Here is a 57,671-nt window from a genome sequence, read left to right on the forward strand (position 1 = left end):
ACAAGCAACGTTCTGCACGGAAATATTTGCGGGGATACCATTCTGAGCCGCCCTATACGCGTAAAACCGCGTACATAAGGCAGAACAATACACCCCTTAAACTAAAAGAATGACCAACAGCACCACCCCACAGGCAACCACTCACACCACCAACCCCAGCAGCGTCTTCGACGTAGAACTCGCGCAGCTCACCCGCAACAACCTCGTTGAGGCACGCCACCGCGGCCGCCTCATTCTGCTGGGCCCCGACGGCGAAATTCAGCTTGCCCTCGGCGATATTCACGACCCCTTCTACCTGCGCTCCGCCGCCAAGCCCCTACAGGCAATTGGTTCCATGAAGGCGGGCGCACCCCTGCGCGGCTCCCAGGTCGCCATCGCCTGCGGCTCGCACCGTGGCACCTTCGAGCAGATGCGCGCTGTGCAGGACGTACTCACCCAGGGCAGCACCGAAACCAACCCGCTCACCCCGGCAAACCTGGCGCTCAAGTCCACGCTCCCCTCCGACAAGCAGGCACGCCAGGCAATGATTCAGGCGAACCTCGCCGCCACCGCCCTGGCGCACCCCTGCTCAGGCAAGCACGCCGCCTTCCTGTGGGCGTGCACCGCCAAGCTTGAACGCGGCGACCTTGAAGAGGGATCGCAGAACTGGACCCTGCACAACTACCTCGACCCCGCACACCCGCTGCAGCAGGTCATCACCGAGGAGATGGAGGCGTTCACCGGCGAGCCGGTAGCCGCTATCGGCGTTGACGGCTGTGGTGCGCCCGTGCACGCCGTCTCCCTGACCGGTACCGCACGCGCCTACTCGACCCTGGGTGCGGCAATCCGCAACCTCGGGGCGGATGCGCGCGCCTCCACGGTCGCGACCGCCATGGTGGACTACCCCGAGCTGATTCAGGCACCCGGATCCCCCGATACCGTGCTCAGCGAAGAACTGGACGCGATTGTCAAGGGCGGCGCGGAGGGCGTGCTCTGCATTGGTCTGCGTTCGGGCGCGTCCGTGGTGGTGAAGATGAGCGACGGTTCGCACCGCGCCATGTACGCCGTGGCTCTGCGCGCTCTCGCCGCTGGCGGCTACCTGAGCGCCGAGGAATGCGAGCGCCTACTCGCGCTGGTGGTTCACCCGGTGACCGGCGGCTTCGTGGACGGTAAGCCGGTTGAGGTGGGCGAGCTGCGCGTACATGAGGAGCTTTTCACCCGCGAGGGTCTGGTTCCCGGCGCCCCGGAAGAGGACTAGTCGTGGCGATTCGACGTAAAACTTCCGAAGCAGACGGCATGGCGGCGGTACGCGAAGTGCGTGCTTTCTTTGAGGCGCAGCGTGCGGCAGCCGGCGAGCCTGCGGAATTGCATAACCGAGGCGAGTACCTGCTGAACAGCCCCGAGGTGGAGCAGGCGTTTGCCGCGCTCCCCCGCCCGGTGCGCGCTACCTTTGTGCGCTTCACCCTGGAGGAGCTGGCAACCCTCGCCCCCGGCAATAGTGTGGAGGTGCGCGTACCCCCGCTGGGCGTGACCCAGTGCGTGGCGGGTCCTCGCCATACGCGCGGTACCCCGCCGTCCGTGGTGGAGGCGCCTCCGCTCGTGTGGGCGGCGCTGGTTCTGGGTGCCTGTTCGTGGGCGCAGGCGGTGAGTGCCGGTGCGCTGGATGCGTCGGGTGAGCGTAGTGACCTTTCGGGTTTGTTGCCGCTCTTCTAGAATTCGCTACGAGCTCACAGGTCCACGCAGTTTTCGTGATTTGGCGTGTTTGGTGCCTGTTCTAGTGGTCCATCCTGAGGTATTTAGCGCATCTTTCACCGCATCGGCTCCGAAACCCGGTACACTTTTAAAGGTCTGGTGTATGCTACGGCACACACAGGCAGGTGTGAGTGCGGCAACACGCCCTAATCTTGCGCTTGCACAGACGCATCCGCAGTCCCATCGTCGAAAAGAAGTGAATTGATTCGCCCCGACGGAAAACTCACTCACGACCTCGATCCAATTGACCACGGCCCCAAGGACGCCTGCGGCGTCTTCGGTGTCTGGGCTCCCGGCGAGGACGTGGCAAAGCTAACCTACTACGGCCTGTACGCGCTCCAGCACCGCGGCCAGGAATCAGCAGGTATCGCAACCAGTAACGGCAAACGCATCCACGTGTACAAAGATATGGGACTGGTCTCCCAGGTCTTTGACGAAGCCACCCTCAGTTCCATGCCCGGCGACCACGCTATCGGCCACGCCCGATACTCCACCACCGGCGCATCCCACTGGGCTAACGCACAGCCGACTCTCGGTACCACCCCGCACGGCACGCTCTGCCTGGCGCACAACGGTAACCTCACCAACTCGGCAGACCTCTACGAGCGTCTGATTGAAAAGAACGGCGGCAAGCCCCCCAAGCACGGCGAACTCGCCCAGGGCAACACCACCGACACCGCACTCGTCACCGCCCTGCTGGCGGAGCACGACTTCGACTCCCTTGAAGAAGCAGCACTCGACCTATTGCCGACCCTTCGCGGTGCTTTCTGCCTCACCTTCATGGATGAGCACACCCTCTACGCTGCACGCGACCCGCAGGGTGTACGCCCCCTCGTGCTCGGTCGTCTGGAGCGTGGCTGGGTTGTCGCATCCGAAACCGCGGCACTTGATATTGTCGGTGCGTCCTTCGTGCGTGAAGTGGAGCCCGGCGAGCTCATCACCATTGATGAGAACGGTCTGCGTTCCCAGCGTTTCGCAAAAGCTAAGCCCGCCGGTTGCGTCTTCGAGTACGTTTACCTCGCTCGCCCGGACACCACCATCTCCGGCCGTAGCGTCTACGAATCCCGCGTAGAAATGGGCCGTCAGCTTGCCCGCGAACACGCTGTTGAAGCTGACCTGGTCATGCCCACTCCCGAATCCGGTGTTCCGGCTGCTATTGGTTACGCCGAAGAGTCCGGCATTCCCTACGGTAACGGCCTGGTCAAGAACGCCTACGTGGGCCGAACCTTCATTCAGCCCTCGCAGACTATCCGCCAGCTCGGTATTCGACTCAAGCTGAACCCGCTCAAGTCTGTGGTTGCCGGTAAGCGCCTCGTCGTTATTGACGATTCCATTGTTCGCGGTAACACTCAGCGTGCCCTCGTGCGTATGCTCCGCGAAGCTGGCGCGAAGGAAGTGCACGTGCGCATCTCCTCCCCGCCCGTGAAGTGGCCTTGCTTCTACGGTATTGACTTCGCTTCCCGCGCGGAGCTGATCGCTAACGGCCTGTCCGTGGACGAAATCGCTTCCTCCCTGGGTGCCGATTCGCTCGGCTTCATCTCTCAGGACGGCATGATGGCAGCCACCGAGCAGCCCGCCGAAAACATGTGCACCGCATGCTTCACCGGCAAATACCCGATTGAGTTGCCGAGCGAGGAACGACGCGGCAAGTCCCTCTTCGACTCCTCGGAGAAGGGCAAGGGCGGACCCCTCGCCGGTAAGGCAGCTGAGGTGACCGTGGAGCGCCCCGTCCCCTCCAAGCCTGAGCATGCTGAGGCCGTCTCCATTGAGACCCGCGAAGGCACCGAAACTCTCGAAACGAAGTTCGATCTCTCCGCAGTACAGGTTGCCGCAGACGACGCCGGTATGGGCATGTGCAACCCCGGCCCCGACGCCGACCTCGAGGCATTGCTCACCGAGCAGGACCGCATCCCCGCAAACTCCTCCGCTACCGCTACCCCGAAGGAATCCTCATGAGCGAGAACACCACCACCGTAACCTACGCGAGCGCAGGTGTTGACGTAGAGGCTGGCGATCGCGCCGTTGAGCTGATGAAGGGCGCTATCAAGGCGACCCACAACTCCTCCGTCGTTGGTGGCGTGGGCGGCTTCGCGGGCCTGTACGACGTCTCCGAGCTGGTCAAGTACCGCAAGCCCTACCTTGCCACCTCCACTGACGGTGTGGGCACCAAGGTCGCTATCGCGCAGGCACTCGATATTCACGACACCATCGGCTACGACCTGGTCGGCATGGTCGTGGACGACATCGTCGTGTGCGGCGCTAAGCCGCTGTTCATGACCGACTACATTGCCACCGGCAAGGTCGTTCCCGAGCGTATCGCTGACATTGTGCGCGGTATCGCTGGCGCATGTGCACAGGCTGGCACCGCCCTGGTTGGCGGCGAAACCGCCGAGCACCCCGGCTTGCTCGCAGAAGATGAGTACGACGTTGCGGGCGCAGCAACCGGTCTGGTCGAGGCTGACGAGCTGCTCGGTCCCGAGCGCGTACGTGAGGGCGACGTGCTGATTGCTATGGCATCCTCCGGTATTCACTCCAACGGCTACTCCCTGGTCCGCAAGGTCCTGAACGTTGCCGGTTGGGGTCTGGAGCGCCAGGTGGACGAGCTGGGCCGCACCATCGGTGAAGAGCTGCTCGAACCCACCCGCGTGTACGCTGCAGACTGCCTGGACCTGGCGGCAGCATTCCCCGTCAACGGCGAAGACGGCACCACCGGCAGCGGTGTACGCGGCTTCTCCCACGTGACCGGCGGCGGCCTGGCCGCTAACCTGGCTCGCGTTCTGCCCCAGGGCCTGGAGGGTCGCGTGGACCGCTCCACCTGGCAGATTCCCGCGATCTTCTCCCTGATCGGTTCGCTGGGCAACGTGCCCCTTGCCGACCTGGAGCGCACCCTGAACCTGGGCGTGGGCATGATCGCTATCGTTGACCCCTCCGTGGCTGAGGCTGCTACCAAGCGCCTGAACGACCGCGGTATCCCCTCCTGGATTATGGGTGATGTTGTTGCCGCTGGCGAGCCCGAGGCAAACAGCGCGGACTACATTCAGGGCGCTAAGGGCGTGGACGGCGGCGCGGTTCGCCTGCTGGGCTCCTACGCTTCCTAAGGACGCTTTCTCCAGTAGGTAGCGAGCGCCAGCTTGCTGGTGCTGATGATTCTATAGACCGGGGCGGTCACCCATGCGGTGGCCGCCCCGGTCTTTGTGTGTCTACCGGCGGGGCGTGCTGTCCCGTGTGTTTGATGCCAGCTTTTTATTTATTTTCACGCGTATTTCAGGCTATTTTTATTTTTTGCTATCAACTGCATTTTTAATGCATTCTAGTGCTTACACCACAGTGTTAAAACATTTATTTCTCTCCCCTGTCAGCAAGAGGTGCCGCATATCCTGCCTCGTATACTCCAACCCTCAAGCTTTACTTATATAAACTCTCATTCATTGGGTGCTATTCAGCCTCCAGAGGTTGATTTTCTGTACATTAACCCGTGAAAAGCACCTCAAGAATCCCTCAAGTTCACCTTGAAGTGATACCTTAGAAATGTACGTTGCACACCGTCCAAAAAGAGTTCTTCCGGTACGCAAAAAGGGTCAAAGAAACGCTATTCCCTCACCCCATTCATTACTTCAGCGCGCCCAAAAACAGGCCCCTTTTGTCGCCCCGTAAAACCCTATCCGCACCCCGTGCGCCTGCAGACGGAAACACCAGTACACATCACACAGTCCGCATACCACCTACATCAGGAGAACCAGATGAGGCTTCCATACTTCGGCGCGCAGCGCACCGAAACACCTCCTCGCCGCTACCCCGATAACTGCCGCACCGATAACCGCCGCCGCAAGCACCCCGCACGCGCAGCACTGAGCCTGCTCGCCGCCAGCGCCATCCTCTTCGGAGGCGACCTACCCGCAGTCCTCGCGCAGGCACCCAGCGACGAAGCCATCCTGGCAGCAGCTCAGGCAGCGCCCCAGATCGAAGGCCCCGTCAGCCCCCTCACCCTCACACGCAACGGCGCGGCACGCCCCACCACCCCCACCGCGGCGGCACCCGGCACGCTCCCCCAGCAGAACTTCGACCGATTCATCGTCACCTACACCAACGAAGCCAAGCAGCGCAAAATGCTGCGCGACGGCGACTGGGACGCTATTCGCGGCATCGTTGACGACATCATGGACACCGTCGACGTCGTCAGCGAAGCACTGAACGTCGACACCAAGTTCCTGCACAACACCTCCACCGATGACGCCGTCATCCAGACCTCCAAAACCCTCAACAAAAACGAGGCGAAGGAGTTCATGGCGAAGGTCGCCTCCGACCCGGACGTAGCCTCCGTCGAGCCCGACTACATCAACTACCCCGCCGCAGAAGGTGACATCACCTTCCAGTTCAACGACCCGCAGTACAGCAAGCAGTGGAACCTCACCAACCCCACCACCGGCGTTCAGAACACCGGTAACGCGCGTCTGCGCCGCGGCGCAAACGTGAAGGTCGCCGTACTCGATACCGGCTACGTGCCGCACCCCGACCTGGTTACCGGCATGGCGAACGGCTACGATTTCGTCAGCGACCCGCTCAGCGCCCGCGACGGCGACGGCCGCGACCCCAACCCCAGGGATGAAGGCGACTACGCGCCCTACAACCTCTGCAAGGACCAGGCGAACGCCCACACCTCCACCTGGCACGGCACCAGCGTTGCCGGCATTATCGGTGCCCGAGGCAATAACCGCATGGGCATCGTCGGCGTTGCCGACCTCGCCCGCGTGCAGCCTGTGCGCGTACTGGGCCGATGCGGTGGCCGCACCTCAGACATTGCCGACGCCATCATCTGGGCTGCCGGCGGACACGTTGACGGCGTGCCGGACAACACCTACCCCGCCAAGATTATCAACATGTCCATCGGCACCGTAACCCAGTGCCCCGCCGCTTACCAGCGCGCCATCAACATCGCCCGCTCCAGGGGTGCAATCGTGGTCGCCGCGGCAGGTAACGGCAACACGGAGGCCTCCAAGTACGCGCCCGCCAACTGCATGGGCGTCATCACGGTTGGTGCAACCACCAAGGCTGGCACGCGAGCTTCGTTCTCCAACTACGGCACGAGGGTTAACATCTCGGCACCGGGTGAGGACATTCTCACCCTGTCCATGAAGAGCCTTGACCGCCCGGATTACACTAAGTTCAGCTACGACTACGAGAGCGGCACCTCCATGGCGGCACCGCACGTCTCCGCTCTGCTGGCGCAGCAGCTGGTCAACGGCACCTCCATCACCACCAAGCAGGTTGAGGAGGCGTTCACCCTCGCGGGGGGAAACCGCATCAAGTGCGATAAGTATTTCTGCAGCCGAGGTATTATCAACAGCTTCAACCTGGCTAAAAAGGCTGGAAACCTGGACGCGAACGGTAGGGTGACCTACCTGCGACCGCGCAAGACAATCAAGGTGATCTCTAAGGGATTGAGTGCAGGCGCATCTAACACTAAGATTGCCGATAGAGCCGCCGACGACGAGGCAGCCGAAGCAACCGCAGAAGCTCTCACGGCAGGAGCCAACGGCGAGAGCCTCACCGGTGACTACGACCGGATTCCCGGCGCACCCGCCATGGAAATCCCCGAAGATGCCCAGGTCTACGACCTGAACGGTGACGCCGAGCCCATCACCCAGGACGAACCGCTAGTCACCAACCCCGCCCAGAAGCCCCGCGAGGTCAATGAACAATAAGCTATCCGCTACCGGCTTCGCACCAGGCCCAGTCGACAGCGCATAGTAAAAGCCCCCGATGAGAGAACTCATCGGGGGCTTTTCGTGTCTAAACCCTAACTCAACTAGCGGAAATGACTAGCGGTGATTACCGGTCGCGAAGCCCAAGTAACCATTGTTCAGGTAGCCATTGTTCGGGTAAGTACTGCTCGGGTAGGTGTTCGCAGATGCACCACCGTACCAGGAGCGGTAACGCGGGGTGTGGCCGTGACGCGGACGCGACGGGTAGGAGGGGCGAGTCACCGGGCGGGACGGGCGGGTCCTGGCCTTCGGAGCCGGGGTCACCTTCGGTGCAGGAGTTACCTTCGGTGCAGGGGCCTGCTGACGCTTAGCGTCCTCCTCAGCCTTCTTGCGTGCCGCCTCTTCAGCCGCCTTCTTACGTGCGGCCTCCTCCTCAGCCTTCTTGCGTGCCGCCTCAGCCGCAGCGGCATCGGCAGCCTCACGGTCGGAGCGGACCTGCTGAACCGCACGCGCCGCATTCACAATGCCGGAACCGCACGCGGACTGGTCGCACTCAACACCCTGAGAGGTGGACTGCAGAACCTTCTTCGCCTGAGCGTAAGTGAGCTTCGGGTCGACCGCCTTCATGAGCGCCACAATACCGGCAACATGCGGTGCCGCCATGGAAGTGCCCTGGTACTCGGCGTAGTCAGCCTTACCCGGAGCGGTCTTACCAGCGTTCAGGGTGGAGAGAATACCGCCACCCCAGTAGCTGCGGTCGCCACCGGGCGCGCTCACGTCCACGCGGGAGCCGTAGTTGGAGAAGTAGGAGCGCTTGCCGTTCTTATCGGTTGCGCCCACGGTGATGACGTCCTCGCAGTTGCCGGGGCTGGACTTCGAGGCGTCAAAGTTGTTGTTACCGGCTGCGACGACCACGATGGAGCCGCGCTTATTCGCCTGAGCAATCGCCTGGCGGTACGGGGTGGTGCAGGCACCCTCGCTGCCGATGGACATGTTAATGACCTGGGCAGGGTTCTGGTTTGCGGGAACACCGCGCACGCTACCGCCGGCAGCCCAAATAATGCCGTCGGTGATGTCCGAGTCGAAGCCGCCGCAGGCGCCCAGAACGCGCACGGGCACGATCTTCGCCTCGGGTGCCACGCCGGCAATGCCCTCGTTATTGTTCGCGATAGCGGCAATGGTGCCCGCCACGTGGGTGCCGTGCCAGTCGGAGGCGGTCGCCTTCGAACCGGTGAAGCACTGGTTATCTACGGTCCAGTTGCCGGCATCGGTCGGGTCGGAGTCGCGGCCGTTACCGTCGTTGGAGAACGCCGACTCGGCAATGAAGTCGTAGCCGGGCAGCACGTTAGCGTCCAGGTCCGGGTGGGCGGTAATGCCGGAGTCCAGCACCGCCACGGTCACGCCCTTGCCGCGGGTGGTGCCCCATGCCTCCAGCGCGGAGACGCCCTTTTCACCGGTGAGGGACCACATACGGTTCATCTTCGGGTCGTTAATCTTGACGGGCTCCGCGGAGGTGTGATCCACGGTAGCATAGCGGCGCATATCGGGCGACACGGAGGCGACCTTGGAGTTCGCGCTCAGGGCGTTCATATACTGCTGCGCCTGAGCCGGGGTGAGCTCCGCGGAGGTGGTGACCACGCTGGCATCCAGCGCGGTGGAGCGGACATAGCTGGTCTTAATGTTCAGCAGCTCGTCAATGCTCTGCACATCGGAGGTGATGCCCGCGTAGAGTGCGTCGGTCCAGGTCGCCTGCTGGGTGCCGGCGGCTGCGGACCAGTCAATCTGGTCTGCGGTGGCGTCGGTGGAGGCGGCATTCTTCGCCTCATCGGTGTAGGTGATGATGAAGCGGTTGTATGCCACGGGCGCGGACTGGGTGACCTGCGCATTATTGGAAATCTGGGCGGCGGTAGAAGCCTGTGCCGCCGCAGATGCCTTGGCCTGGTTAGCCTGCGCGGTGGGTACTGCCACGGCGGGGATAACACTTGCCGAAAGCAGGCAGGTTGCGGTGACGAAGCTCAGCAGGGAACGCTGGGGGCTGCGTGCCTGTGAGGGGCGAGCAATGCGAAGCATGGACATCCTTGAGGTGAGTGGTACCGAGTGCGCACGATGCGGCGTAACGTTGCCGACTCGCGTTGAGGGCGCAGAGTGAGGTGTGTGTACTCGGTACGAGTGAATACGGAAGAGTGAGGTGTTAGCGCTGTGCGGTGTTTTCATCGCACGTATCTGCCGGGCAGATGTCTCTGTGGGCAGATGTCGTTGTGCGGGGTGGTTGATGCATGGCGCTGTGGTGCGTGGTGTCTGCGTTGTTGCTTGTGGGGCTGTTGAGGGTAGCTCCACAATGTGCGTGCACGGGTACGCACCGTGAGATACTCTAGCACCCTTTTTCAGTTACTTTATGAATAAAATAACCTTTGTGATGCAGGTCATTTTATGCATAGATGAGTAAAACTTAAATCACTACTTTAAGTCGCGAGAATATTCCGACTAGGCATTTCTTTATCTGCATTTATATGAAAGAAAAATCTCATTATTTACGCCACACTATCGAGTTTTAGCCGCTTCACACATAGGAAAAGGTGCTAGGATATCGATATCTCACCACATAAACCACTTCCGAAGAGCTCCCGCACGGGGGTTTAGAGAAAAATACACATCAATGCAGTGATGTGCATTTTCTTTTTCTATTCGCTCCTCACAAGCAAATACACAAAAGAATGCAGATATTTTCTCAAAGGTGCATTTATGTGAGTGGATGACCAACCCGCTTGCCGCTTCCGGCACTCACATACGCAAAGGACCCCGATGTCTTTTACCACTCACCCCTCAGCGCGCGGTGTCGCACGCACCGCACTGAGCCTGGGTACTGCAGCAACACTCGTCGCAACCCTGGGCGCCCCCGCATCCTTTGCGGCACCCGCACAGGCCAACAGCGCCGAACGCGCAAAAGCCCACACCACCATCTCCTCCCTCAGCTCCGCACAGCAGAAGGCAGGCTTCAACCGCTTCGTTATCACCTACACCGATAGCGCACTGAACGCAGGCGGCATCAACTGGGCAAGCCCCGCAGGCACCCAGGTTGCCACCTGGAACGACGCCCTCTACCAGGGCCTCACCTCCGAGGTGAAGAGCGTCGACGACCTCTTCAAAATCAAAACCAACTACGTACGCACCACCGCCCAGAAGGCAACCGTGGTGACCCTCTCCTCCAAGCTCACCGCAGAGCAGGCGGAGAAGTACATGGCAACCCTGAGCTCCAACCCCTCCGTCGCATCGGTAGAACCCGACCTACTGCGCCGCTCCACTGCACGCGCTCGTGGTGCTGCCACCTCCAAGGTCGCTCAGGTAGCTCAGGCATCGAACCAGGCTGTAGCACCGAACGACACCCTCTACCCGCAGCAGTGGAACCTGCACGGCACCAAGGGTCTGGCTGCACCCGAGGCGTGGAAGACCACTCAGGGCGCTGGCGTGACCGTTGCTGTGATTGACTCCGGCATCGTCAAGCACCCCGACCTGGACGCTAACGTCCTGCCCGGCTACGACTTCATCACCGAGCCCTCCATTGCTCGTGACGGCAACGGCCGCGACTCCGACCCGACCGACCAGGGCAACTGGGAAGAAGCGGGCGTCTGCGGTGCTGATGCAGAGGCAAGCGAGTCGAACTGGCACGGCACCCACGTTGCCGGCTCCATCGCGGCGATTATGAACAATAAGCGCGGTATCGTCGGCGTGGCACCCTCCACCAAGATCCTGCCCGTGCGTGCCCTGGGCATGTGCGGCGGCTACGACTCCGACATTGCGGATGCAATGGTTTGGGCAGCCGGCGGCACCGTTGAAGGCGTTCCTGCGAACTCCAACCCCGCCAAGATCATTAACCTCTCCCTCGGCGGCGAAGGCACCTGCCCCGCAACCTACTCCAAGGCTATTGCTGAAGTGAACAAGCGCGGCGCGATTCTCGTTGTCGCTGCTGGTAACGATGGTCAGGACACTTCCAAGGTCGCTCCGGCTAACTGCGGCGGTTCGATCGTGGTGGGCGCTACCGACCAGAACGGTAAGCGTAGCGACTTCTCCAACTACGGCAAGATTGTTGATGTGAGCGCTCCCGGCAGCAACATCATGTCCACCGTGGATCTGGGTACCACCGTGTCCACCGGCGCAGGCTACACCGAGTACGACGGCACCTCCATGGCAGCACCCCAGGTTGCTGGCGTGATTGCTCTAATGAAGTCCGTGGATCCCTCGCTGAACGCTGAGCGTGCAAAGCAGATTCTGAAGCAGAGCTCCAAGCCGCTCACCTGCGATGTGAACGGTTGCGGTTCCGGCATTGTGAACGCCGCGAGTGCACTGGCTATGGTGCAGGGCAAGAAGGACCCGAACCCGCAGGCAAAGCCCTGGCCGAAGCGTGCACCCAAGCACCCGACCCGTGCGGCTCGTGTTGGTTACGTGACTAACCCGGCTGTTAACCACAACCCGCCGTTCCTGATTACTGCCCACGGTCTGATTCCCGGTCAGTAATCGGCATGTTGCCAGCTCGGAAGCCGGTGAGCCAATAGGCTTCTGAAGGATGCCACATACAAAAAGCCCCCGTTGAGTTTTCTCAGCGGGGGCTTTTCGTGAACAGAAACGCTGCGGCTTTTGGTGCTGCAGCTTGCTTCTCCCACCCACCCTCACGACTGACAGGTGGGAGAAATCTTGGGGTACGCCCCTAACGAGCTGGACGCTAGGGTAGACGAGCTAGGGGCGTACCTGGGAGGCGCGCGCACCGGTACGGATACCTGCTGCCTCCATGCGAGCGGACTCGTAGCTCACCGCGCGCAAGCCGGAAGAGGCGGCGATTGCCTGAGTCTTTTCTCGCGTATTTTCCTGACGCTGGGTGGGTAGAAAAACCCAGCGGCGCTGGACCGCGAAGCTGATCGGGATCAGAATCAGTTCGGTCAGGATCTTAGCGACCAGCAGGGACGCGCCCAGGCCAGTCAATGCTTCCATCAGAGCCGCGTTGGCTGCGAGGATACCCACCGCCAGCACGGTGTACCGTACCAGCGAGGAGGATGCCGAGGGGCGTGCGCCTCCGTCGTGCATGAGCATTCGGTTGACGGTGAAGTTCGTCAGCGCCGAGATGATGCGGGCACCGACCACGGCTACCAGTAGCGGAGCGCCCATGCCCACCAGGACGAAGAGGGCGATAGCATCCACGAGGAAGCCGGTCAGGAAAGACGATGCCAGGAAGGCAAGCAGCGGTGCGTAGATGAGTGCCGAGTCCTGCAGGGGCCTAAAGTGGCTGGTCGGGTTGCCGGGCTCGTAGACCTTCACGATGGGTACCTGCACCAGTTCCACGTCTGCGCGGGTTGCGCGTAGCAACATGGAGAACTCGTCCTCGTACTTATCGCCGGGAATCTGCAGCAGCCAGTCCAGGATCTGCGGGGTGAAGCCTCGCAGACCGGTCTGGGTGTCTGCCACGCGGGCTCCGGTCGCCAGGGCGAAGAAGCCTACGGTTGCGCTGTTGCCAATTTTGGAGCGCAGCGGCACCCTGGTGCCTTCTTCGCCGGCGTTCGGGTCGGGCTTGGTACGCACGCCGAGGATGATGCTCCGCTGACCTGCCACCGCGGCGGTTTCGGTGCGCACGCCCACACGGAAGATGTCCCGAGGTAGGTGCTGGCCGTCCGCGTCGGCGGTGACGATGACCTCGCCGGGGCGGTTTGCTTTCGCCCAGGCGATGCCGGTGCGCAGTGCCGCACCCTTGCCCCTGTTGGCGGGGTGGGTCTGCACGGTCACGCCGTCGATGCGCAGTTCGGTAAAGATGGGTGCGTAGGCGCTACCGGATCCGTCGTCAATCACGAGGATTTCGGCGTCCGGGTCCTGTGCGTGCAGGGCCCGTGCAAGGCGGACCAGTGATTGGTCCGGCTTATAGGCGGGTATCAGGATAATCACGATGCGCTCCCTGCAATGTAGAGAATGTCGCTGGTGCCACGTTCCTTGGTGCCACCCTGCGGGCGGTTGACCAGCTTATTGTTGAAGACCATGGCGGAGGAGCCACCACCGTCCAGGTTGTAGGCGCTCACGCAGCCGAGGTCCTTGAACATCTGGGCGAACTCGGGCATGGTCACGCCGCGCGAGTAGTTGGTGGAGCGGCCGTCGACCACGATGAAGACCAGGTGGTTGGTGCCGAGCACGCCCACACCGGTTCGCGGCTGGTAGCCCTGGATGGAGTGGTTACCGAAGTTGGTGTCCACTTCGACGCTGTCGATGCCGTCGACGATTGCGGAGTCCTTGACCAGTGCGGGGCCGAAGGAGAGGGTGTTCCACACGCCCTCGTTGACGAGGGTCTGGGCGTTGGTTGCGGTTTCGTCGTAGAGCTTGACGGAGCCGTCGCGGTAGAAGGCGAGGCCTTCACGTGCACCGGAGTCACGGTAGACAACACCGTTTCGGATCACGATGCCGGTGGTACGGAAGCCGTAGTAGTCGCCGTTGATCGCCCAGATGCCGTTGTGTTCGGACGCCATGTTCGAGGGGGTGTCGATGATGTTCTGGCCGAACTTGTTGTTGGCGAAGGCGCTTCGCAGCAGGGTTGCGTTGTCGAGCTTGATGTCTGCTACGAAGGAGACGACCGCGTCCGAGCCGCTGCCGGTGGTGGTGGAGGTGATGGTAATCGAGCCTTCGTTAGCGGTGAGGCTCTGGCCGTTGACCTTCACGCCGGTCAGTTCGGTGGGATCTGCGGTGGCGGAGCCGGAGGCGCTTGCGTTTGCCTGGGCTGCTGCCGCCTCGTAGGCGGTGGTATCTTCGATTTCGGTGTGCTCTGCCAGGTAGCGGTTGTACGCCCAGCCTGCGCCGCCGCCAACTACTGCGAGTGCGCCGAGGCCGCCGCCGATGAAAATTCGACGGGTGAGCTTCTTCTTGGCTAGCTTCTGCTCTGCAGCGGTTTGCGCTGCGTTAGCTTGTTCCGCTGCGGTCTGGGTGGCCTGGTCAATGTTCTGAGTCATGTTCTGTTCGTTGTTCATGTCTCTAGAATGCCGGGCTATTCTCTGTGCCAGGCATTACTAAGCTGTGCAGAAGCTATGTATGCTTATTCATTCCAGGCTTTTTTATTACTGCCTGTTCCGTATTACCAGAAGATGCTATACACACCCATGTATAAACATGTGTACTGGCTGTGTGTACCAAGCAGTTGAGCACCCACCGCATCCCCACTCCCCCACGCGCACGTGGCCACTCGAAGGCACGAAAAAACCGGCTGAGCACCCCGTGCGGGGCCTCAAGCCGGTTCATCATCTATGAAATACGCTCGGTCGATATGCACCGAATCATTCCGCGTATTCTTTATGCCTCATCCTCGTAGGACGCGTACTTTTCTGCGTATGCCGAGTAGTCGTCCTCGTCGTCATAGCGACGGCGGGACGAATCGGAGGACTTCGTTTTCTTCGCGCTGCTGAGCTCGCGCTCGAGTGCGCTGTAGTCGGTCTCGGGGCTGAAGTACTTCATCTCCCGAGCCTGCCTTGTTGCTTTAGCCTTCTGACGGCCGCGCCCCATGGCGTGACCCCCTCTTTCATCCTGTCCGAGGCGAACAGCACGCGCGGCGCATCGCTCTCGGATCGTTCAACAGTCTTTACTACACTATAGAGTACCCTGTTTCAGCCCTGAATGTCTCGCTGGACGGCACCTATTTTGCGTATCAGAGCACTTCTTCGCACCGGAACAACCGTTTTATTTTGCACCCGCAGCTTTTTTACCCCAGCCGCCACACTCCCTATATAACACGTAGCCCCGCACCGGATATATCACTATATCCGATGCGGGGCGAGTGTCTCTGCCTCCGGCTCACTCACAAGACCGGGTTCAGAGAGGGTACCGTGCAGGTCATGACATCCCGCACGGGGTCTAAGGGAGAGCCCCCTGCCGCTGAGCCTGCGGCGAAGGAGCTGCTAGCTTGCGGTAAAGGAGCCCAGCGAGGTGGCGTTAGAAGCCAGGGTGGTGCTGGAGGCATCCACGCTATCGGTGGTGGTGTACACGGTGTAGCTCTCGCCCTTGGTGATCTTGGAACTGGAGACCAGGATCAGTGCGGTGCTGGAGTTAGTCACCTTGTAGTTCGCCACCACGTTACCGGAGGAGTCGGTCACCTGTACGGTGGTGCCTGCGCTCAGGTTCGATACGTTGCTGATCTTCACGTAGCCGCTGGTGGAGTTGGTCGAGGGTGCCTCGAACATGTCGCCGGAGTTACCCGCGGCCACGGTCGTGCCGTTGAGCAGCAGGTCGCCGTTGGTGTCCAGGGATGCGTTACCGCCGGTGAAGGGACCGTTCACGATCAGGGTGCCACCGGAGAGGGTTGCCGTACCGTTGGAGTCGATGCCGTCGCCGTTCGTGTTCACGGTGACGGTACCGCCGGAGATGTTGATGGTTGCGTCGACGACCTCGAAGGTGCCGCCGCCACCCATGCCGCCACCTGCGCCACCACCAGCCGGGGGCTGACCCATAGTGCCCGAGGGAGCCTGACCGCCACCTGCAGGTGCCTGACCTGCGCTACCGCTGGGCGCCTGGGGTGCAGAGTTCTGGCCATTCTGCGCGCTCTGCTTAGTCGAGGTTGCAGTAGTCGAGGTTGCAGTAGCCGACTCAGTGCTGGTCGAGCTAGTGCTGGTCGAGGTGGTGCTGTACGAGGCGTTGATACCGTCATCGGAGCTGGTCACGTTCACGGTGCCGTCCAGGATGTTGATGTACTGCGCCTCAATACCCTCGTTCGCCTGGGTAATGTTCAGGGTACCGCCAGAGATTTCAAGCACGCGCTCAGCCTTGAAACCGTCATCACCTGCAGAGATGTTCACGGTACCGCCGCTCAGGCGTACCCAGCCGCGGTTGCCGTCGGTGTCGTTAGTTGCCTTGATGCCGTCCTGGCTTGCGGTCACGGTGATGGTGCCGTCCAGAATATCGACGTAGTCCTTACCCTTGATGCCGGTGTTTGCCGCGTTCACTTCCAGGGTGCCGGAGGCAATGACCAGGCCGTCGGAGGTGTGGATACCCTCTTCGTACTTACCTTCAACCTTCAGGGTGCCTTCGCCCGCCAGGGTCAGGTCACTCTTGGAGTAGATAGCTGCGTCGGGGCTGCCGCTGGCGGTATCGGAGTAGGAGGAGCCGTCAGAGACGGTGTTGGTGGTACCCGAGGCGGTGTAGATAACGACCTCGTCCGCCTCAACAACGTTGATAGCAGCACCGGTGGAGTTGGTGACCGTCGCGTTGTTCAGAATCAGGCGGACCATGTCGCTGTCGGCTGCCTCAACCTTGATCTGGCCCTCGTAGGTGCCGGTGAGCTTGTAGTTGCCCGCCTTGGTGATGGTGATGACGCCGTCGCTGACGGTCACGCCGTCGGTCGCGGTCGGGTTAGAAAGATCGATAGTGACTTCGCTGGAGGAATCCCAGGTCAGATCCTTCGCGGAGTAGTGGGTGTCCTCGGCGAGCTTCGCGCCGCTCTTCACGTCGGTGGAGAAGGAGTCTGCCACCTTCGACGTGGTGCCCGAAGTGCTCGAAGCGGAGGTACTGATTGCACTCGAAGCGCTGGCATTCGATGCCGAGGTTGCCGAGCAGCCGGTCAACGCCAGGGCTGCCAGGAGGGTAATGGAGGTTGCGCTCTTGATCATATTGCTCTTTTTCACGGGTTTTCCTTTGTGTTTTGGTGACTACTCGCGGAGAGCTTTGCGCCACAGGTTTAGGGAGTACAGGTTGTATGTGAAATGTGAATATGTGTGAGAGCGGTTATTGCCTGTGTGGGGCGAATAAAGCCGATGTTGTGCTTGGTTCGGGGGTATAGATGAGGGGCTGGGGGTGCGGGTAAGGTAGGTGCACTACCCTACCCGCGCATCCCAGATTGCCGTTTTAGGCAGGTTGCTGTTTTAGGCGGCTGCGAAACGCTCGGTCAGCAGCTTCTGGTAATCCTCTTCGGTCATGTCATCCACGTTCAGGCGGGTGCCCTCAACCGGTTCCAGGTGCATCCAGTTCTTCAGGGTTTCTTCCCACTTGTTGCTTGCCAGCTGCGGGTTCAGCGCCGCCATACCGGTTGCAAACTTGGAAATCTTCGCGGGGGTGATGCCCGCATCCCAGAGGTGCTGGTCTGCCACGGAGGGCTCCACGCCGGACTTGGTTTCGATGATGACCGCGTTCGGCAGGCCGTAGGTGGTGCCAACCAGGTTGCCGTGGAAGTTGCGGTAGTTCACGCCCGCCATGAGGATATTCTCGGACAGAGGGGTCCAGGTCAGGGCGTTATCTACGGTCATACGGGAGGCGACCGGGTTCTTCTCGCTCTGCGGCAGGAAGACCGTGGTACGGCGGTAGCCGGTAGTCAGGACCGCCTCCAGCTTGTGCACGGGGCCCGCGAGGATATCGCCGAGTGCTGCGGTGATGTACTCACGACCTTCCGCGGTGAGCGTATCGCGGTTCTCGAAGGTGTACGGGATACGCTTCTTGACGGTCATATCCTGCTCACCGTCGGTCTTGACCTCCAGGAAGGTCAGCTCCGAGTCCAGGTAGCTACGGGTACGGATCTTGAAGGTGTCATCGCGGCTGTAGGCTGCCGAGTGGTAGCTCTGCATCTGCGGGGTGTCGAAGTAGACCGAGTCGTAGGCGAAGTCGCGCTGGCCCTTGATTTCCATGACGGAGGCGTCTGCGTCGAGCGTGGAGAGTACCTTGGCGGCGGTTTCTGCGTCGACAATGTACTTGCGGTCCACGCGGGTCTGCATGGCTGCCTTCTCGTTCATGGCTTCGAGGCTGATGCTCTTCCACTCTGCGGGGATGATGTTTGCGGCTGCGTTAGTCATGGGTCTTCGTCCTTCTGGGGTGCCGTCCCTGCGTGCTGGGCTGTGCACTGGGGGCGGCGTGTCGTGGGTATCGGAGATGTTTGTGCAGTTGGAGTGAATCGGAGGCTTTTATACCGGCTGGTTTTACTTGCCCACCGGGGTACGCTGGAGCGGAACCATCCGGGTGTCCAGGGTGGTGTGCGCCTCGGCGGTGGGTGCTACCGGCTGGCGGGTTGCGGTCATCTGCGGTGCTACCGGCTGAGCTACTGCCGAGATGGGTGCTACGTGAGCCTGTGCCGCTTCCACTGCCGCGGGGGTGCCACCCTCGGTGGTTTCCTTGGGCTGGTAGGTGACGGTGGCGCGGGTCAGGTTGTTCACCATATCCAGCTCGGTAACGCTGACCGAGGTGACGGTGTAACCCAGGCGAGCGCTCAGGTATACCTTGAGCTCTTCCTCATCGCTGATCGCACGATCGGCGGTGACGGTCTGAGTCTGATCGGTAGAGACCGGGGTGCTGCGCGAGTCGAGAATCGCGATGAGGCCGACCAGGGTAGCCATGAGGCCGAAGGCGATGTACGCCGGGCTAATGTTCACACCTGCGATCATGCCGACCGAGAGAGCTACGAAGTAGTAACCCACCTCGCGCTGGCTCAGGGCGGTGGATCGCAATCGGATAATCGACAGGACACCGAAGAGGCCCATACCCATAGCGGATGCGTTCGATCCGGCGGATACCAGCGCCACCGAGACGGTGAAGATGCCGGCGTTGATGACCGCGTAGGAAATCATCAGTTCGCGGTTGCGGTGCCGCACCATGTAGAGGGTGCAGAGAGCTGCGATGGCTATGGCATCGGCAATCGCCATGGTCAGAATAGTCATTGGGTGCTCCAGATATCGTGTCGTGATGTTCGCAGTGCTTTTTGCTGTCTGTTCTTCAGCTTCGGGCTGTGCGTTCTTTGTAGTATCTAGATTCCCGTGCAAGCCTGTGTTTACCCTGTGCTGCCCTTAACTTAGAGATAAGTGTTAGAAGTCTCTAGTAAATCTGCTGGTCAAATGCACTAGAGGCTATTATTTTTTTCCTCTCTCCACTACGTTTTCTGTATCTTCTGCGGTATCAAAAAGCACAAAAAATGGGCTCCCTCCGATATGGAGGGAGCCCATAAAAGCAGCTAAAAACTTAGCGACTAGGCGTTATTAAGCCTTCTTGCGCATGCGGGTTGCCACGATGGTCGCACCACCAGCACCCAGAGCAATCAGACCCAGGCCAGCAGCGGTCATCGCATCGGATGCACCGGTCTTAGCCAGGGAAGAAGAGTTCTTGGAGGATGCGTTCGAGGAACCGGAGCCCAGGTTGTCGTTCGAGCCGGAGCTCAGACCACCGCTAGAACCGGAACCCAGGTCGTCATTGCCGGAGGACCCCAGCACGAGGTTATCGGAATCCTTGGAGCCCTTAGACTCCTTGGAATCACCCTCGACGTGGTCAGCCGCAGGGGCAGACTGCTCATCAGACTTCTGCTCTTCAGCAGGTGCGGAGGTCTCTTCAGCAGGCTTGGTTTCCTTAGCGTCCTCAACTGCGGGTGCGGAGGTCTCTTCAGCAGGCTTGGGAGCCTCGGTGGTCGGGTCCTGAGTGGGAGCCGGGGTCGAGTCCTCGGAGGGGGCCGGGGTCGGATCCTCGGAGGGAGCGGGGGTCGGATCCTCGGAGGGAGCCGGGGTGGGCTCTTCGCTAGGTGCCGGAGCGGGCTGCTCTGCAACCTTAATGGTCACGGTAGCTGCCTTACCGCCGCGGGGAACGTCGCCGTCCTTCAGGGAGCCGGACAGCAGGTAAATGTCAACGGAAACGCTGCCGTGCAGCTCTTCCTGCCAGGGGATGGTAACGGAGAAGTTGCCAGCCGCGTCAGCGTGGATTTCCAGGTAGTCCTGGCCATTAATCTTGACAGCACCCTTGTTCAGCTTCAGCGCCAGAACGGAACCGGAGGTACCATCAGCGGTCTTGAAGCCCTCGCCACCAATGTTCAGACCCTGACCCTCAACCCATACGTCGGGGGCGATGAACTGTGCAGAGTCTGCGTAGGTGTGGACAACCTGAGGTGCGCCTTCAACAGCGAAGGTGGCGGGGACGGAAGTAGCAACGAGGCCACAGCCGATGAGGGCGGTGGCACCGATGCGTGCAATGTTGTTTCGAATGTTCATGCCCCCATTCTAACGAGCGAAGCTTAGGATACCGACCCCCAAGACGTCAATTTATCATGACCTAACTCACAAAATATATTTTTCTTGAAGGTTTCTTGAAGGCATGGTTGAACTATACGAGCCTTTTGCACCGCCGTGCACACCCAAACTCTCAACCCCACATTGAAGAAACTAACAAGTACATACCTCATCCCATCAGCACAACCCAACAGCAAAAACCACCCCGTTAAACGCGAAAATCCCCTCCACCCGAACACTCAAAAGCGTTCAGGGGAAGGGACCCTCATGCACACCGCGCCCGGCGGCGGCAACAGTTCTTAGGAGTTCTTGCGGTTGCGCACAGCAGACACGCCAGCAACACCCAGACCCAGAGCCACCAGACCCATACCAGCAATGGTGAAGGCGTTAGAAGCACCGGTGTTAGCAAGAGAAGAGCGCTGAGCGCGGCTCGAAGTGTAGCTGCTCGAAGAGGAGGAGCTGCCACCCAGGTTATCCAGACCGCCAGAGTTGCGGGACGAAGAACCCGAGGAGCTGTTGGAGGAGGAACCGTCGGTTACCTCGCTGTTAATGACCTCGCAACCCAGGCCGTTACCGTCATTATCAAACTTCTTGCGGAAGTCTGGGTGGCTTTCGTGCATAGGCGCCAGGCCAGCAGCCGCAACCTCTGCACAGTTCGCAAAGCGAGTGCTCTCAGCCGAAGCGGTCACCTGCTCGGTAGCGGAGGTGGAATCACCCAGCTGATCCTTCGCCTCGTTCACAACGGCTGCGTTCTGATCAGCAGCAGCCGAAGCCGATGCGCTCGCAGAAGCAGTTGCCGAAGCGGAGGGGGTAGCCACCACAGAAGCAGAAGCCGATGCGGTAGCCGAGGGGCTCACCGAGGTTGCCGGGCGGTTCTTAATCTCTGCATCCACGGAGGCGACAACCTCATCAGCGGCGGTAGCCGATGCCGAGGGGGTAGCAGAGGGAGCTACAGATGCGGAGGGGGTAGCCACCACGGAAGCCGAAGCGCTCGCGGTCGCCGAAGGGCTCACCGAAGCGGTAGCGGAGGGGGTTGCTTCCTGAACGGAACGAGCCTCAATCTTCACGGTCGCAGCCTTGCCGCCGCGAGCGGTGTCGTTGTCCTTCAGGGAGCCGGAGAGCAGGTAGACGTCCACGGAGATACGCTCATCCAGGTCGTTCTGCCAGGGAATGGAAACGGAGAAGTTGCCCTTCTCGTCAGCCTGAACTTCCAGGTAGTCCTTGCCGTCAATCTTGACGGAGCCCTTGTTCAGCTTGATAGCGATGACGGAGCCGGAGGTGCCGTCCTGAGTCAGGAAGCCTTCGCCGGTAATCTTCAGGGTTTCGCCCTTGTACCAGACCTCAGAGATGTGGGAAGTCGCCTTGTCGGAGTAGACGTGGGTGACGGACTCTTCACCGTTCTGAGCGAACGTTGCGGGGATTGCGGTGACCGCCAGACCGCAGCCGATCAGGGCGGTGGCACCGAAGCGAGTGATAGTGTGTCGAATGTCCATCCCATCATTTTATCCCCGCGCTCTGGGTGTATCCGCCTGTCCAGGGGCTATTTGCAATGACTTGCAACACAAAATAGCACTTTCGTGCAGTTAACAGCGGGTCATCTACAGGTCAGTGCACGCGCGGCAAAATTCGCTAGAGAAACAGCATTCACTGGAAAACAGCGCAGCCTAGACCTCTGCAACGACTCCGGCAACCTTAAACGTCAACGGCGTCGAGCATGAGTTCCAGCGCCTCACCCACGCCGCTGCGCCACAGGTAGGTAGCCTTCGCATCCGCACGACCGGGGCCGCCATTGATGACAGCGACCGGCTTGCCGGCACGCAGAGCCTCCAACACAATCTTGTAGCTGCTCATAACCGCCACCGAGGAGCCCACCACCAGCAGCGCCGAACATTCAGCGAGCATGGCGTCCTTGAGCGCCTTACGTTCGGCGGGCACGGACTCACCAAAGTACACCACATCCGGCTTGAGGCGGGTCGAACCACAGCCAAGGCAGGGCACCATCTGAAAATCGCGGATATAGCGGTCGTCCAACTCCACATCGCCATCAGGGTTCACGCGCAGCTCTTCGTCTTCAAGGCGCGCCAGGTAGCCGAGGTTCGCAGCATCCAGGCGTGTATCCAGGCTTTCGCGACTCTCGTCCTGCCCGCAGTCCAGGCACACAATACGAGAGAGGTCGCCGTGCAGCGCCAGCAGACGGGAGCTTCCAGCACGGGCGTGCAGCCCATCCACGTTCTGCGTAATCACGCCGCTCACGGCACCCAGCTGCTCCAGCTCGGCGAGCGCATAGTGGGCGCGGTTCGGTTCGGCGCGGCGCATGCGGCGCCAACCCACGTAGGAGCGCGCCCAGTAGCGTTGGCGGGCGGCGTCATCGTAGCGGAATTCCTGGTAGGTCATGGGGCGGTGGTCGTGCAGGGAGCCACCGGGTCCGCGGTAATCGGGGATGCCGGATTCGGTGCTCACTCCCGCGCCGGTGAGCACGAGAACCTTACCCGCTTTGAGTAGCTTGGCAATACCCGCGGAGGCGTATTCTTCGTCGTGCGGGGTGGCGTTCTCAGAGACAACGCGCTGAATCGAGCGGATTGCGGCACGGTGCACGGAGGCGATTTCTTCGCGCTGCTCACCGGCGGCGGCGAAGTTCTGGTGGTCAGTCCAGCGGTCCATTCTTCTCCTCAATGCTCTGTGTATTAGTGCGGTTCTAGTGCGTTAAACGGCTGTGGGGTACCCCTTTTGAGGGTACCCCACAGCCTATTTCTTATGGTTTCGAATGTGCAAACTCAGCCACAGGCTAAGTCCGCCCAGCCAACCGGTTGAGCTTAGTTCTCAGCCTTCTGCTCACGCTCGGAGGTCACCGACAGGCCGTCGCTGGCAACGTCCGGGTTCACATCCACGGTCACGGTGTCGCCGTCGTGGATGGCACCGGAGAGGATGCCGCGAGCCAGACGGTCGCCAATCTCGCGCTGAACCAGGCGGCGCAGCGGGCGGGCACCGAATGCCGGGTCGTAGCCGGTCTTGCCCAGCCACTCGAGGGCTGCCTCGGTCACGTTCAGGGTGAGGCGGCGGTCCTCCAGGCGCTTAGCCATGCTCTTGACCTGCAGACCCACAATCTGACCCAGGTTCTCAGCCGACAAGGGCTGGAACATGATGATGTCGTCCAGTCGGTTGAGGAACTCGGGGCGGAATGCCTGGTGCACAACCTCCATAGCCTTCTCGGAACGCTCGTCGAAGGGCAGGTCCTGGTTGACCAGGTACTGCGAACCGAGGTTCGAGGTCAGAATCAGGATGACGTTGCGGAAGTCCACGGTGCGGCCCTGGCCGTCGGTCAGGCGGCCGTCATCGAGCACCTGCAGCAGGATGTCGAAGACCTCGGGGTGTGCCTTCTCAACCTCGTCGAGCAGGACCACCGAGTAGGGGCGACGGCGCACGGCCTCGGTCAGCTGACCGCCCTCTTCGTGGCCGACGTATCCGGGAGGGGCACCGACAAGGCGGGACACGGTGTGCTTCTCGGAGTACTCGCTCATGTCGATACGCACCAGGGCACGCTCGTCATCAAACTGGAACTCGGCCAGTGCCTTAGCCAGCTCGGTCTTACCAACACCGGTCGGGCCCAGGAAGAGGAAGGAACCAATCGGGCGGTTCGGGTCGGAAATACCGGCGCGGGCGCGGCGCACAGCATCAGAGACAGCGACCACTGCGGCTTCCTGTCCGATAAGGCGGGCACCGATGCGCTTCTCCATTTCGAGCAGCTTCTCGGACTCACCCTGCATCATGCGACCTGCGGGAATGCCGGTCCAGGAGGAAATCACCTCGGCGATATCGTCCGCGGTGACCTCTTCGGAGACCATGGATTCGCTCTTGGCGCGGTCCTCGGCGCGCTGTGCTTCTTCCAGCTCAGCTTGCTTTGCGGGAATCTCGCCGTACAGCAGGCGGGATGCCTCGGCGAGGTTACCCTCGCGCTGTGCAACCTCTGCGCGGGAACGTAGCTCGTCGATCTGGGTCTTGATGTCACCCACGCGGTTCAGGCTAGCCTTCTCAGCCTCCCAACGAGCGTTGAGGGCGTCGAGCTCTTCCTTCTTGTCCGCCATATCCTTGCGCAGGGCCTCCAGGCGCTCAACCGATGCGGGATCGGTCTCGTCAGCAAGAGCCAGCTCCTCCATGGTGAGACGGTCCACGGCGCGGCGCAGCTGGTCAATTTCCTCCGGTGCGGAGTCAATTTCCATGCGCAGGCGGGATGCTGCCTCGTCAATCAGGTCAATTGCCTTGTCCGGCAGCTGACGGGAAGGAATGTAACGGTTAGACAGGGTTGCTGCGGCAACCAGCGCGGAGTCAGCGATCTGCACCTTGTGGTGTGCCTCGTAGCGTTCCTTCAGGCCACGCAGAATACCGATGGTGTCATCTACGCTGGGCTCGCCCACGTACACCTGCTGGAAGCGGCGCTCCAGGGCGGGGTCCTTCTCGATGTTCTCGCGGTACTCGTCGAGGGTGGTGGCACCGATCAGGCGCAACTCGCCTCGGGCAAGCATGGGCTTGAGCATGTTGCCCGCGTCCATGGAACCTTCGGATGCGCCAGCACCGACGACGGTGTGAATCTCGTCGATGAAGGTCACAATCTGGCCTTCGGACTTCTTGATTTCTTCGAGGACTGCCTTCAGGCGCTCCTCAAATTCACCGCGGTACTTTGCGCCTGCGACCATGGAGCCCAGGTCCAGGCTGATGAGGGTCTTGCCGCGCAGGGATTCGGGCACGTCGCCAGAAACCATGCGCTGTGCCAGGCCCTCGACCACGGCGGTCTTACCGACGCCGGGCTCACCAATCAGCACGGGATTGTTCTTGGTTCGGCGGGAGAGCACCTGCACGACGCGGCGAATCTCGGAGTCACGGCCGATGACCGGGTCAAGCTTGCCCGCGCGGGCAATGGCGGTCAGGTCGGTGCCGTACTTTTCGAGTGCCTGGAAGGTGCCTTCGGGGTCGGGGGTATCCACGGTGCGGTCTCCTCGGACGTTGGGGATGGTCTGTGCGATGAGCTCTGCGGTAGCGCCGAGCTTGTGCATTGCTTCAGCGGTGCTATCGGTTCCGCTGGCGATGCCCAGCAGAATCATTTCGGTGGAGACGTAGGTGTCTCCGAAGCCCTGGGCGCGGGTCTGTGCGGCCTGCAGAGCGGAAAGTGCGGAACGGCTGAAGGAGGCGTTCTGCACGGAGGAGCCAGATGCCTTGGGCAGCTTCTTGATTTCGGCGGATGCCGCCTCGGAGATAGCGTCTACATCCAGGCCTGCAGCCTTGAGAACTGCTACGGCGACGCCTTCGCGCTGGTCCATGAGGGCCTTGAGGATGTGCGCGGTTTCAATAGTGGGGTTACCGGCGGTTTGAGCGTTAGTATTTGCCGCCGAGATGACTTCTTGACTCTTGGTGGTGAACTTGTTGTCCATAATGTTCCTTTCGTGTTTCGAGGGCTTATCCTATGCGCCCCTGCATTACATAACTTGAGTCTACTCCGCTCAACTATGTTTCGCAACCCTCTTGCAAAAAATTTTTTCGTATTTTTCACCCCGCCCCATACCCCTGACCCCCAAGCAAAAGCCCCCACCAAAACTCTCTGTCAAAGCCCCCACCAAAACCCCCAGTCGAAGCCGCATTGCTATACTGACCGGATTGGGCGCTTATAGGTTCCCATAACAGCTAAAGATTGGGGACCCCACATGAAAATACTGGTTCTCGGCGCAACCGGCCGCACCGGCCGCCTCTTCATCCACAAAGCCCTCGAGGAGGGGCACTCGGTCACCGCCTACGTACGCAATCCCGATAAGGCGCTAACACTTTTGGGAACCCACCCGAACCTCACGATTACTCCCGGCGACCTCAACGATACCGAGCGGCTCACCGCAGCCTCCGCAGGGCAGGACGTCATGGTCAGCATCCTGGGCCAGAAAACCACGGTACGAGAGTTTCTCTCCTCCACGTTCATGCAGGAGCGCCTGCCCCTCATCATGGAGGCGGTCACGGGCGCAGGCGTGAAGCATTGCGTTCTGATGAGCGCCTACGGTGTGGGCGATACGGTACGGACCGCGTCCCTGCCCATGCGCCTGGTATGCAAGGCCATCATGCGCGGCATTTTCACCGACAAGGTTAAGGCGGACGCCCTGGTTGCCGAGTATCAGCCGTATATTTCGCGTGCTCATCCGGGCAGACTAACCGATAAGCCCGGTAAGGGCGGAGTGAAGGTGTTTGATATGGCGAGCGTCGAGCGAACTCCGGGTATCCCCACGATTGCCCGTGAAGACGTCGCCGATGCGCTACTCACTATCGCCAAGAACCCCCAGAATGCGGGCACAGATTTTCTGGTGACGACTGGGGACGCTGTCCTACGCTCGCCTCAGAAATAAACCGGTAGGCTTAATGACATGACGACTACGAACACCTTCCCCGCCGCCATTCTTTTCGACCACGACGGAACCCTCGTGGACACCGAACCCGTATGGGCTGCCGCAAAGGTTGCTCTCGCTGCAGAATTTGGCGGCACCTGGACTGAGCAGGACACCCTCGACTGCCTGGGCCTGTCAATGAAGTTCACCTTGGATCGCCTACGCGAGCGCGGCGTGAACCTGCCGGACGAGGAGATTAACGACCTACTGGTGGCGAAGGTGCACGAAACCCTGGCGCAGCAGCCGGTCGAGTTTCTGCCCGGCATTGAGCGTTTCCTCTCGGAGGTGCGTGAGGCGCAGATTCCGGCGGCAGTCGTCACGAATGCAACCACCTCCGTGGCGCGCCGCACCGCAAACGCGGCACCCGAGGGCACGTTCTCGGTCATTATCGGTAACGATGAGACCACTCACCCCAAGCCGGACCCGCAGCCCTATCTTTTGGCAGCGGAGCGCCTGGGTGTTGATCCGACTCAGTGCGTGGCGATTGAGGACTCCCCCTCGGGCGTGCGCAGTGCGACCGCGGCGGGTATGCGCGTGATTGTTGTGCCGGGCGAGCTGGAGGTTCCGGCGGAGCTGGGCACCGTGCGCCTCAAGCATGAGGAGCTGACCCTGGAGGCGGTTCGCGCGCTGGCGTAGCCGCTTGGTTCACACACTGGAAGCCCGGCAGAGAAAGCTCTGCACGAAAACTGAATACGCTTCACCCTAAAGGGCGGGATGCATGATACGAGATACCGCGCATCCCGCCCTTATGCATGCTTGGGCGGTGAGCCGTGTGGGTTTAAGCAGGAGCTTTTGAGTGAGGACTTGAGGGCGACACAACAGGCGGATGACAATTTATTACGAAATACTCAGAATAAGCTTGACAGCAGTTCCTTAAAATGATTTACTAATCAATAACGACTTCGGTGGGAATACAAACCTCACCGGACCACAAGCATCACAGCATCATGAAGGAGACCATCATGGCATTCGCAAACTACACCGCACCCGGCCTGACCATCGAAGAAGGCAAGGGCATTTCCGAGGTTCTCCAGGCACGTCTGCACGACCTGAACGACCTGCACCTGCTGCTGAAGCACGCTCACTGGAACGTGACCGGCCCCGGCTTCATCGCCGTTCACGAAATGATTGACCCCCAGGTCGACACCGTCCGCGAATTCGTCGACGCCATCGCAGAGCGTATGGCAACCCTGGGCGCAGCCCCCAACGGTCTGGCTGGCGCACTGGTCGCACAGCGCACCGTCGAGGACTACGCGGTTGGCCGCGCACCCGTCCCCGCTCACCTGCGCGCCCTGAACGACGTCTACACCCGCGTGATTGAGGCTCACCGCAACGCGATTGCATTCGCTGGCGAGTCCGACCCCGTCACCGAGGATCTGCTGATCGGTCAGACCGCTGAGCTGGAGAAGTTCCAGTGGTTCATCCGCTCATTCCTGGAAAACGGCGAAGGCAACATCTAAGCTGCAACCATCTAAGTTGTAGCGTCTAAACTGCAGCCTACTTATGGCGGCAAGTCATATAGGTGCCAGCTTTTAGAGTCACGAAACCGGGCGGGTGCGCTCTCCTTATGGAGGGTGCACCCGCCCGGTTTTTCGCATGAAATATACACCGAGTTCACCCATCGTTCCTCGTCCACGCAGTACAGCAAAGTACGTTGAGGCGAACAATAACATCGGGTTAGGCCGTCCTAGATTTTCTGTTCGGAGTGCTCTACAGTTGTTCACTGATCAACTCAGAACACACAGATTGAACGCATGATTGTGCGCCCGGGAAATACCCGGCGCGACCCGCATCCGGTGGAAAGAGAGATATGAGCACGCACGCCCCGAACGAGCACGGCGAAGACACGTACGGCGAGCAGACCGAGAAGCTTCAAGCTGACGCGGCCGAGGCCGAAAGGACCGCAGCTGAGGCAACCGAGCACAAGCCGACCCGCCACAGTGCGGTTACTTCCCCCTCCCCCGCGCAGATTAAGCGTTGGCGCCGCTACCTGGCTGATGAAGAGTCGGAGGCGCGCATCTACCGCTACCTGGCTCGCCGTGCCGAGGGCACCGACCGCGAAATCCTTCTGCAGGTTGCTGAGGCGGAGAAGCGTCACCAGCAGCATTGGCGTGACATGCTCGGTGAGCACGCGAATGTGCACGTGCGCCCGTCCATGCAATCTCTGGTGTTGCAGTTCTTGGCGAAGAACTTCGGTTCGGTGTTTATTCTGGCGATGGCTCAGCGCGCCGAGTCCCGCTCCCCCTACACTGAGGATCCAGACGCTACCGAGGAAATGGCGGCTGACGAGGCAATTCACGAGGAAATTATTCGCGCCCTGGCGACTAATGGTCGCGAGAAGCTTTCGGGTAATTTCCGTGCGGCGGTCTTTGGCGCTAATGACGGTTTGGTCTCGAATCTGGCGCTGATTATGGGTATTACCGCATCGGGCGCGTCCAGCTCGATGGTTCTGCTCTCGGGTATTGCGGGCCTGCTGGCTGGTGCGCTGTCGATGGCGGCGGGTGAGTTCGTGTCGGTGCGTTCTCAGCGTGAGCTGCTGGATGCATCCCAGCCGACCCAGGTGACCCTGCGTGTGGCGGGTGATTTGGATTTGGACTCGAACGAGCTGGAGCTCATTTACCGCGCCCGCGGCATGGAGCCGGACGCGGCGCATCACCGTGCGATGGAGCGCTTCGGCTACCTGGATTGTGACTGCGATCCGTCGCTGTCTCACCGCGAGGATGAGGATCGTGAGGAGAACGTAGCTTTGGGTACCGATATTGGTGCCGCCGCTGCTTCGTTTGCGTTCTTCGCTTCGGGTGCGTTGGTTCCGATTCTGCCCTATATCTTTGGCTTGTCGGGTGTGTTCGCGATGGTGCTGTCTCTGCTATTTGTGGGTGCGGCGCTGGGCTTCACCGGCGGCGTGGTGGGTCTGCTTTCGGGCGCTTCCCCGCTCAGGCGCGGTGTTCGCCAGATTCTAATTGGCTTTGGTGCGGCGTTCGTGACCTATCTGCTGGGTCTGGCGTTCGGCACGACGGTCGGCTAATTCCAATTCCTAAATACGCTTTAGACAAGTCTATATAGCCATTACGGAATGCACTTCACTCTCCCATGAGTACTGCATCCTGGGCATAGAAAACCCCGGCGGGTGAATCATCCGCCGGGGGTTTTCTATATGCTCTTAGCCCGTATGAGGGGTTGATCTATTACGGGTGAATCTCCGCGGTGGTGGCCTGACCGGAAACGCTCTCCGAGCCGGTTGCGCCGTTGCCGGAGTAGGTCAGGTTAGCGACCTGCACGCTGGAGGTCTGCTTGTACGAAACCCAGCCGTCGTTTGCCGGGAAGCGCAGCTGCGCCGGCATGAAGTTAGTCTGGCTGTAGTACTTGGTGCCGGACTGCTTCATGGTGTACGCCTTGCTGGTGGTGTAGACGATACGACCCTTGAAGGTGTAGGTGCCGTCGGAGTTCTTGGTGACGGTCGGTACTTCTGCGGTCCAGGTGCCGGCAGTCTGCGCGACGGACAGGTACTTTGCCTGGCCTGCGGAGGCTACCAGTTCGGTGGTCTTACCGGTCAGCTTGCGACCGGAGGGGGCCCATGCCTGACCGTTGATCTTACCGAGCTTAAGGAGCGACTGTGCGCTGGCGGAGACGGTGTACTCAACCTCGGTTACGAAGGTTGCGCCAGCTGCGAGGGTGACGCTGCTGCCGGGGATGTAGCCGGTGCCGGTTGCGGTGTCCTTGGTCGGTACGGACCACCAGAAGCCGCTGGAGGACATGTACGCGCCGTTTGCGCCGGTCTGGGAGTTGGTGACGGGGGTGAACTTACCTTCACCGTTGACGTAGGTTGCGCTCTTGGGCTTGGAGGTTGCGTCGTCCCAGTTGATGTCGGAGTCGGGGGTGCCGGAGGCGGTGAAGTGTGCCTCGGGGGTTGCCGGGTTGATGGTGCCGGTGTTGTTGGAGGATGCGTAGCCGACGTAGCCGCCGTTGTTCTGCACGCTGACGTACACGCCGTACTGTACGCCGGGGGTTTCCTTGGATGCTGCGTAGGCGGGCACTGCTGCGGAGGCTGCGACGACGGGTGCAGACCAGACGCCTGCCTTGGCGATGGTGCGGCGAGAGATGGGCTGGGTCATGAGTGTGGTGATCTCCTGTGAGTGGTGGTGTTTCTTGGAGCCGCCCAGAAAATGATTCTGACTAGGCTCAACGCCCTCCAGTATACAAAGGTTCTGGTCATACTTACATCTTTTTGCGGCACTATGTGCACAATCTTACTTTCTAGTGCAATATTTGCTAGCGTTAGAGGGGCGTTAAAAGCGCAGATGCCGGCAGTCTTTCGACTACCGGCATCTGCCGCAATACTATGCTGTTTACTTCGCTGCGAAGATTTCGCGCATCAGGTTTGCAGCCTCGGAGGGGGTCTTACCGACCTTCACGCCTGCTGCTTCCAGAGCTTCCTTCTTCGCCTGAGCGGTACCGGAGGAACCGGAGACAATAGCGCCTGCGTGGCCCATGGTCTTACCCTCAGGAGCGGTGAAGCCTGCAATGTAACCAACGACGGGCTTGGTCACGTTTGCCTTGATGTACTCTGCAGCACGCTCCTCAGCGTCACCACCAATCTCACCAATCATGACGATTGCTTCGGTCTCGGGGTCAGCTTCGAAAGCTTCCAGAGCGTCGATGTGGGTGGTGCCGATGATGGGGTCGCCACCAATACCGATAGCGGTGGTGAAACCAATGTCGGACAGTTCGTACATCAGCTGGTAGGTCAGGGTACCGGACTTGGAGACCAGACCGATCTTGCCCTTGCCGGTGATGTTCGCCGGGATAATACCAACCAGGCACTCCTCGGGGGAGATGATGCCGGGGCAGTTGGGGCCGATGATGCGGGTGATCTGCTTGCCGTTCTCGTCCACGGATGCCTTAGCGGCTGCCCAGAACTCTGCGGAGTCCTGAACCGGAACGCCCTCGGTGATGACGACGACGAGACCGATCTTAGCCTCGATAGCCTCGAGAACTGCTGCCTTGGTGAAGGCCGGGGGAACGAAGACGATGGAGACGTTCGCGCCGGTCTTCTCCATAGCCTCAGCTACGGAACCGAACACGTTCAGCTCGATGTCGGAGCCGTCCTTCGCCTTGTGGGTGACGGTGGTGCCAGCCTTGCGAGCGTTCACGCCGCCCACAATGTTGGTGCCTGCTGCGAGCATGCGTGCGGTGTGCTTGGTACCCTCGCCACCGGTGATGCCCTGAACGATGACCTTGGAGTCCTTGTTCACAAAGATAGACATATTACTTCCTTGAAATCCTTTGCTGGCGATTACGCCTTGTGAGCGAGCTCTGCTGCCTTGTCAGCGCCGGAGTCCATGGTCTCAGCCAGAACAACCAGCGGGTGGTTCGCCTCGGAGAGGATGCGGCGACCCTCAGCAACGTTGTTGCCGTCCAGGCGCACAACCAGGGGCTTGGTTGCTGCGTCGCCCAGAATCTCCAGAGCCTTCACAATGCCGTCTGCCACTGCGTCACATGCGGTGATGCCGCCGAAGACGTTCACGAAAACGCTCTTGACCTGCTCGTCGCCCAGAATGATTTCCAGGCCGGCAGCCATAACCTCAGCGGACGCGCCGCCACCAATATCAAGGAAGTTTGCGGGCTTGACGTTGCCGTGGTTCTCACCAGCGTATGCAACGACGTCCAGGGTGGACATAACCAGACCTGCACCGTTACCAACGATGCCGACCTCGCCGTCCAGCTTCACGTAGTTCAGGTCGAACTGCTTTGCCTTAGCTTCCAGCGGGTTCTCAGCGGACTTGTCCACGAGAGCCTCGTGCTCGGGCTGGCGGAATTCTGCGTTGTCGTCCAGGGAGACCTTACCGTCCAGGGCGAGGATGGTGCCCTCGGGGGTCAGAACGAGGGGGTTAACCTCAACCAGGGTTGCGTCTTCCTTAGTGTAGACTTCGCCCAGCTTGACGAGAACGGGAACAACCTTCTCCTGCAGTTCTGCGGAGAAACCTGCTGCCTTAGCAATTTCTTCAGCCTTAGCCTGGTCCAGGCCGACCAGCGGGTCAACCTCAATCTTTGCCAGTGCCTCGGGGCGCTCAGCAGCGAGCTGCTCAATTTCCATACCGCCTTCTACCGAGCACATTGCCAGGTAGGAGCGGTTTGCACGGTCCAGCAGGAGGGAGAAGTAGTATTCTTCGGCGATGTCTGCGCCGTCAGCGACCAGCACGCGGTGAACGGTGTGGCCCTTGATGTCCATGCCGAGAATTGCCTTAGCGTGCTCGTAAGCTTCTTCGGGGGACTTTGCGAGCTTAACGCCGCCAGCCTTACCGCGGCCGCCGGTCTTAACCTGAGCCTTAATGACGGTCAGGCCGCCAATTTCCTCAGCTGCTGCCTTTGCTTCTTCAGGGGTGGTCGCAACAATGCCCTTGAGCACGGGTACACCGTGCTTTGCGAAGAGCTCGCGCGCCTGGTATTCGAAAAGGTCCACAGGTGTCCTTCTTCTTCGAAGTGGTGCCGAGTACTGGTGCACTCGGCCTGGTCTCATTAGAGGAGGTTCCCCCGTGTGGTCAGTACGGTGCGATAGGGGTCTCTCGCACCCGGCGCACACGCATCATTGACGCGGGGAATTTCTCTCGTCTCTACTCTATCGGATTCGGCGTGAGCTCGCACTCACAGAGCCCCAAATCTGAGATTTTAGCGACTCAGCTCACAAATATTTTGGGTACATTCCACCCAAAGGCAGTGCACCAGGTAACTAACCCGAGCTAACGCTCCCCCATCCGCCGCGAAATACCGGCGAAAATGCGGCGTTTACCGCCGTGCTCTGCAAAGCCCCGGCCACCTTCTCAGCAGGCGGACAACACGCCCGATACAGCACATAAAAGAGGGGCGGGCACCCTCAGATACCCGCCCCTCCATCGGCGTTGTCAGGTTCTCACGCCTGACGCGTTAGCTCACCTTCTCCAGCGGTGCGTAACGCAGCAGCAGACGCTTCTCTTCCGAACCGAAACGAACCTTCGCCACGGTCTTATCGCCGCTACCCTCAACGGCGAGCACGCGGCCCTCACCGAACTTGGTGTGGCGCACGGTATCACCGACCGCCAGAGTCGGGATTTCCTTGCTCTGGTGAACGCGGGAACGGTTCGTCACCTTCGAGGAGGCAACCGCCGCCAGCCCGTAGCTTGCCGAGCCGTTAATATCCGCGGTGGACGGCTCAGAGCGGCGTGCGGGGCGAGACTCGTAGGGGTCGTAAGAGCCGCGCGAGCTACCGACGCTGTAACCACCCGAGCCATAGCCGCCCGAATAGCCACCGTAGCCGGAACGGGAACCACCCGAATAGCCGCCACCATACGAGCTACCGTAGGAGCTTCCTCCATAGGAACCGCGAGCGCCGTACGCACCCATGCCGGAGGCACCAAAACCCGAGAAACCGGCGGTGCGCTTCCATTCGATGAGCTCCTCCGGGATCTCCTCCAGGAAGGGCGAGGGCGGGTTGAACTGGCTCTTACCCCACATCGTGCGGGTCTCCGAGCGGGTCAGGTACAGGCGCTCCATGGCGCGGGTCAGACCCACGTACGCCAGGCGGCGCTCCTCGCTCATCTCCTTCTCGTCGGTCAGGGCGCGCTGGTGTGGGAACAGGCCGTGCTCCATGCCGGTCAGGAACACCACGGGGAACTCCAGGCCCTTGGCGGTGTGCAGGGTCATGAGGGTAACCATGCCCTGTGCCTTCGCCTCGGCCGCCTCGGCGGCAATCTGCGCAGCGGAGGCACTCTCACCCTCCGCGCTGGCGGGGCGGTTCGGGATCGAGTCGGCATCGGCGACCAGAGCCACGTGTTCGAGGAACTGCTCCAGGTCGGCGCCGGGGTTCTCGGTCTCGAACTCGACCATGGCGTCAAGTAGCTCGGAGAGGTTCTCCACGCGCGACTCATCCTGAATGTCCTTGGAGGCACGCAGAGCCGCCAGGTACCCGGTCTGCTCCAGGACCGCTTCCAGGCAGGTTGCGGCGGGTTCGGTGCGGGCAATCTGCGCCAGGTCGTCCATGAGGCGCACGAACTCGGCGTACTTCTTGACCGCGGCGGCACCCAGGCCGGGGATGTCGGCTGCCTGGCGTGCGGCGGCGTAGAAGGAGATGCGGTTCGCACTCGCGTACTCCGCCACCACGGACTCAGACTTGGCACCGATACCGCGTTTGGGTTCGTTGAGGATGCGGCGCACGTTCACGTCGTCATCGGGGTTGCTCAGGGCGCGCAGGTACGCCAGGGCGTCCTTGATTTCCTTACGCTCGTAGAAGCGGGTGCCACCGACCACGCGGTAGGGCAGGCCGGCACGCATGAGCATGTCCTCGAGGGTTCGGGACTGCGCGTTGGTGCGGTAGAAGATTGCGACGTCACCGGGCTGCACGCCGTGCTCATCGGCAAGGCGGTCAATTTCGCGGGTGATGTAGCGTGCCTCGGCGTGCTCGGATTCGGCAACGTAACCGATGATCTTCGCACCCGCACCGGAGGCGGTCCACAGCTTCTTGGGGCGACGGTCGGGGTTGCGTTCGATGACCGCGTTCGCCGCGGAGAGAATGTTCTGCGTGGAACGGTAGTTCTGTTCCAGCAGAATCGTGTGGGCGTTCGGGTAGTCCTTCTCAAAGTCCGTAATATTACGGATGTCCGCGCCGCGGAAGGCGTAGATGGACTGGTCGGAGTCACCTACCACGGTCAGCTCGGCAGGGGGCACGGCATCCGGGTAGGGGCCGCGGTCAGCCGGTGCCTTCGTGTGGGCGCCGACCAGTTCACGCACCAGCTGGTACTGGGCGTGGTTGGTGTCCTGGTACTCGTCCACGAGGATGTGGCGGAACTTGCGACGGTAGTAGTTCGCGATTTCGGGGAACTTCTTGAGCAAGAAGACGGTGCGGCCAATCAGGTCGTCAAAGTCGAGGGAGTTGGCGGCGCGCAGACGCTGCGTGTAGACGGTGTAAATCTGCGAGACGGTCTTCTCGTACGGGTTATCGCTCACCACGCGGGATGCGTACGCTTCGGCGCTGACCAGCTCGTTCTTCAGCGCTGAAATGCGGTTGCCCACGGCCTTGGCGGTGAACTTCTTGGTGTCCAGGTTGAGCTCTTTAATGATGAGGCTCAGCAGGCGCTGCGAGTCGGTCGAATCGTAAATGGTGAAGGTGGACTTCAAACCCAGGGCGGCGGCCTCACGGCGCAGCACGCGCACGCAGAAGCTGTGGAAGGTCGAGATCCACATGTGCTTGGCGCGCGGGCCGACCAGCGCCTCAATACGCTCACGCATTTCGGCGGCAGCCTTGTTGGTGAAGGTGATGGCGAGAATCTGGCCGGGGGTCGCGCGGTGGGTTGCGAGCAGGTAGGCGATGCGGTGGGTCAGCACGCGGGTCTTGCCGGAGCCCGCACCCGCGACGATGAGCAGGGGCGAGCCGGAGTGCAGTACGGCCTCTTCCTGGCGTTCGTTGAGCCCCGCGGTGAGGGAGGCGGGGTCAACAGCGTTGAGGCTGTGGGTGCGTTCGCCGTAGGGGTCGGCGGGATCGAAGTCCTCGCCGTAACCGCCGACGCGGTAGGCGGGCGGCATGAAGTCACCGAGCGGGTCTGCGGTGGTGAAGGCTGCGGGTGCGCCGGGTACAGGAACGGGCGCACTGGTAGCAGGGGCACCGTAGGCGGGCATGCCGGTGGGCAGGGCGACGGGTACATCCTGGGCGGGCGCCTCCATCACCGGAGCATCCATCACTGCGGCGTCCGTGGGAGGGGCGTAGTAGTCGTCCTCGGCAGGGGGTACGTCGTAGTAGGGGTCGAAGGGCGGCTCGTCCACTGGTGCAGGGTCTACCGGTGCTGCGGGGGTGACGAGTTCGGCGGCGAACAGGCCGTCCTGTTCGGTGAAGGGCTGCTTCTGCTGTTCGGGCTTGTCGCTCATCATCTACCTCGCTGCCTAGAATACACGTTCGATATTCCATGCTACCGCATTTGCTCCGCAGCTCCCACCCTTTCGGTCATCCGCCGCCCTCTCATTCGAGCAAAGATAAGAAAACCGCCCGCGCCTACTAATGCAAGCGACGGGCGGTTTTCTCGTACCGGCGTGAATACCGGTTCTGTGTGCCCCCGAGACGATTCGAACGTCCGACACCTTCTTTAGGAGAGAAGTGCTCTATCCCCTGAGCTACGAGGGCGTACCTATCCAGTATAAAGCACCCCGCACCGCGAGTCCGCACAGCCAGTGTTCACCGCCCTGTGTTCACCACCCGAAGACACCCGCATCCGGCGGCAGAACCGCTCCTACAATGTACGAATGAGCATCTACATTGACCCGCCCACCTGGCCCGCACACGGCACCGTCTTCTCACATCTCATCTCCGATGTGTCCCTGACGGAACTACACGAGTTCGCCGCGACTGCGGGCATCAGTGAGCGTGCCTTCGACCGCGACCACTACGATGTTCCGGCGCACCTCTACGATGAGCTGGTTCGGGCGGGCGCGAAGGAACTCAGCGGCACAGAACTGACTCGCATGCTCATTGCGAGCGGTCTGCGGATTCCGCTCAAGGAACGCCCCGAGAAGATTCGCCCGCGTCTGCTTCGCGCCTGGGAGGCGGCGTTTGCGCCCCGCCTTAATACACCCCGCCTCAAGCATGTGGAGGCTCCTGCCGTGAGCCAAGCTCAACTCACGGCGCAAGTGGCGGAACTGGGTGAGAGCCTGTTGCAGGCGTGGGAGCAGCCGCACCGCACATACCACCACAGCGGGCACCTTTCACAGATGCTCACCGATCTGGACCGCCTCTACACACACCGCACGCAGGGTTCTACTCCCCTGGCGTTGATTCTGGCGGCGTGGTTCCACGACGTGGTCTACGAGGGCGCGCCGGGTGAGGATGAGCGCCGTAGCGAGCAGCTGGCGAGCACCTCCCTGGAGCCGCTGGTTACTGCGGGTCTGCTCACCGGGCACGAGCTGCAGATGGTGGGCCTTCTGGTGCGTGCCACGGCAACCCACGAGCTACCCGAGTCTGCCGATCTACCGGCGGGCTATGAGCGGGCGGATATTCAGTTTTTCCTCGATGCCGATATGGCTATCCTGGCGGCTGATTCGGCACGCTACCGCCGCTACCTGCGCGGGGTGCGTAGCGAGTACTCCCATTTTGACGATGAGGCGTTCCGTGCCGGTCGCATGACCTTCCTGCGTTCGATCCTGGGTCGTAAGCGCATCTTCCTCTCCGAGGAGGGTCTGCAGCTCTGGGAGGAGCCCGCGCGGGCTAATCTGCGTGCTGAGCTCAGCGAGTGGGCGCAGGACCCGCAGGGGCTTCTGCAGGTTCTCGCGTCCTAGCCGCATACATCTAAAACACATACCGCCGAGAATGCGCCCATACTAAGGTGCGCTCTCGGCGGTATTTTCATGGAATCTCTCGGGTACGCAAATCTCGGGTACGCAAAAGGCGCCCACCCCGTGCGGGGTAGGCGCCTTTTGAGAAGTATGTTGGGCTAGACCCAGCTCTTATGCACTAAGGCTTAGAGAGCGGTGTAGTAGCCGTCAACGGACATCCAGGAGGTGGGGTGCACCAGGGTACCGTAGCTGGGGTTCAGAGCGGAAATCATCTTGCCGTCGCCCAGGTAGATACCAACGTGGCTGTAGCCGTTCTGGAAGACGATGTCGCCGGGCTGGGGGTTAGCGGTCGGGCGCAGCTCGTTCTTCATTGCGTAGGTGAAAGCGGTCAGCTTGATGCCGTGCTGAGCGAAAACCCAGGAGGTGAAGCCGGAGCAGTCCCATGCACCGAAGGTCTTGCCGCCCCAAACGTAGGAGCCGCCCAGGCCGCTCATTGCGGTTGCAACGATTGCGTCGCGGGATGCGTTACCGGTGGAAGCGGAGGAAGCTGCGGGAGCAGCGGGTGCAGGAGCTGCAACGGGTGCAACGTAAGCCTGCTGTGCCTCAGCCTGGGGTGCTACGTAGGAGGTCTCAACTGCGGGAGCAGCGGGTGCCTCGGTTGCTGCGGGAGCAACGTAGGTCTGCTGTGCCTGAGCCTGGGGTGCAACGTAGGTGGTTGCGGGGGTGTTGTAGCTGGTGTAGTCGAACTCGTAGTTGGTGTAGTCGTAGGACAGATCAGCAGCAGCGGGGATCTGTGCAAATGCGTTCGCGGGAACGGTCGAGCCGAGCAGGATTGCGCCTGCTGCGAGGGTTGCACCTGCGGTACGTACGATCTTCTTAACCATTGATAATTCCTCCATTGCCTGACGAGGTGAGCTGTCGGACTCGAGCATGGATTCGCTCGGCCACCGAAGTGACTTAGCCCCGAGGCTTCTCGATTGAGAAGCCGTATCCCAGCTTGGGGATTGGGTCCCCCGCTTCTGCCATATTGGGTAGACGTTCATCGAAGCGTTGGCAGAACTCAGCGGAACCGCTTCGACGGTACCCTCTTACGATTAGGATTTGGGCACAGAAAAGAGAATACACAGAAAACTCCCAGTTGTCACCTCTTTCAGCCTTAAATTCCGGGCTTTCACCCCCGGCGGAATGGAGTGGACTGGACTGACTAGCCCCCCGCTTATTTTCGGGAACTTAAGCAGATTAAGGCGCTTGACTAGGCATTTCACAAGGATGCACATTCGCTTTTAATGCACCATCACCCCTTAAGGACAGGGTTCAAAACTCTTAAAAATGACCCTTATCTCTTAAGTGTCCATTCTCAGAGATTGCTCAAGCATCGGCGTTTCCCTCAGTTTCAACCTCAGATTTAAGCGAAAAACACGAAAAATGCACTAGAGCGCAGTTGCTAAAACTCTGTGAGAGGAGTATATGCGCCCGCGCACGCAACCAAACTCTGAAACGCCCGCCCGCTAGGCGCCCCAACCCGAATCCCACCGCAAGACCATATAAACCGCCACAGACACAAAAACGGTGGCACCGCCTCCTCAAGTAAGAAGGCGATACCACCGTTTAAAGCGTGAACTGGGTTAGCGGACTCTCAGAACTAGAGCTTAGAGGCTGCCACCGCGCTTGACCACAATTGCGTTTGCCACGTCCATATCTAGGGAGAGGGTGTCCTCTTCACCATCGGCGTGAACAATCACGTCATCGTTCTGGCCAGCAACCACGGACACCGAAGCGCCGTAGACAATACCTGCGTCAGCCAGCAGCTTCAGCAGCTCAACGTCAGTCTGAATGGACTCGGGGAAGCGAGAAATGGTGAAACGATCCTCGGGACCGGAGTCGCGTGCAGCCAGGGACATGGGCACGGTGCGCTCATCATTCTTCTCGCTAGTGTGGCCCAGGTCCTCCAGGCCGGGGATAGCGTTACCGTACGGGGAGAACTTGGGATCCTTGAGCATCCCCAGGATGCGCTTCTCCACCTTGTCACTCATGACGTGCTCCCAGCGGCATGCCTCTTCGTGCACGTACTCAATTTCCAGACCGATAATGTCGGAGAGCAGGCGCTCAGCCAGGCGGTGCTTACGCATCACCTCGACCGCCTTGTGGCGGCCTTCCTCAGTCAGTTCGAGGTGGCGATCCGGCTCAACGGTGAGCAGGCCATGCTTCTCCATGCGTGCCACGGTCTGGGAAACGGTCGGGCCGGAGTGCTCGAGTCGTTCAGCGATGCGCGCACGCATGGGGACAATGCCCTCTTCCTCCAGTTCGAGGATGGTGCGCAAATACATCTCTGTGGTATCGATAAGGTCTGTCATATATCTCTCCCAGCTATCACCGCAACAGTGCTTAGATAGCACTGCCTAAGTCGTTACTTATTCAATAATCTATTATGTACTTTTTCAGCGGCTTTTGCCACGGCTTAAGTCATTGGCTTAAGTCATTGAGTCGCCCAACAATAACCGTTGGACGACTCAATACAACACCTTATATATACATTTTGTTAGCCCGCCCCTTAGTAAGAGGAGTGGATAGTAGGCTCTATTCTGCGGACTCAGCCTCGGCAGTTTCCTCTGCAGCAGAAGCGTTCTGCGCGGTTTCACTCTCCGCCGAGTTGTTCTCTACGGGCTCACCGGACTCAGCAGATTTCTCAGCATCAGACTCTGCGTTCTCCTGCGCGGCGTTCTCCTCCAGGTCTTCCGGGCGAACACGGTCAGCCCACGGAACCCAATCCGGAGCGATGAGCGCATCATCACCGGGCAGCAGACCAACCTCGCAGATCGTTGCCACGCGGGAGCGAGGCGCACGCGAGAGGGTCGCGAACCAGAACCAGCCACGGTAACCGGGCAGGGTGCACTCAAACAGGTGAGTGCTCAGGCGCTCTTCCTCGGCGCGCACGTGGTGAACCAGACCGATAGCGTGTGCCGGGGCGATCTCTCGCACACCCTGCAGCGCTACGTCCTTAGCGGCGGCAAGAATCTCATCCACCTTGGAGGTGCGGCGCAGCTTGTGCGGAACACCCAGGGAGGGGACACCTACCTCTTCATCCAGCGGGGTGAAGGGGTCGGGGGTGGAGTCTTCGTTCTGTTCAGTTTCTTCGGTAGCGGATTCCTCGGAAGCAGATTCTTCAGCAGGCGTCTCAGCCACCTCAGGCTCCTCAGCGTTCACGGAGGGCTGAGTCTCAGCAGGTACAGCGCTACCCTCGTCGGTGCTCTCAGGCGCGGCAGAAGGCGCAACGGACTCTGCGGGCGCGTCAGTAGCGGGCGTAGTTTCGGGGAGCAGTTCAATAACCTGTTCAGACATACCCCTATTAAAGCATCTCGCGTGCACAAACAGTGCGGTCGCTCCCCTAAGCTTCACATACGCTGTGAATTTGGGTCTCAAACCGCTAAATCTGGGGCTTCGCCCACGAACAGCTGTGTGTGAGCTGATACCGTTAAATTCATGAGTAATGAACCCGTACAGGACACGCGCAGCACCGCAGACCAGGCGCCCGCGCCCCTTCCCTACGCCGGAGCCATCCGTTGGCTCGGCGCGGCAGGTGCGCTTCTCGCCCTGATTTGCCTGCTCACCGGAGTCGCCATGCTCGTGATGAAGTGGGTTGGGGCAGCGCCGCCCGCCCTCATGAGCCAGATTCCGCTGGTCCTCCTCCCCGTCGCCTTTATTGCCCTCATGGCCGCACTCATTCTGTCGGTCATGCGCCGCAACAAGGCATAAAGATTTGAGCCGCAAGCTCACACACATCATTCACTTATCAAGTACAGCCTGCCATTCAGAGAGAAAGATAGAGTATGTCTGCTGAAGCAAAACTCCTAGTCGTCGATGACGAGTTCAACATTCTTGAATTGCTCGCCACCTCCCTGCGTTTCGCCGGTTTTGAAGTAGTTACCGCCGGCAACGGCCGCGAAGCCCTCGAAAAGGCACACGCCGAAAATCCCGACCTCATCGTCCTGGACGTCATGATGCCCGGCATGGACGGCTTCGAGGTGACCCGCCGCCTGCGCGAAAACGGCACCACCACCCCCGTGCTCTTCCTGACCGCAAAGGACGCCACCGAGGACAAGGTGACCGGTCTGGGTGCCGGTGGTGACGACTACGTCACCAAGCCCTTCTCCCTCGACGAGGTAATCGCCCGCATCCGCGCGATTCTGCGCCGTAGCCGCAGCGTCCAGGAAGAGGACGACGCCGTACTGCGCGTTGATGCCCTCACCCTGAACGTGGACACCCACGAAGTGTTCCTCGGTGACGAAGAGATTGACCTCTCCCCCACCGAGTTCAACCTGCTGCACTACCTGATGCTCAACGCCAACCGCGTGCTGTCCAAGGCGCAGATTCTCGACCACGTGTGGGAGTACGATTTCAACGGCGACTCCTCCATCGTTGAGTCCTACATTTCGTACCTGCGCCGCAAGATTGACAACAACCGTGAAAACCACGAGCCGCTCATCCACACCAAGCGCGGTGTGGGCTACATGATTCGCGGTTCTCGAGGCTAACGTGGCGCTCAAACCCCTCGACCGGATCCCCCAGTCTCTTTCCCTTCGCACCCAGCTGGTGCTCATCACCTCCATGCTCATCGCCCTCTCCATTGCGGTGACGAGCCTGGTGGCGATTTCCGCTCTGCGCGCCCAGATGGTGCACCAGCTGGACGAAGAGATGAAGAACAGCGCCCCCTCACTCGTGCAGCTGGCGACCGTGCGCCCCTCCGGCAATCAGGAACAATCCCTGAGCACCTACCGCCTGTACCTGCTCGACAAGGACGGCAACGTACTGTACTCGCTCAAGTCCGAGGACAGCGAACAGTTCAGCGAGCCGGCGTTGCAGGGCTGGACCGAAGAGAAGGTTCGCAAGCAAAATGAGGAGGCGGTCACCGTCAACTCGGTGGGCAGCTCCTCCGATTGGCGTGTGCTCGCCGTGCCCATTGAAACCAACGACACGTCAGGTTTGCCGGAGGCGGCCTCCCTCATCATTGCCATGCCGCTGAAGCAAACAAACCAGGTGGTCGCCCTCGTGGGTGTGCTGACCTTCGCGTTTGGTTTGGCGACTCTTGCCTCCGCGATTGCGATGACCTGGGTGATTGTGACCCGCACCTTCGAGCCGCTGGCTCGCGTGGAGCAAACCGCCGCCAAGATTGCTGCCGGTGACCTCTCTCAGCGTATTGAGGACTACAACCCCAGCAACGAGATTGGTAACCTCGCGGTTTCGCTGAACACGATGCTCACCCAGATTGAAATGCTCTTCAAAGCCCGCGAGAAGAGCGAGGCGAAAATGCGCCGATTCGTGGGTGACGCTTCGCATGAGCTACGCACCCCGCTGGTCAGTATTCGAGGCTACTCGGAGCTGTACCGTCAGGGCGCTCTGCCCACCGATGAGGCGGTCGCAACCGCGATGAGCCGCATCGAGTCGGAGTCCAAGCGTATGGGTCAGCTCGTGGAAGACCTGCTGACCCTGGCGCGTATTGATGAGCGCCGCGAATCCAAGCTGGCACCCTTCGACCTGTTCAACCTGGCGGTGGACGCTAGTAACGACGCCTACGCTACGGCACCCGATCGTGCGGTGTCCCTGGTGGGCCTGAACGAAGAGGTGGCACCGACCTCCGCAACCGTGCTCGGCGACGAATCGCGTCTGCGTCAGGTCGTGGCAAACCTGCTGACCAACGCCATGCGCTACACCCCCGACGGCTCTCCCTTAGAGATTGCGGTGGGCGTGCGCGAAGAGGTTCCCGGCTTCCCGCTGTCCGTGCTGGAGGTGCGCGACCACGGCCCCGGTATTCACGGCGAAGACCGCGAGCGCGTCTTCGAGCGTTTCTACCGCACCGACACCTCGCGTTCGCGTGAGACCGGCGGTACGGGTCTGGGTCTGTCCATTGTGGCTGCGATTATTGAGCAGCACGAGGGCAGGATTCATATTGACGAGACCGATGGTGGCGGTGCTACCTTCGTGATTTCTTTGCCGTTCTATCCGCCGCCTGTCTCGGACGATCAGCTGATGAAGTAACACTGACGCATAAACCCCCGGATTGTAGAACTTGAGTGTTCTACGGTTCGGGGGTTTTGCTGTGCCCTGGAGGCGGGACTATATCGCGGCGGGGCGATAACTCGCGGCAGTGCGAGTGAGGAGAGCGCGGGGAGGAGAAGCTGCGCGGCTCAAGAACAGCGGGGGCAACCTCGTGTGCGTCATGGCGGCGTCATTTTCGGGAGGGTTTTCGATTTTTTCGAGGTGCTGGAGTGAATCTGGCGGGTTTATCCACAGATTTATCGAAACATCATTTTTTAGCTTATTTGATGCATTTTGAAAGATATAGTGATAACAAGCTTCCGGTCAGGAACTCAACCCTTCCAGAGATCCAAACCCCAAGCACCACCACGGGGCAACCGCCCCACCCATCTCACATATCTCAAAGGAGAAAACCATGGCACAGTTCAATGTCGATTCCGAAGTCATCGCAGCCAAGAGCGCACAGGCACGATCCTACGTCGCATCCATCACCGCAGACGTCAACGGTATGACCGCATCCCTGCACGATCTGCAGAGCTCCTGGACCGGCTCTGCATCCGCTAACTTCCAGGGCGTACTGGACCAGTGGCACGCAACCCAGCGCCAGGTCGAAGCATCCATCACCCAGATCAACGAGGCACTCACCCGCGCAGGTGTGAACTACGCAGACACCGAGCAGGCTAACGCCTCCATGTTCGTCGGCTAAGGGGGCAGGGCAATAAGCCCAGAAGCCCACCCGCAGGCAGGCGGTAGACCGGGCGGCTAAAAGGTCCGGCCGCACGGCACACCGCCCGCCAGATTCGCCAGAAGGCGGCGAACATTTATTGAGAAAACCCCGTCGCATCCTCGCAATTGAGGATGCGGCGGGGTTTTATTGCACGGAAATCTTTGGGCTCAAGAGCCCAATCCTTAGGAGCTGAGCGTTAGGAGCTCAGCTTTAGGAGGCGGGGGTCTCCTGGCGGAAACGCAAACGCCACAGGCCGCGCTCAGCGTCGTAATGCCAGATACTTGAACGGCTCACGCGGCCGCGCGCGGTGGCAACCGCCGCCATGACCAGCACGCTAGAAGAATCCAGCACCTGCACGCCCTGCTTGAGCGGGGCACCCTGCTGGGTGAAGGCGCGTTCACGGTACTGCAGCACCGAGGAGCGGGACACCGACTTGCCGGTGGCGGTCACCCACACCAGTCGCTCGTGCAGCATGGATTCCAGCTGCGCTGCTTCCATGGCGGAGCCGCGGCTTTCGAGCAGCTGTTCTGCGGCGGAGGCTTCCTCAGGGTTCAGGACAGCGGGGTTCGGAGCAGACGCGGCGGGAGCGGTGCGCGCGGGAGCAGAAGCGGGCGCTTCCTCCACGGGTGCCTCAACCTGAGCGGACTCTACGGTCTGTGCGGGCGCCGCGGCGGGCTCCGCGGCCGGATCTACCGCCTGCTCTTCTGCGTGCGCTTCCGTCTCGCCCAGCAGTTCCGCCGGGTCAACATCGTTCGGGTCCATACCCGCGAACTCTTCCAGACCGGTCAGGTCATCCTCTTCTTCCGCCTGCGCGGCGTTCGATGCCTGCTGAGCGGTCTCCTGCTGGCGCGCCAGCGCCTTTGCGTCACGCTCAGCGGCACGCTCCGCCGCGAGCGCCAGCTGTTCCTTGCGGGTGCGGACCGCCTCCGGGTCGGGGGCGTTCACCGCGGAGGCGGGGCGCAGCAGACCTGATAGGCGCAGGCTCTCCACGCCGCGCTGGGCGTTCTCAATCTCGGCTGCGGTGAATTCCTGCACGGGCAGGTGAGCGTCCGCGGAAGACTCGGAGGGCGCTGCCCCAGAGAGCGCAACCTCAGAGAGGGCAACGTCAGAGAGTGCAGGTTCTGCAGCCGGAGCATTCACAATCGGCGCTTCAACAGCCACAAGCTCCACAGCCGCAGCCGCAGGTTCAGCAGAGGCACCGAAGCCGGGGCCGTGCGCAGGTTCGCGACCCTCCTGATAGGCGCGCGCGGCACCATTCGCCAGGGAGTCCGCCTTCTCATTGAGCTCGTGACCGGCGTGGCCCTTCACCCAAATAAACTCGTAGTCGCGGCCGGTCAGCGCCTGATCCAGCGCCTCCAGAAGATCGCGGTTGAGCACGGGCTTGCCATCAGACTTCTTCCAGCCCTTCTTCTTCCAGCCGGGCATCCACTTGGTCAGCGAGTTAATGACGTACTGGCTATCGCAGTACACGCGTAGCTTCGCCTCCGGGCGGGATGCGGTCGCCTCGAACAGGTCCAGGACCGCCTTGAGCTCACCCATGTTGTTGGTGCCGTGCGCCCAGCCGCCGCTCGCCCAGTGGTCGTCGTCGATATACCATGCCCAGCCCGCCGGTCCGGGGTTGCCCAGCGCCGAGCCGTCTGCGGCGGCAATGATCTCTTGCGTGCTGTTCACGGTGCCTTCTTTCTGCGCCGCCGCTCTATCGTGCGGGCGGCTGTCCGTAATGATGTCTGTGATGACTTTACCGCACCGGCGGCGAGGGTGCGTAGCGCGCGGTTACAGCTGTGGACAACCTCAAGCAGACTTGTAGCGCCATTTGCCGTAATGCCGGGCGGGTACACTAAACCTATGAGCTATTCTGCCCCCGAAACACCCAGCGCACAGCACCCGGAGCGCCCCCGTCCGAGCGAGCGCGTGCAGATTTTCGCTCTTCCCACCCGCACGATGTACGGCTCCCTGCGTTTTAGCTGGTTGAGCTACCTGGGGCTTGCTGAGCAGCAGCATGCGGCGCAGTTGCCGACCTCCACGGCGGCGGTCAGCTACCTGAGCACTCAGGCGCTTATGCGCGCCATGGCGGCGGCGCGTCTGGATGTGCCATCCAGTGCCGCTTCTGAGATTGAGGTGGATCGTTCCTGCACCCTGTGCACCAGCGGTAAGAAGCATGGTAAGCCGCGTATTGCGGGCGTAAATTTCAATATGTCGCAGGTGAATCCGCTGGTCGTGGGTGCGTTTAGCCGTAACCCCTCGGCGGTGCTCGGTGTGGATGTTGAGACTCTGGATGCGCGCCTGTTCTCCGGTTTTGCGCGTCTGGCACTCTCCAATGAAGAACGTACGTTCTACGAGCGGGTGGCGCAGGAACGCCCCGCGCCCGTACTGCATCTACTCTCGGTGGCGCTGTGGACCGCTAAGGAGGCTGTGCTCAAGGCGACCGGCCACGGTCTGAGCGTGGTGCCTTCCCTGGTTCGGGTGCAGCTCACCGATGCACTGCTGGATGCGCTCGAACTTGCCATGAACGAGGAGGTCCCGGGTGACCTTCTGAGCAGCAACGCTCCCGAGCCGACCGCCCTGCGCGTACTGACTCAGGACAGCTTGACCGCCCAAGCGACCTTTAGCGCGCCCGCGGCTCAGGGCGGCGAGGCTATCGAGCGGAGCTTTAGCCTGCAGTGGGTACCCGTGGCACTGCCCGATGCGGAGAACCCCGAGCACGCCCAGAAGATGCTCATCGCCCTGGCAGTGGAGAACCCTGCCGAGGGTGAGCCCGCGCAGGTTGAGGCTCAGCTTCTGCCGGTGGCTACTCCCCTGGAGCTCAAGCGCCTGCTCACCGATTAGTCGCGCTCAATCCCCTAACACCTGATACAACGACGGAACGCGCCCGCCATGCCAGCGAGCGCGTTCCGTCGTTTTATTCAGTCGTTGTATTCTGCCTCGTCAAGGCGTTCGTGGCAGAGCCTAAGGGGTATCCTCACCCAGGGTATCCACGCCCAGGGCGCGGCCAAAGCTACCGAGCTTCGTACCGGTCTCGGTGTGCTCCAGCTCTGGGTCGGACTCAGCCACAATACCCGCACCGGCGTACAGCACCGCCTCCTCCGGGCTGACCTGGGCGCAACGCAGCACCAGCGCCCACTCGCCGTTACCCTCGGCGTCCATGTAGCCAACCAGGCCGCCAAAGTAGCGGCGCTCGAAAGACTCCAGCTGGCGAATCAGTTCCAGCGCCTTCTCAGTGGGGGCACCGCAAATCGCGGGGGTCGGGTGGATCGCGCGGGCACCGTCCAGGCAGGTCAGCCCCTCCTTCAGCACGCCGTCGATGGGGGTCGCCAGGTGCCACAGCTGCGGGGTCTGTAGCAGCGAGGGCACCTGCGGTACGTTCAGCTCCTCGGCGATGGGTGCCAGGCGCTTGGCAATATCGTTGATGACGTAGGCGTGCTCGTGGCGGTCCTTCGGCGAGGCGAACAGGCGGTCACGAATCGCCTCGTCCTCGGCGCTACCGGGCTCGGCAATGCGCGGGGCGCTACCGGCAAGCGGGTGGGTCTTGAAGGCGCGGCCCTCGGTGCGGAACACCAGCTCCGGGGAGGCACCCATCAGGTAGCTTCCGTTCATTCCGCGCTCGCCCTCGGGCAGGCGCACCGCAAAGTTGAATGCGGAACGCTGCTGGGCGCGCAGGTTGTTGTACAGCGCCTCCAGGTTGAGGGCGCCGGGTGCGTAGTGGGCGGTGAGCACACGCGAAAGCACAATCTTGCTCAGCTCACCCGCCTTCATACGCTCCACGGCGGTCGCCACGGCGGCACGGAACCGGTCGTTCTGCCGACCGGTGACCGATACCGGCTCGGCAAGCGCCACGGTCTGCTCGGGGACCGGCACCTGCTGCTCCTCCAGGCGTTCGGGCACGAAGAGGTAGGCGGACATATCCGGGTCAAAAGGAATCAGGCCCACGACGGCGCTACCGGCACGTTTCGCCTCGTCCAGGGCATTATCGAAGGTGACAGGGGTCATCGCACCGGATGCGCGCAGGACGCGGGTGCCGGTGGCAAAGATAAAGTCGGGAAGGTTCGTCATCGTACTTCTATCAGTGGTGTGCGGGTTCGCGCCAGAAGCATTTAGGATATATGCGGGCGCGGGTACAGTCCGGGCTCGGAGTACCGTTAGAGGGTCGCACCGCCGTCGGCGACAATCTCCTGCATGGTGATGTGGCGGGCCGCCTCCGAGATGAGGAAGGCGTTGACCGCCGCAATATCCGCCGGGTCGGCAATACGGCGCAGCGGAATGCCCAGGCGGAAGGTTTCCGGGTTACCGGCAACCGGCAGGGCGGAGCGGTCCTCGCCCTCCCAGGCGTCAGTCACCATGGGGGTTCGGGTGGTGCCGGGGCAGACCGAGTTCACGCGAATACCGTGCGCGGCAAGCTGCAGACCGAAGCTGGAACTCACGCGTGCTGCCGAGGCCTTGGACGCACCGTAGGCACCAAACTCCGCGCGGGGCACACGTGCCGCGTTGGAGGCGACCGTCACCAGGGAGCGGCTGTTCGCCGGGTCGCTCTCCTGCTGGTCAATCATGATGCGCGCGAATTCGCGCAGACACAGGAACACGCCGTCGGAGTTGACCGCGTGCAGACGCTTCCATGTGGCGAAACTGGTTTCCAGTAGCGGCTGGCTGTGGGCGATGCCCGCGGCGAGCACCGCGCCGGTGATGGGTTCGTCGAGTGCCGCTACAGCGTTGGCGAGGGCGGTGACGGACTCTTCGCTCGTAACGTCTACGGCGCGGTAGCGGAAGATCGCGTCCCCGTAGGTACCGAAGGAGGCAATGGGCTGCTCCGCGAGGTCAGCCGCAAACACCGAATAACCGTTCTTGATGAGCTGGTGGACGGTTGCCTCACCAATACCGCCGTTCGCGCCGGTCACAATGACCCAGCTCATGCGCGCGCCTCCTCAGCAGTCTCAGCCTTCTCAGCACCTTCTGCAGCATGCAGGTCGGCAAGTACATCGGCGGTGTTCAGCACGCGGGCGCAACGACCCGAAGCGTACTCGCACGCCGTGCGGTGCTCACCTTCCGAGAAGTCGGCGAGCGCATCCGCGACCATGAACGGCTGAATATCGCGCATGAACGCCTCCAGGGCGGTGGTCAGGCAGCCAATATGCGCGTACACGCCGCCGATAATGAGCTGGTCGCGACCGGACTCCTTGAGCAGGTCCTCGAAGGGGCTGCGCACGAACGCGGAGTAGCGCCACTTGGTCAGCACGGTGTCGCGGTCGGTGGGTGCAAGTGCGTCGAGCACGCGGGCAGACTCGTCATTCTGCAGACCGTCGCCCCAGAAGTCGATGAGCAGGCGGCGGTCTTCGGGGTTCTGGCGCGGCGGCTGCGCGGTGTAGTAGACCGGGATTCCGGCGGCGTGGGCGGCATCAATGAGGCGGCGCAGGTTCCGAATGGCGATGTTAATCTGGGCGTCCGGGTTATCGTTACCCTCACCCAGGTTGGCCCCTTCGAAAGCCTGGACGAAGTGTACCTGCATGTCGTGCACGAGCAGTACAGCGCGGGAGGGGTCCACGGGCCAGCTCACTCGGTTGCTGTGTTCACGGTCGACGTAGGTGTAGGGCTTGATTTTGGGCAGTGCCATGATTCTCCCGGTTCGTGCCTTTGGTTTTCGGTTGTATGCGCGGCGCAGGCGATGCACTGTGGTTGGTGTAGCAGCGAGTGGGTGTCTCCTCCGAGCCCTCTCGCGCTGACCACCCAATCGGCGAGCTTGCGCTTATCTCATAACCATCTTAGGGCATGCTTAGCTACTAGGTATATATGAGCCTTAACAAAAATGCTTCCCCACCCGCACCTCCGTTGACAGCACAACGGGCGGAACGGGCAGGGAAGCACTCAGACAAGCAGAAACGCTATACGAACCGCGAATCCAGACGCGATTCTAGTTCAACTAGTTCACGGGCGCCGCGACAGCAAGAACCTCATTCAGACCCTCAGTGATCGAGGGGTGAGTGTAAATCTCATCGCGCAGCTGCGAAGCAGTAATGCCGTGGCGCATCGCCAGAGCCACCAGGTTAATAACCTCCATGGACTCGATTACCAGCAGCTGGGCACCCAGAATCTGGTCGGTCTGCGCGTCAATCACGAACTTCATGATGCCGCGCGGGTTCTCCTGGGTCTTCGCGCGCGGCATCGCGGCAACCGCGGCAACAGGCTTCGAAGCGACCTTCACCTTGTGGCCAGCCTCAATTGCCTCACGCTCGGTCAGGCCTACGGAAGACAGCGGCGGGTTCATGTAGATGGTCGAAGCCACTGCCTTGCGGTCCTTGGTGGAGCGGGAACCGTCACCGACCAGCTGGGAGAGCACCACGCGGTAGTCATCCAGCGAAATGTAGGTGAACTGCGGGCCGCCGTTCACGTCACCGAGCGCGAAAATGTTCGGCACGGTGCTGCGCAGGTGCTCATCCACGACAATTGCGCCGCGGTCGTTGGTTTCGATGCTGGTGTTCTCCAGGCCCAGACCCTCGGTGGCGGGCTTGCGGCCGGTCGCAACCATCACGTAGTCCACCTCCAGCTGCTGAGTAGCACCCTCGGAGTCGAGGTAGGTCACGGTCACCGAGTCAGCGCCGTCCTTGAAGGACTGCACGCGCACGCCGGTATGAGCGGTAATGTCCTGATCTGCGATAATCTCGCGGGCAACCTGGGCAACGTCCTCATCGTAGCGTCCGAAGAGGGCGGGGGCACCGTCCAGAATGGTTACCTCAGTGCCGTAGGAGGAGAAAATACCGGCAAACTCAACACCGATGGGGCCGCCACCGATGATGCCCAGGCGCTTGGGGCGCGGGGTGAGCTTCTGCAGCTCGGTGGAGGTGAGCACACGCTCAGATTCGCGGACGCCCTCAATCGGCGGGATGACCGACACGGCGCCGGTGTTGACGATGAAGTAGTCGGCGGTAACGCGCAGGGTGTCCTCGCCCGCGGTGACCTCAACCTCGGTGTCGGAGATGAAGCGTGCGTGACCGTCAATGAGCTTGGCAGTCTCGTTGGACAGCAGGATCTCGCGGTTCTTGGCGCGCATCATGCCGGTCAGTTTGTCACGGAAAACCACGGCGGATTCGTAGGCGGCGTTTGCCTCTTCAAGGGTGCGCTCGCCGCTGGCGCGGAACTCGTCGGCGCGGTGTACGAGCGCCTTGGTGGGTACGCAACCGATGTTGATGCAGGTGCCGCCGTACATGCCGGTGGACTGTTCGATGAGGGCAACGTTCTTACCGGTCTTCGCATATGCGCCGGCGAGGGTCTTACCGCCCTTGCCGAAGCCAATGACGACCATGTCAAAGTGCAGCTGAGCGGGGGTGGTCATAATATTCTCCTGTGAAATTTAGATGATGATCTCTTCACAGAGTTCAACGGGAAGAAATGAGTATTATTCCCGCGCGCCACATTTTTTCTTGGCCCCAGCCGCCCCTCAGCCCGTGCGGGCGTAGACTGAAACTACCCGGCTCCCTACGAGAAGCCAGCCTACGAGCAGCCAACATTTTCAGGAGGACTTTATGAAAACCCACGATATTCTGCGTGACGCCGCCAGCCGCCCCGGCATCGAGGCCGCCGTAGCCGTCAAAGGGCTATCAGCGGAGGCGCTCAACGCCCACCCGTGCGGGCACCCGAACTCTATCGCCTGGCTGCTCTGGCATGCCGGACGACAAATGGACATGCAGCTTTCTGCTCTGAATGGTCAGCCGCAGGTCTGGGAGACTCAGGGTTTCAGGGAGCGTTTCAACCTGGGCGAGCTCGGCGACACCATGGGCTACGGCCACACCGCCGAGCAAGCACGCTCCATTGTGGTTGAAGATTCTGCCCTGCTGGTGGAATACCTTGTGGCGACCGACGAGGCGCTTGCCGACTACGCGCAGACACTGAGCGAGGCTGATTTGAGCGAGATTATTGACCGTTCGTGGACTCCGCCGGTAACTCGCGGTATGCGCCTGGTCAGCCTGATTGACGACGCAACCCAGCACGTGGGTCAGGCGGCGTACGCGGCGGGTATTCTCGCCGCGCAGGATTTCGCGGCGTAGGATTAGGATTTCACGCCCGCTAGAGGGGAACGAAAAGGCGGTGGCGCCTCGGATGGTTGTATCCGAGGCGCCACCGATTTTTACGTAGTCTCTCCTAAGAGGCCAGTTTATATTCGCTTATGGACATGAATGACATTTTCCATCTGAGGTCAGGTGTCTCGCTACTTTTCCTTTTGAAGAACCCTTACAAGAACTTTCTCAGTCCTTGACGAGTAAAGGTACTTCCTAATGGCATCACTTCCACGCTTCAATACGTATATTCTTTTAAGGTTTGCATATATCTCCCGTGCTAAATCATCACGTGAATCTTTTCTTCTTGCATCTAATATTTCTTCCGTAGCTTCTTGCAAGAATCGGGATCTTCTGGACATATCATCAACCATTCCAGAACGCGTATAAAGTATACGATTAATAATCTTTGGATCGCCCAGGAGTGTCAAATCAATATAAAAGCGCCAAATATCATGTTTTTGTACCGCAATCAACCAAGAATATTCAATTAATCTATCCTCCCGTAATCTATTAACAATTTGCGAAATGTCTTCCACTCCATCAATATCTTGAAATCCATAATTATCGATTCTAGAAATTCCATAAGAATAACCTTTTTTAACTGACGAGTAGTTTGAAAAAACCTTCTTCAATCTCAACTCAACTATATGCTCCTGATTCAAAATAGCACAGTCATAGTTTTCTGATATTCTATACAGGTTCTGATCAATCCACGCCATTAATTCTTCATACAGTAGAACAGATTCCTCAAGGCGCTTATTACCCTCCTTACTTACAATCTTCCGAATATCTCTTTTTTGACTATAGAAATAAAAGAAGAAAATAGTTGGTAGCAATGTGATTATAGTAAGTGCAAGGGGCAGACTCGAGAAAATCCCAGCCACATCCAGCTTAAGGTTCAGGAAATTTTCCACAATATCTTTACCTGTAATCTTAATTGGATTATTTACCCCCAGGGATAGATAGATATGAATCGAAAGTAAAAATATAGTCAAGACCAGCATATCTTTAACTATATTTCTTAACCATGAAGGAAGCACTTTTCCATGCAGGCCATTCCAAACTTCATTCCCACCTCCAGTAGCGATAGGCAACCACCACAGCCTCAAAAATCGATACAACTTATCCCAGCGATATGTAATTCTCACTCTCCACAGAGCAATTTCAGTACGACCTTTAAGAATCATCTTCCAGGAATTACTGTCAAAAATATAAAAAAACAATGTATCCAAACCAACTAGAATAAGTTCATACAATCCTAGAGATATAAATAAAATAGACAGGGGCTGCAATAGAGGTAGCATAAATTCAAATAAAGAGGAATTACTAGAATTCATTCCAAGACTGGATATAATATTAGACCAAGCTAATTCTACATTTCCCAAAAATAGACTTAAAACAAGCAATAATATACCCACAGGTATAGCCAGCCTAACAACTCTTGGAAATCTCATTTAAATTATTCATCCCCCGAACTTTATTATGATTACATTACTCGTCTATCAAAATTTTTTTAATATCATAGTTGCCGCTGCAGCAGCACCATGACCTCGTAGTGGTCCGTATGCGGGAACATATCCAGCACACGACCCTGCACCGGCGCATACGACGGCATGCGCGCCAGGTCCTTCGCCAGAGTCACCGCGTTACAGCTCGAATACACCACACGATCAATACCCGAACCCTCAATCCACGCGCACAGGCTCTCACCAATACCGCGACGTGGCGGATTCACCACCAGCATCTGCGGCACCGTGCCCGAAGACACCGCAAACTCCGGCGCGTCCTGCGCCGAAAAGTTCACGCCCTTCAAACCGTACTCAGCAACCGTACGCTGTGCCGAAGCGACCGCCTCCGCACTAATCTCAATACCGGTCACCGAGCCGCCATCCATCACCGAGGCCGCATGCAGGGCAAAACCACCCACGCCACAGTACAGGTCCCACAGCGAGCCCGGAGCCACCTCACGCACCCACTCGCGGCCCTGCGCGTACATCGCCTCAGCGACCTTCGTATTCGTCTGGAAGAAGCTCTGCGGGCGCAGGTGCAGGGTCAGGTCGTTCACCTGCATCGGCAGGGTCTGACGCTCCGACAGGATAATCTCCTCATTACCCTCAACACGCGCCACCGGCTCACGTAGCAGGTTCACCGACAGCACCGCCAGGTTCGGTAGCCGCTCCTGCAACCAGTCCATTTGGCGGCGAATCGGCACCAGAAGCTTCTTCGAACGCAGCACGAAACGCACCATCAGCTCGCCCGCCGCCGAAGCGGTCACCAGAATATTCTTCAGCTCGCCGCGACGATTCGGAATGTCGTAGGGGGTCAGGTCTGCGCGCTGAATCAGCTCACGCAGCACCGGAATGACCGCCTGAATCTGCTCCATATAGAGCGGGCATTCGCCAAGATCAGTGGATGCGCCCGTACGGTAATCCACAATGCCGAGGGTCGGGTTCTTCGCCGAACCACCCACCACAAGCTTCGCCTTGTTGCGGAAGCCCGCCTCCGCACTGGTCACCGGGTCCAGCCACTGCAGCTGCGGGTACGCGGCAAGCAGGGCGCGGGCGTGCTCCTGCTTCGCCTGCACCTGCGCGGTGTAGGCGGTCTCAATGCTGGGGCAGGAGGAGCAGAGGTCTTCACGAAAATAGGCACATTCCATAGGGGCACCATTTTACCGCCTCCATCGGCGGGACAGGACGCATGGGCACACAAAAGCGGGGGCGGCCACCCTTCATGGGTAGCCGCCCCCGCCTCATACGGATGCGTGGGCCTGCACCGGTTTGAGTACCAGCGTTAGGTCACCACCGTGTCACGCTTCGCGTGCCACGGATTCCGTAGAAATTTACCCCATCAGGGATAAATTTCTACTACATCATGCCTGCCATGCCGTCCGCACCGGGAGCAGCCGCACCAGCGGGCTCCGGCTTGTTCGCAACAACAGCCTCAGTGGTCAGGAACAGACCAGCAATCGACGCAGCGTTCTGCAGAGCCGAACGGGTCACCTTCACCGGGTCAGCAATACCAGCAGCCATCAGGTCCTCGTACTCGCCGGTCGCAGCGTTCAGGCCGGTACCAGCAGGCAGGGAACGAACGCGGTCAACCACAACGCCCGGCTCCAGGCCAGCGTTAGCAGCAATCTGCTTCAGCGGTGCATCAATAGCCACGCGCACAATGTTCGCGCCGGTAGCCTCGTCACCGGTCAGCTCCAGCTTGTCGAAGACCTTCACGCCAGCCTGAATCAGAGCAACGCCACCACCGGGGACGATACCCTCCTCAACAGCAGCCTTAGCGTTACGCACAGCATCCTCAATGCGGTGCTTGCGCTCCTTCAGCTCAACCTCAGTTGCGGCACCAGCCTTCAGCACAGCAACGCCACCGGCGAGCTTAGCCAGGCGCTCCTGCAGCTTCTCACGGTCGTAGTCAGAGTCGGAGTTAGCGATCTCTGCGCGAATCTGAGCAACGCGACCCTCGATAGCCGCTGCGTCGCCTGCACCCTCAATGATGGTGGTCTCGTCCTTGGTCACAACGACCTTGCGAGCGGAACCGAGCATATCCAGGGTTGCTGCGTCCAGGGACAGGCCAACCTCTTCGGTAATGACCTGGCCACCGGTCAAGATAGCGATATCAGCCATCTGAGCCTTACGGCGGTCACCGAAGCCCGGAGCCTTCACAGCAACGGACTTGATGGAGCCGCGCATCTTGTTCAGCACCAGCAGAGCCAGAGCCTCACCCTCAACGTCCTCAGCAACGATCAGCAGCGGCTTGCCGGACTGCATGACCTTCTCCAGGACGGGGACGAGGTCCTTCACGTTCGAAATCTTCTGGTTCACAACCAGGATGTAGGGGTCCTCCAGGACTGCTTCCTGACGCTCCGGGTCGGTCACGAAGTAACCGGACAGGAAGCCCTTGTCGAAGCGCATACCCTCAGTCAGTTCCAGGTGCAGACCGAAAGTGTTGGAGTCCTCAACGGTGATGACGCCTTCCTTGCCGACCTTCTCCATTGCCTCAGCAATGAGCTTGCCGATCTCGGCGTCGCCAGCGGAAATAGATGCGGTTGCGGCAATCTCTTCCTCGGTCTCAACTTCCTTCGCGGAGGAGAGCAGAGCCTCGGTCACAGCCTCAACAGCCTTCTCAATGCCGCGCTTGAGGCTCAGCGGGTCAGCGCCAGCAGCCACGTTGCGCAGGCCCTCGCGAACCAGTGCCTGAGCCAGAACGGTAGCGGTGGTGGTACCGTCACCTGCGATGTCGTCAGTCTTCTTAGCAACTTCCTTGACGAGCTCCGCACCAATCTTCTCGTACGGATCCTCCAGCTCGATTTCCTTCGCGATCGAGACACCGTCGTTGGTGATGGTGGGGGCGCCCCACGCCTTCTCCAGCACAACGTTGCGGCCGCGGGGGCCGAGGGTCACCTTCACTGCATCGGCGAGGGTGTTCAAACCGCGCTCAAGGCCGCGGCGTGCCTCTTCGTCAAAAGCAATGAGCTTTGCCATAAGTGTCCTCCTGGACGATCGGATTTCTTCCTTCACCCTTGCGGGTGCGGTACATCTAAAATCGGGTGGCTGCCCCTCCACAACACCCCGGTTACGGAGGCGCGGGCAGAGTAGGGCATAAAGCACCCGAACGCTACATCAATTGTGGCACCCGCACCGGCATGGAGCAAACGTTTAAGCCCAAGGTTGAAGGGTTAATCGCCCAGTGCTTAATCTGCACTCATTAAGCCCGCCAAAAGGGGCGTTACCGGTGTGCCTACCGGGGGC

43 protein-coding genes, 1 tRNA gene and 1 riboswitch are annotated in these 57,671 nt (G+C 60.5%); of the genes, 17 read left to right on the forward strand and 27 right to left on the reverse strand.

Annotated elements, in window-relative coordinates; all coding sequences use genetic code 11:
- Positions 1-109 precede the first annotated feature (109 nt).
- The 5 genes from HMPREF2527_RS06165 to HMPREF2527_RS06185 all read left to right on the forward strand — a co-directional run bounded on the left by HMPREF2527_RS06165 (position 110) and on the right by HMPREF2527_RS06185 (position 7,433).
- Positions 110-1,237, forward strand: coding sequence for an asparaginase (locus tag HMPREF2527_RS06165; RefSeq protein WP_070507143.1), 1,128 nt, complete (start codon positions 110-112; stop codon positions 1,235-1,237).
- Between the two features lie 2 nt (positions 1,238-1,239).
- The gene (locus HMPREF2527_RS06170) at positions 1,240-1,692 is read left to right on the forward strand and encodes a sterol carrier family protein (protein WP_070507146.1); all 453 of its coding nucleotides are present in this window, start codon (positions 1,240-1,242) and stop codon (positions 1,690-1,692) included.
- Positions 1,693-1,932: 240 nt separating this feature from the next.
- Complete coding sequence (gene purF / locus HMPREF2527_RS06175; RefSeq protein WP_070507148.1) at positions 1,933-3,687, forward strand: amidophosphoribosyltransferase; 1,755 nt, start codon at positions 1,933-1,935, stop codon at positions 3,685-3,687.
- On the forward strand, positions 3,684-4,829 hold the full coding sequence (purM, locus tag HMPREF2527_RS06180; RefSeq protein WP_070507150.1) for a phosphoribosylformylglycinamidine cyclo-ligase: 1,146 nt from the start codon (positions 3,684-3,686) through the stop codon (positions 4,827-4,829). Before purF ends, purM begins: the two co-directional genes overlap by 4 nt.
- 642 nt (positions 4,830-5,471) lie before the next feature.
- Entirely contained in the window at positions 5,472-7,433 is a 1,962-nt protein-coding gene (locus HMPREF2527_RS06185; protein WP_070507153.1) for a S8 family peptidase, read from the forward strand.
- Between the two features lie 117 nt (positions 7,434-7,550).
- On the opposite strand, the gene HMPREF2527_RS06190 is transcribed toward HMPREF2527_RS06185, so the two are convergent.
- Positions 7,551-9,503 (reverse strand): S8 family peptidase, encoded by a 1,953-nt coding sequence (locus HMPREF2527_RS06190; protein WP_070507155.1) that lies wholly within the window; start codon positions 9,501-9,503, stop codon positions 7,551-7,553.
- Positions 9,504-10,235: 732 nt separating this feature from the next.
- On the opposite strand from HMPREF2527_RS06190, the gene HMPREF2527_RS06195 reads away from it, so the two are divergent.
- Positions 10,236-11,945 carry a S8 family peptidase gene (locus HMPREF2527_RS06195; protein ID WP_070507157.1) on the forward strand — a complete coding sequence of 570 codons (1,710 nt, stop codon included), beginning with the start codon at positions 10,236-10,238 and terminating at the stop codon, positions 11,943-11,945.
- Positions 11,946-12,164: 219 nt separating this feature from the next.
- Here the strand turns inward: HMPREF2527_RS06195 and HMPREF2527_RS06200 are convergent, their stop codons facing one another.
- From HMPREF2527_RS06200 to clpB, 10 genes are all read right to left on the reverse strand, one after another.
- Positions 12,165-13,358: a bifunctional glycosyltransferase family 2/GtrA family protein gene (locus tag HMPREF2527_RS06200; protein WP_070507159.1), complete on the reverse strand. Its 1,194-nt coding sequence runs from the start codon at positions 13,356-13,358 to the stop codon at positions 12,165-12,167.
- Positions 13,355-14,425 carry a phosphodiester glycosidase family protein gene (locus HMPREF2527_RS06205; RefSeq protein WP_070507162.1) on the reverse strand — a complete coding sequence of 357 codons (1,071 nt, stop codon included), beginning with the start codon at positions 14,423-14,425 and terminating at the stop codon, positions 13,355-13,357. Before HMPREF2527_RS06205 ends, HMPREF2527_RS06200 begins: the two co-directional genes overlap by 4 nt.
- Before the next feature lie 319 nt (positions 14,426-14,744).
- Positions 14,745-14,954, reverse strand: a complete 210-nt coding sequence (locus HMPREF2527_RS06210; RefSeq protein ID WP_005504588.1) for a DUF3073 domain-containing protein — start codon at positions 14,952-14,954, stop codon at positions 14,745-14,747.
- A 392-nt stretch (positions 14,955-15,346) separates the two neighbouring features.
- On the reverse strand, positions 15,347-17,065 hold the full coding sequence (locus HMPREF2527_RS06215) for a carbohydrate-binding domain-containing protein (RefSeq protein ID WP_070507164.1): 1,719 nt from the start codon (positions 17,063-17,065) through the stop codon (positions 15,347-15,349).
- Positions 17,066-17,302: 237 nt separating this feature from the next.
- Complete coding sequence (locus HMPREF2527_RS06220) at positions 17,303-18,223, reverse strand: polyphosphate polymerase domain-containing protein (RefSeq protein ID WP_070507166.1); 921 nt, start codon at positions 18,221-18,223, stop codon at positions 17,303-17,305.
- 123 nt (positions 18,224-18,346) lie between these two features.
- Positions 18,347-19,081, reverse strand: a complete 735-nt coding sequence (locus HMPREF2527_RS06225) for a DUF4956 domain-containing protein (protein WP_070507169.1) — start codon at positions 19,079-19,081, stop codon at positions 18,347-18,349.
- A gap of 315 nt (positions 19,082-19,396) precedes the next feature.
- On the reverse strand, positions 19,397-20,392 hold the full coding sequence (locus HMPREF2527_RS06230; protein ID WP_070507172.1) for a calcium-binding protein: 996 nt from the start codon (positions 20,390-20,392) through the stop codon (positions 19,397-19,399).
- Between the two features lie 317 nt (positions 20,393-20,709).
- The gene (locus HMPREF2527_RS06235; RefSeq protein WP_049363444.1) at positions 20,710-21,903 is read right to left on the reverse strand and encodes an excalibur calcium-binding domain-containing protein; all 1,194 of its coding nucleotides are present in this window, start codon (positions 21,901-21,903) and stop codon (positions 20,710-20,712) included.
- Between the two features lie 199 nt (positions 21,904-22,102).
- A complete protein-coding gene (locus tag HMPREF2527_RS06240) occupies positions 22,103-23,071 on the reverse strand; it encodes a Sir2 family NAD-dependent protein deacetylase (protein WP_049340943.1) in 969 nt (322 codons plus the stop codon).
- Positions 23,072-23,223: 152 nt separating this feature from the next.
- Positions 23,224-25,833, reverse strand: coding sequence for an ATP-dependent chaperone ClpB (gene clpB, locus HMPREF2527_RS06245; protein WP_070507174.1), 2,610 nt, complete (start codon positions 25,831-25,833; stop codon positions 23,224-23,226).
- 270 nt (positions 25,834-26,103) lie between these two features.
- Between clpB and HMPREF2527_RS06250 the strand changes: the two genes are divergently transcribed.
- The 4 genes from HMPREF2527_RS06250 to HMPREF2527_RS06265 all read left to right on the forward strand — a co-directional run bounded on the left by HMPREF2527_RS06250 (position 26,104) and on the right by HMPREF2527_RS06265 (position 29,851).
- Entirely contained in the window at positions 26,104-26,787 is a 684-nt protein-coding gene (locus HMPREF2527_RS06250) for an NAD(P)-dependent oxidoreductase (protein WP_049331571.1), read from the forward strand.
- Between the two features lie 18 nt (positions 26,788-26,805).
- Positions 26,806-27,462 carry an HAD family hydrolase gene (locus HMPREF2527_RS06255; RefSeq protein WP_070507177.1) on the forward strand — a complete coding sequence of 219 codons (657 nt, stop codon included), beginning with the start codon at positions 26,806-26,808 and terminating at the stop codon, positions 27,460-27,462.
- A 326-nt stretch (positions 27,463-27,788) separates the two neighbouring features.
- The gene (locus HMPREF2527_RS06260) at positions 27,789-28,286 is read left to right on the forward strand and encodes a Dps family protein (protein WP_070507180.1); all 498 of its coding nucleotides are present in this window, start codon (positions 27,789-27,791) and stop codon (positions 28,284-28,286) included.
- 350 nt (positions 28,287-28,636) lie between these two features.
- A complete protein-coding gene (locus HMPREF2527_RS06265; RefSeq protein ID WP_070507182.1) occupies positions 28,637-29,851 on the forward strand; it encodes a VIT1/CCC1 transporter family protein in 1,215 nt (404 codons plus the stop codon).
- 160 nt (positions 29,852-30,011) lie between these two features.
- Here HMPREF2527_RS06265 and HMPREF2527_RS06270 read toward each other — a convergent pair whose 3' ends face one another.
- The 5 genes from HMPREF2527_RS06270 to HMPREF2527_RS06290 all read right to left on the reverse strand — a co-directional run bounded on the left by HMPREF2527_RS06270 (position 30,012) and on the right by HMPREF2527_RS06290 (position 36,970).
- Positions 30,012-30,938, reverse strand: coding sequence for an amino acid oxidase (locus HMPREF2527_RS06270; protein WP_070507185.1), 927 nt, complete (start codon positions 30,936-30,938; stop codon positions 30,012-30,014).
- 234 nt (positions 30,939-31,172) lie between these two features.
- The gene (sucD, locus tag HMPREF2527_RS06275) at positions 31,173-32,090 is read right to left on the reverse strand and encodes a succinate--CoA ligase subunit alpha (protein WP_005504562.1); all 918 of its coding nucleotides are present in this window, start codon (positions 32,088-32,090) and stop codon (positions 31,173-31,175) included.
- Between the two features lie 29 nt (positions 32,091-32,119).
- Positions 32,120-33,286, reverse strand: a complete 1,167-nt coding sequence (sucC, locus tag HMPREF2527_RS06280) for an ADP-forming succinate--CoA ligase subunit beta (protein WP_005504561.1) — start codon at positions 33,284-33,286, stop codon at positions 32,120-32,122.
- A 461-nt stretch (positions 33,287-33,747) separates the two neighbouring features.
- Complete coding sequence (locus tag HMPREF2527_RS06285; RefSeq protein ID WP_070507187.1) at positions 33,748-36,720, reverse strand: UvrD-helicase domain-containing protein; 2,973 nt, start codon at positions 36,718-36,720, stop codon at positions 33,748-33,750.
- Between the two features lie 177 nt (positions 36,721-36,897).
- A tRNA-Arg gene (locus HMPREF2527_RS06290) sits at positions 36,898-36,970 on the reverse strand.
- A gap of 119 nt (positions 36,971-37,089) precedes the next feature.
- Between HMPREF2527_RS06290 and HMPREF2527_RS06295 the strand changes: the two genes are divergently transcribed.
- Positions 37,090-38,118 (forward strand): DUF4031 domain-containing protein, encoded by a 1,029-nt coding sequence (locus tag HMPREF2527_RS06295; RefSeq protein WP_070507189.1) that lies wholly within the window; start codon positions 37,090-37,092, stop codon positions 38,116-38,118.
- Positions 38,119-38,300: 182 nt separating this feature from the next.
- Here HMPREF2527_RS06295 and HMPREF2527_RS06300 read toward each other — a convergent pair whose 3' ends face one another.
- From HMPREF2527_RS06300 to HMPREF2527_RS06310, 3 genes are all read right to left on the reverse strand, one after another.
- Positions 38,301-38,999, reverse strand: a complete 699-nt coding sequence (locus HMPREF2527_RS06300) for a C40 family peptidase (RefSeq protein ID WP_070507191.1) — start codon at positions 38,997-38,999, stop codon at positions 38,301-38,303.
- A riboswitch (cyclic di-AMP (ydaO/yuaA leader) is annotated at positions 39,000-39,159 on the reverse strand.
- Between the two features lie 605 nt (positions 39,160-39,764).
- Positions 39,765-40,469, reverse strand: a complete 705-nt coding sequence (locus tag HMPREF2527_RS06305; RefSeq protein WP_044150089.1) for an iron-dependent transcriptional repressor DtxR — start codon at positions 40,467-40,469, stop codon at positions 39,765-39,767.
- 223 nt (positions 40,470-40,692) lie between these two features.
- Positions 40,693-41,454 carry a DUF3027 domain-containing protein gene (locus HMPREF2527_RS06310; RefSeq protein ID WP_044150088.1) on the reverse strand — a complete coding sequence of 254 codons (762 nt, stop codon included), beginning with the start codon at positions 41,452-41,454 and terminating at the stop codon, positions 40,693-40,695.
- A 141-nt stretch (positions 41,455-41,595) separates the two neighbouring features.
- Between HMPREF2527_RS06310 and HMPREF2527_RS06315 the strand changes: the two genes are divergently transcribed.
- The 4 genes from HMPREF2527_RS06315 to HMPREF2527_RS06330 all read left to right on the forward strand — a co-directional run bounded on the left by HMPREF2527_RS06315 (position 41,596) and on the right by HMPREF2527_RS06330 (position 44,854).
- Positions 41,596-41,868, forward strand: coding sequence for a hypothetical protein (locus HMPREF2527_RS06315; RefSeq protein ID WP_005504529.1), 273 nt, complete (start codon positions 41,596-41,598; stop codon positions 41,866-41,868).
- 74 nt (positions 41,869-41,942) lie between these two features.
- Positions 41,943-42,647, forward strand: a complete 705-nt coding sequence (locus tag HMPREF2527_RS06320) for a response regulator transcription factor (protein ID WP_005504528.1) — start codon at positions 41,943-41,945, stop codon at positions 42,645-42,647.
- A 1-nt stretch (position 42,648) separates the two neighbouring features.
- Positions 42,649-44,148 carry a sensor histidine kinase gene (locus HMPREF2527_RS06325; protein WP_070507194.1) on the forward strand — a complete coding sequence of 500 codons (1,500 nt, stop codon included), beginning with the start codon at positions 42,649-42,651 and terminating at the stop codon, positions 44,146-44,148.
- A 415-nt stretch (positions 44,149-44,563) separates the two neighbouring features.
- Complete coding sequence (locus tag HMPREF2527_RS06330) at positions 44,564-44,854, forward strand: WXG100 family type VII secretion target (RefSeq protein ID WP_005504526.1); 291 nt, start codon at positions 44,564-44,566, stop codon at positions 44,852-44,854.
- A 231-nt stretch (positions 44,855-45,085) separates the two neighbouring features.
- Here the strand turns inward: HMPREF2527_RS06330 and HMPREF2527_RS06335 are convergent, their stop codons facing one another.
- Entirely contained in the window at positions 45,086-46,546 is a 1,461-nt protein-coding gene (locus HMPREF2527_RS06335) for an RNase H family protein (RefSeq protein WP_070507196.1), read from the reverse strand.
- A 174-nt stretch (positions 46,547-46,720) separates the two neighbouring features.
- On the opposite strand from HMPREF2527_RS06335, the gene HMPREF2527_RS06340 reads away from it, so the two are divergent.
- Positions 46,721-47,701 carry a 4'-phosphopantetheinyl transferase family protein gene (locus HMPREF2527_RS06340; RefSeq protein WP_070507198.1) on the forward strand — a complete coding sequence of 327 codons (981 nt, stop codon included), beginning with the start codon at positions 46,721-46,723 and terminating at the stop codon, positions 47,699-47,701.
- Positions 47,702-47,821: 120 nt separating this feature from the next.
- Here HMPREF2527_RS06340 and HMPREF2527_RS06345 read toward each other — a convergent pair whose 3' ends face one another.
- The 4 genes from HMPREF2527_RS06345 to HMPREF2527_RS06360 all read right to left on the reverse strand — a co-directional run bounded on the left by HMPREF2527_RS06345 (position 47,822) and on the right by HMPREF2527_RS06360 (position 52,193).
- Positions 47,822-48,925 carry an isochorismate synthase gene (locus HMPREF2527_RS06345; RefSeq protein WP_070507200.1) on the reverse strand — a complete coding sequence of 368 codons (1,104 nt, stop codon included), beginning with the start codon at positions 48,923-48,925 and terminating at the stop codon, positions 47,822-47,824.
- Positions 48,926-49,011: 86 nt separating this feature from the next.
- Positions 49,012-49,779 (reverse strand): SDR family oxidoreductase, encoded by a 768-nt coding sequence (locus tag HMPREF2527_RS06350; protein ID WP_070507203.1) that lies wholly within the window; start codon positions 49,777-49,779, stop codon positions 49,012-49,014.
- Positions 49,776-50,477, reverse strand: a complete 702-nt coding sequence (locus HMPREF2527_RS06355) for an isochorismatase family protein (protein ID WP_070507205.1) — start codon at positions 50,475-50,477, stop codon at positions 49,776-49,778. Before HMPREF2527_RS06355 ends, HMPREF2527_RS06350 begins: the two co-directional genes overlap by 4 nt.
- 306 nt (positions 50,478-50,783) lie before the next feature.
- Positions 50,784-52,193, reverse strand: a complete 1,410-nt coding sequence (locus HMPREF2527_RS06360; protein ID WP_070507207.1) for an FAD-dependent oxidoreductase — start codon at positions 52,191-52,193, stop codon at positions 50,784-50,786.
- Between the two features lie 190 nt (positions 52,194-52,383).
- Between HMPREF2527_RS06360 and HMPREF2527_RS06365 the strand changes: the two genes are divergently transcribed.
- Complete coding sequence (locus HMPREF2527_RS06365; RefSeq protein WP_070507209.1) at positions 52,384-52,905, forward strand: mycothiol transferase; 522 nt, start codon at positions 52,384-52,386, stop codon at positions 52,903-52,905.
- A 161-nt stretch (positions 52,906-53,066) separates the two neighbouring features.
- Here HMPREF2527_RS06365 and HMPREF2527_RS06370 read toward each other — a convergent pair whose 3' ends face one another.
- The 3 genes from HMPREF2527_RS06370 to groL all read right to left on the reverse strand — a co-directional run bounded on the left by HMPREF2527_RS06370 (position 53,067) and on the right by groL (position 57,404).
- Positions 53,067-54,371: a hypothetical protein gene (locus HMPREF2527_RS06370; RefSeq protein ID WP_168160860.1), complete on the reverse strand. Its 1,305-nt coding sequence runs from the start codon at positions 54,369-54,371 to the stop codon at positions 53,067-53,069.
- Between the two features lie 65 nt (positions 54,372-54,436).
- The gene (rlmC, locus tag HMPREF2527_RS06375) at positions 54,437-55,573 is read right to left on the reverse strand and encodes a 23S rRNA (uracil(747)-C(5))-methyltransferase RlmC (RefSeq protein WP_070507214.1); all 1,137 of its coding nucleotides are present in this window, start codon (positions 55,571-55,573) and stop codon (positions 54,437-54,439) included.
- Positions 55,574-55,781: 208 nt separating this feature from the next.
- Entirely contained in the window at positions 55,782-57,404 is a 1,623-nt protein-coding gene (gene groL / locus HMPREF2527_RS06380) for a chaperonin GroEL (RefSeq protein WP_005504512.1), read from the reverse strand.
- Positions 57,405-57,671 lie beyond the last annotated feature (267 nt).

Origin of the sequence: Rothia sp. HMSC071B01, from assembly GCF_001808945.1 — a bacterium.
Classification (GTDB): Bacteria; Actinomycetota; Actinomycetes; order Actinomycetales; family Micrococcaceae; genus Rothia.

What these genes read in the sequence shown, in the direction of transcription:
- HMPREF2527_RS06165 (WP_070507143.1), top strand. Translation starts at nt 110, where the DNA reads ATGACCAACAGCACCACCCCACAGGCAACCACTCACACCACCAACCCC.
- purM (WP_070507150.1), top strand. Translation starts at nt 3,684, where the DNA reads ATGAGCGAGAACACCACCACCGTAACCTACGCGAGCGCAGGTGTTGAC.
- HMPREF2527_RS06185 (WP_070507153.1), top strand. Translation starts at nt 5,472, where the DNA reads ATGAGGCTTCCATACTTCGGCGCGCAGCGCACCGAAACACCTCCTCGC.
- HMPREF2527_RS06190 (WP_070507155.1), bottom strand. Translation starts at nt 9,503, where the DNA reads ATGCTTCGCATTGCTCGCCCCTCACAGGCACGCAGCCCCCAGCGTTCC.
- HMPREF2527_RS06195 (WP_070507157.1), top strand. Translation starts at nt 10,236, where the DNA reads ATGTCTTTTACCACTCACCCCTCAGCGCGCGGTGTCGCACGCACCGCA.
- HMPREF2527_RS06205 (WP_070507162.1), bottom strand. Translation starts at nt 14,425, where the DNA reads ATGAACAACGAACAGAACATGACTCAGAACATTGACCAGGCCACCCAG.
- HMPREF2527_RS06210 (WP_005504588.1), bottom strand. Translation starts at nt 14,954, where the DNA reads ATGGGGCGCGGCCGTCAGAAGGCTAAAGCAACAAGGCAGGCTCGGGAG.
- HMPREF2527_RS06220 (WP_070507166.1), bottom strand. Translation starts at nt 18,223, where the DNA reads ATGACTAACGCAGCCGCAAACATCATCCCCGCAGAGTGGAAGAGCATC.
- HMPREF2527_RS06225 (WP_070507169.1), bottom strand. Translation starts at nt 19,081, where the DNA reads ATGACTATTCTGACCATGGCGATTGCCGATGCCATAGCCATCGCAGCT.
- HMPREF2527_RS06230 (WP_070507172.1), bottom strand. Translation starts at nt 20,392, where the DNA reads ATGAACATTCGAAACAACATTGCACGCATCGGTGCCACCGCCCTCATC.
- HMPREF2527_RS06235 (WP_049363444.1), bottom strand. Translation starts at nt 21,903, where the DNA reads ATGGACATTCGACACACTATCACTCGCTTCGGTGCCACCGCCCTGATC.
- HMPREF2527_RS06240 (WP_049340943.1), bottom strand. Translation starts at nt 23,071, where the DNA reads ATGGACCGCTGGACTGACCACCAGAACTTCGCCGCCGCCGGTGAGCAG.
- clpB (WP_070507174.1), bottom strand. Translation starts at nt 25,833, where the DNA reads ATGGACAACAAGTTCACCACCAAGAGTCAAGAAGTCATCTCGGCGGCA.
- HMPREF2527_RS06250 (WP_049331571.1), top strand. Translation starts at nt 26,104, where the DNA reads ATGAAAATACTGGTTCTCGGCGCAACCGGCCGCACCGGCCGCCTCTTC.
- HMPREF2527_RS06255 (WP_070507177.1), top strand. Translation starts at nt 26,806, where the DNA reads ATGACGACTACGAACACCTTCCCCGCCGCCATTCTTTTCGACCACGAC.
- HMPREF2527_RS06260 (WP_070507180.1), top strand. Translation starts at nt 27,789, where the DNA reads ATGGCATTCGCAAACTACACCGCACCCGGCCTGACCATCGAAGAAGGC.
- HMPREF2527_RS06265 (WP_070507182.1), top strand. Translation starts at nt 28,637, where the DNA reads ATGAGCACGCACGCCCCGAACGAGCACGGCGAAGACACGTACGGCGAG.
- HMPREF2527_RS06270 (WP_070507185.1), bottom strand. Translation starts at nt 30,938, where the DNA reads ATGACCCAGCCCATCTCTCGCCGCACCATCGCCAAGGCAGGCGTCTGG.
- sucD (WP_005504562.1), bottom strand. Translation starts at nt 32,090, where the DNA reads ATGTCTATCTTTGTGAACAAGGACTCCAAGGTCATCGTTCAGGGCATC.
- HMPREF2527_RS06285 (WP_070507187.1), bottom strand. Translation starts at nt 36,720, where the DNA reads ATGATGAGCGACAAGCCCGAACAGCAGAAGCAGCCCTTCACCGAACAG.
- HMPREF2527_RS06295 (WP_070507189.1), top strand. Translation starts at nt 37,090, where the DNA reads ATGAGCATCTACATTGACCCGCCCACCTGGCCCGCACACGGCACCGTC.
- HMPREF2527_RS06300 (WP_070507191.1), bottom strand. Translation starts at nt 38,999, where the DNA reads ATGGTTAAGAAGATCGTACGTACCGCAGGTGCAACCCTCGCAGCAGGC.
- HMPREF2527_RS06305 (WP_044150089.1), bottom strand. Translation starts at nt 40,469, where the DNA reads ATGACAGACCTTATCGATACCACAGAGATGTATTTGCGCACCATCCTC.
- HMPREF2527_RS06310 (WP_044150088.1), bottom strand. Translation starts at nt 41,454, where the DNA reads ATGTCTGAACAGGTTATTGAACTGCTCCCCGAAACTACGCCCGCTACT.
- HMPREF2527_RS06315 (WP_005504529.1), top strand. Translation starts at nt 41,596, where the DNA reads ATGAGTAATGAACCCGTACAGGACACGCGCAGCACCGCAGACCAGGCG.
- HMPREF2527_RS06320 (WP_005504528.1), top strand. Translation starts at nt 41,943, where the DNA reads ATGTCTGCTGAAGCAAAACTCCTAGTCGTCGATGACGAGTTCAACATT.
- HMPREF2527_RS06330 (WP_005504526.1), top strand. Translation starts at nt 44,564, where the DNA reads ATGGCACAGTTCAATGTCGATTCCGAAGTCATCGCAGCCAAGAGCGCA.
- HMPREF2527_RS06340 (WP_070507198.1), top strand. Translation starts at nt 46,721, where the DNA reads ATGAGCTATTCTGCCCCCGAAACACCCAGCGCACAGCACCCGGAGCGC.
- HMPREF2527_RS06345 (WP_070507200.1), bottom strand. Translation starts at nt 48,925, where the DNA reads ATGACGAACCTTCCCGACTTTATCTTTGCCACCGGCACCCGCGTCCTG.
- HMPREF2527_RS06350 (WP_070507203.1), bottom strand. Translation starts at nt 49,779, where the DNA reads ATGAGCTGGGTCATTGTGACCGGCGCGAACGGCGGTATTGGTGAGGCA.
- HMPREF2527_RS06355 (WP_070507205.1), bottom strand. Translation starts at nt 50,477, where the DNA reads ATGGCACTGCCCAAAATCAAGCCCTACACCTACGTCGACCGTGAACAC.
- HMPREF2527_RS06360 (WP_070507207.1), bottom strand. Translation starts at nt 52,193, where the DNA reads ATGACCACCCCCGCTCAGCTGCACTTTGACATGGTCGTCATTGGCTTC.
- HMPREF2527_RS06365 (WP_070507209.1), top strand. Translation starts at nt 52,384, where the DNA reads ATGAAAACCCACGATATTCTGCGTGACGCCGCCAGCCGCCCCGGCATC.
- HMPREF2527_RS06370 (WP_168160860.1), bottom strand. Translation starts at nt 54,371, where the DNA reads ATGAGATTTCCAAGAGTTGTTAGGCTGGCTATACCTGTGGGTATATTA.
- rlmC (WP_070507214.1), bottom strand. Translation starts at nt 55,573, where the DNA reads ATGGAATGTGCCTATTTTCGTGAAGACCTCTGCTCCTCCTGCCCCAGC.
- groL (WP_005504512.1), bottom strand. Translation starts at nt 57,404, where the DNA reads ATGGCAAAGCTCATTGCTTTTGACGAAGAGGCACGCCGCGGCCTTGAG.